Origin of the sequence: Methylobacterium hispanicum (assembly GCF_022179285.1) — a bacterium.
Classification (GTDB): Bacteria; Pseudomonadota; Alphaproteobacteria; order Rhizobiales; family Beijerinckiaceae; genus Methylobacterium; species Methylobacterium hispanicum.
In genome coordinates, this window is record NZ_BPQO01000011.1 from 1 (window position 1) to 55,172 (window position 55,172).

Annotated in this window: 56 protein-coding genes and 3 pseudogenes; 23 read left to right on the top strand and 36 right to left on the bottom strand. The window is 69.2% G+C overall.

Features of this window, described 5'->3' with window-relative positions; all coding sequences use genetic code 11:
- Positions 1–498 precede the first annotated feature (498 nt).
- Complete coding sequence (locus MFF56_RS13915) at positions 499–1,959, bottom strand: M48 family metalloprotease (RefSeq protein WP_059410299.1); 1,461 nt, start codon at positions 1,957–1,959, stop codon at positions 499–501.
- Between the two features lie 18 nt (positions 1,960–1,977).
- Positions 1,978–2,547 (bottom strand): LemA family protein, encoded by a 570-nt coding sequence (locus tag MFF56_RS13920; RefSeq protein WP_059410300.1) that lies wholly within the window; start codon positions 2,545–2,547, stop codon positions 1,978–1,980.
- 147 nt (positions 2,548–2,694) lie between these two features.
- Between MFF56_RS13920 and MFF56_RS13925 the strand changes: the two genes are divergently transcribed.
- From MFF56_RS13925 to MFF56_RS13955, 7 genes and pseudogenes are all read left to right on the top strand, one after another.
- The gene (locus MFF56_RS13925; protein ID WP_059410301.1) at positions 2,695–3,363 is read left to right on the top strand and encodes a PspA/IM30 family protein; all 669 of its coding nucleotides are present in this window, start codon (positions 2,695–2,697) and stop codon (positions 3,361–3,363) included.
- A complete protein-coding gene (locus tag MFF56_RS13930; protein ID WP_143739342.1) occupies positions 3,363–3,632 on the top strand; it encodes a hypothetical protein in 270 nt (89 codons plus the stop codon). Before MFF56_RS13925 ends, MFF56_RS13930 begins: the two co-directional genes overlap by 1 nt.
- An 80-nt stretch (positions 3,633–3,712) precedes the next feature.
- Positions 3,713–4,237, top strand: coding sequence for a hypothetical protein (locus MFF56_RS13935; protein ID WP_059410302.1), 525 nt, complete (start codon positions 3,713–3,715; stop codon positions 4,235–4,237).
- A 486-nt stretch (positions 4,238–4,723) separates the two neighbouring features.
- A pseudogene (locus MFF56_RS13940) lies at positions 4,724–5,601 on the top strand (IS3 family transposase); the annotation flags it as partial.
- A 78-nt stretch (positions 5,602–5,679) separates the two neighbouring features.
- On the top strand, positions 5,680–6,030 hold the full coding sequence (locus tag MFF56_RS13945) for a transposase (RefSeq protein ID WP_017482586.1): 351 nt from the start codon (positions 5,680–5,682) through the stop codon (positions 6,028–6,030).
- Positions 6,018–6,827 (top strand): annotated as a pseudogene (locus MFF56_RS13950) (IS3 family transposase); the annotation flags it as partial. The gene MFF56_RS13945 and the pseudogene MFF56_RS13950, both read left to right, overlap by 13 nt.
- Positions 6,828–6,858: 31 nt before the next feature.
- A pseudogene (locus tag MFF56_RS13955) lies at positions 6,859–6,999 on the top strand (integrase core domain-containing protein); the annotation flags it as partial.
- Positions 7,000–7,037: 38 nt separating this feature from the next.
- Here the strand turns inward: MFF56_RS13955 and MFF56_RS13960 are convergent.
- The 11 genes from MFF56_RS13960 to MFF56_RS14010 all read right to left on the bottom strand — a co-directional run bounded on the left by MFF56_RS13960 (position 7,038) and on the right by MFF56_RS14010 (position 17,574).
- A protein-coding gene (locus tag MFF56_RS13960) for an IS3 family transposase (protein ID WP_238230149.1) occupies positions 7,038–8,206 on the bottom strand; the annotation gives its coding sequence in 2 pieces (ribosomal slippage) (positions 7,038–7,942 and positions 7,942–8,206; 1,170 coding nt in all).
- 188 nt (positions 8,207–8,394) lie between these two features.
- Positions 8,395–8,610 (bottom strand): hypothetical protein, encoded by a 216-nt coding sequence (locus MFF56_RS13965; protein WP_238230150.1) that lies wholly within the window; start codon positions 8,608–8,610, stop codon positions 8,395–8,397.
- 511 nt (positions 8,611–9,121) lie between these two features.
- The gene (locus tag MFF56_RS13970; protein WP_238230151.1) at positions 9,122–9,319 is read right to left on the bottom strand and encodes a hypothetical protein; all 198 of its coding nucleotides are present in this window, start codon (positions 9,317–9,319) and stop codon (positions 9,122–9,124) included.
- Between the two features lie 100 nt (positions 9,320–9,419).
- Positions 9,420–9,644 (bottom strand): hypothetical protein, encoded by a 225-nt coding sequence (locus tag MFF56_RS13975; RefSeq protein ID WP_238230152.1) that lies wholly within the window; start codon positions 9,642–9,644, stop codon positions 9,420–9,422.
- A gap of 273 nt (positions 9,645–9,917) precedes the next feature.
- Positions 9,918–11,096, bottom strand: a complete 1,179-nt coding sequence (locus MFF56_RS13980) for a zinc-dependent alcohol dehydrogenase (protein WP_238230274.1) — start codon at positions 11,094–11,096, stop codon at positions 9,918–9,920.
- Between the two features lie 244 nt (positions 11,097–11,340).
- Complete coding sequence (locus MFF56_RS13985; RefSeq protein ID WP_373324073.1) at positions 11,341–12,372, bottom strand: patatin-like phospholipase family protein; 1,032 nt, start codon at positions 12,370–12,372, stop codon at positions 11,341–11,343.
- A gap of 178 nt (positions 12,373–12,550) precedes the next feature.
- The gene (locus tag MFF56_RS13990; protein ID WP_373324074.1) at positions 12,551–14,599 is read right to left on the bottom strand and encodes an ATP-binding protein; all 2,049 of its coding nucleotides are present in this window, start codon (positions 14,597–14,599) and stop codon (positions 12,551–12,553) included.
- A complete protein-coding gene (locus tag MFF56_RS13995; protein WP_238230153.1) occupies positions 14,596–16,116 on the bottom strand; it encodes an ATPase domain-containing protein in 1,521 nt (506 codons plus the stop codon). Before MFF56_RS13995 ends, MFF56_RS13990 begins: the two co-directional genes overlap by 4 nt.
- Before the next feature lie 209 nt (positions 16,117–16,325).
- Positions 16,326–16,508, bottom strand: coding sequence for a DUF2934 domain-containing protein (locus MFF56_RS14000; RefSeq protein WP_238230154.1), 183 nt, complete (start codon positions 16,506–16,508; stop codon positions 16,326–16,328).
- A 98-nt stretch (positions 16,509–16,606) separates the two neighbouring features.
- Positions 16,607–16,837, bottom strand: coding sequence for a hypothetical protein (locus MFF56_RS14005; protein ID WP_238230155.1), 231 nt, complete (start codon positions 16,835–16,837; stop codon positions 16,607–16,609).
- On the bottom strand, positions 16,834–17,574 hold the full coding sequence (locus MFF56_RS14010; protein ID WP_238230156.1) for a Crp/Fnr family transcriptional regulator: 741 nt from the start codon (positions 17,572–17,574) through the stop codon (positions 16,834–16,836). Before MFF56_RS14010 ends, MFF56_RS14005 begins: the two co-directional genes overlap by 4 nt.
- Positions 17,575–17,926: 352 nt before the next feature.
- Here MFF56_RS14010 and MFF56_RS14015 point away from each other — a divergent pair, with 352 nt between their 5' ends.
- The 4 genes from MFF56_RS14015 (at position 17,927) to MFF56_RS14035 (ending at position 21,567) form a co-directional block, all read left to right on the top strand.
- Positions 17,927–19,219, top strand: a complete 1,293-nt coding sequence (locus MFF56_RS14015; RefSeq protein WP_238230157.1) for a flavin monoamine oxidase family protein — start codon at positions 17,927–17,929, stop codon at positions 19,217–19,219.
- Between the two features lie 309 nt (positions 19,220–19,528).
- Entirely contained in the window at positions 19,529–20,431 is a 903-nt protein-coding gene (locus tag MFF56_RS14025) for a hypothetical protein (protein ID WP_238230158.1), read from the top strand.
- A 208-nt stretch (positions 20,432–20,639) separates the two neighbouring features.
- Positions 20,640–21,029 carry a hypothetical protein gene (locus MFF56_RS14030; protein ID WP_238230159.1) on the top strand — a complete coding sequence of 130 codons (390 nt, stop codon included), beginning with the start codon at positions 20,640–20,642 and terminating at the stop codon, positions 21,027–21,029.
- A gap of 157 nt (positions 21,030–21,186) precedes the next feature.
- Entirely contained in the window at positions 21,187–21,567 is a 381-nt protein-coding gene (locus tag MFF56_RS14035) for an Atg14 domain-containing protein (protein ID WP_238230160.1), read from the top strand.
- Between the two features lie 267 nt (positions 21,568–21,834).
- Here MFF56_RS14035 and MFF56_RS14040 read toward each other — a convergent pair whose 3' ends face one another.
- The 3 genes from MFF56_RS14040 to MFF56_RS14050 form a co-directional block, all read right to left on the bottom strand.
- The gene (locus MFF56_RS14040) at positions 21,835–22,443 is read right to left on the bottom strand and encodes a hypothetical protein (RefSeq protein ID WP_238230161.1); all 609 of its coding nucleotides are present in this window, start codon (positions 22,441–22,443) and stop codon (positions 21,835–21,837) included.
- 67 nt (positions 22,444–22,510) lie between these two features.
- Complete coding sequence (locus MFF56_RS14045; protein ID WP_238230162.1) at positions 22,511–23,254, bottom strand: hypothetical protein; 744 nt, start codon at positions 23,252–23,254, stop codon at positions 22,511–22,513.
- A gap of 1 nt (position 23,255) precedes the next feature.
- Entirely contained in the window at positions 23,256–23,945 is a 690-nt protein-coding gene (locus MFF56_RS14050; RefSeq protein WP_238230163.1) for a hypothetical protein, read from the bottom strand.
- 32 nt (positions 23,946–23,977) lie between these two features.
- On the opposite strand from MFF56_RS14050, the gene MFF56_RS14055 reads away from it, so the two are divergent.
- Positions 23,978–24,244, top strand: coding sequence for a hypothetical protein (locus tag MFF56_RS14055; RefSeq protein WP_238230164.1), 267 nt, complete (start codon positions 23,978–23,980; stop codon positions 24,242–24,244).
- Positions 24,245–24,364: 120 nt separating this feature from the next.
- Positions 24,365–24,505 carry a hypothetical protein gene (locus MFF56_RS14060; RefSeq protein WP_238230165.1) on the top strand — a complete coding sequence of 47 codons (141 nt, stop codon included), beginning with the start codon at positions 24,365–24,367 and terminating at the stop codon, positions 24,503–24,505.
- Between the two features lie 302 nt (positions 24,506–24,807).
- Here MFF56_RS14060 and MFF56_RS14065 read toward each other — a convergent pair whose 3' ends face one another.
- On the bottom strand, positions 24,808–25,401 hold the full coding sequence (locus MFF56_RS14065) for a metallophosphoesterase (RefSeq protein WP_238230166.1): 594 nt from the start codon (positions 25,399–25,401) through the stop codon (positions 24,808–24,810).
- A gap of 201 nt (positions 25,402–25,602) precedes the next feature.
- On the bottom strand, positions 25,603–27,150 hold the full coding sequence (locus MFF56_RS14070; protein WP_238230167.1) for an integrase arm-type DNA-binding domain-containing protein: 1,548 nt from the start codon (positions 27,148–27,150) through the stop codon (positions 25,603–25,605).
- A gap of 466 nt (positions 27,151–27,616) precedes the next feature.
- On the opposite strand from MFF56_RS14070, the gene MFF56_RS14075 reads away from it, so the two are divergent.
- Positions 27,617–28,000, top strand: coding sequence for a VOC family protein (locus MFF56_RS14075; RefSeq protein ID WP_108038982.1), 384 nt, complete (start codon positions 27,617–27,619; stop codon positions 27,998–28,000).
- Positions 28,001–28,158: 158 nt separating this feature from the next.
- Here the strand turns inward: MFF56_RS14075 and MFF56_RS14080 are convergent, their stop codons facing one another.
- From MFF56_RS14080 to MFF56_RS14125, 10 genes are all read right to left on the bottom strand, one after another.
- Positions 28,159–29,106 carry an alpha/beta hydrolase gene (locus tag MFF56_RS14080; protein ID WP_238230168.1) on the bottom strand — a complete coding sequence of 316 codons (948 nt, stop codon included), beginning with the start codon at positions 29,104–29,106 and terminating at the stop codon, positions 28,159–28,161.
- Between the two features lie 71 nt (positions 29,107–29,177).
- Entirely contained in the window at positions 29,178–31,370 is a 2,193-nt protein-coding gene (locus tag MFF56_RS14085) for a TonB-dependent siderophore receptor (RefSeq protein ID WP_108038980.1), read from the bottom strand.
- A 556-nt stretch (positions 31,371–31,926) separates the two neighbouring features.
- Entirely contained in the window at positions 31,927–33,690 is a 1,764-nt protein-coding gene (locus tag MFF56_RS14090; protein WP_238230169.1) for a patatin-like phospholipase family protein, read from the bottom strand.
- Positions 33,687–34,886: a DUF3095 domain-containing protein gene (locus tag MFF56_RS14095; RefSeq protein ID WP_238230170.1), complete on the bottom strand. Its 1,200-nt coding sequence runs from the start codon at positions 34,884–34,886 to the stop codon at positions 33,687–33,689. The genes MFF56_RS14090 and MFF56_RS14095 overlap by 4 nt, the downstream gene beginning before the upstream one ends.
- 75 nt (positions 34,887–34,961) lie before the next feature.
- Positions 34,962–35,261 (bottom strand): hypothetical protein, encoded by a 300-nt coding sequence (locus tag MFF56_RS14100; RefSeq protein ID WP_108038976.1) that lies wholly within the window; start codon positions 35,259–35,261, stop codon positions 34,962–34,964.
- 366 nt (positions 35,262–35,627) lie between these two features.
- Positions 35,628–36,875 carry a cytochrome P450 gene (locus MFF56_RS14105; RefSeq protein ID WP_238230171.1) on the bottom strand — a complete coding sequence of 416 codons (1,248 nt, stop codon included), beginning with the start codon at positions 36,873–36,875 and terminating at the stop codon, positions 35,628–35,630.
- Entirely contained in the window at positions 36,868–38,187 is a 1,320-nt protein-coding gene (locus MFF56_RS14110; RefSeq protein WP_238230172.1) for an NAD(P)/FAD-dependent oxidoreductase, read from the bottom strand. The genes MFF56_RS14105 and MFF56_RS14110 overlap by 8 nt, the downstream gene beginning before the upstream one ends.
- A complete protein-coding gene (locus MFF56_RS14115; RefSeq protein WP_108039011.1) occupies positions 38,184–38,390 on the bottom strand; it encodes a ferredoxin in 207 nt (68 codons plus the stop codon). The genes MFF56_RS14110 and MFF56_RS14115 overlap by 4 nt, the downstream gene beginning before the upstream one ends.
- Before the next feature lie 62 nt (positions 38,391–38,452).
- On the bottom strand, positions 38,453–38,656 hold the full coding sequence (locus tag MFF56_RS14120; protein ID WP_146180508.1) for a hypothetical protein: 204 nt from the start codon (positions 38,654–38,656) through the stop codon (positions 38,453–38,455).
- Complete coding sequence (locus MFF56_RS14125; RefSeq protein WP_238230173.1) at positions 38,653–39,942, bottom strand: glycosyltransferase; 1,290 nt, start codon at positions 39,940–39,942, stop codon at positions 38,653–38,655. Before MFF56_RS14125 ends, MFF56_RS14120 begins: the two co-directional genes overlap by 4 nt.
- A gap of 598 nt (positions 39,943–40,540) precedes the next feature.
- Between MFF56_RS14125 and MFF56_RS14130 the strand changes: the two genes are divergently transcribed.
- Complete coding sequence (locus MFF56_RS14130; RefSeq protein WP_238230174.1) at positions 40,541–40,810, top strand: hypothetical protein; 270 nt, start codon at positions 40,541–40,543, stop codon at positions 40,808–40,810.
- Positions 40,811–40,997: 187 nt separating this feature from the next.
- Complete coding sequence (locus MFF56_RS14135; RefSeq protein ID WP_108038967.1) at positions 40,998–41,939, top strand: LysR family transcriptional regulator; 942 nt, start codon at positions 40,998–41,000, stop codon at positions 41,937–41,939.
- Between the two features lie 28 nt (positions 41,940–41,967).
- Here MFF56_RS14135 and MFF56_RS14140 read toward each other — a convergent pair whose 3' ends face one another.
- Genes MFF56_RS14140 through MFF56_RS14170 form a run of 7 tightly spaced genes read right to left on the bottom strand, consistent with a single transcriptional unit; the run spans position 41,968 to position 48,420 of the window.
- The gene (locus MFF56_RS14140) at positions 41,968–43,119 is read right to left on the bottom strand and encodes an aminotransferase class I/II-fold pyridoxal phosphate-dependent enzyme (RefSeq protein WP_238230175.1); all 1,152 of its coding nucleotides are present in this window, start codon (positions 43,117–43,119) and stop codon (positions 41,968–41,970) included.
- A complete protein-coding gene (locus MFF56_RS14145; protein ID WP_238230176.1) occupies positions 43,116–43,829 on the bottom strand; it encodes a glycosyltransferase family 2 protein in 714 nt (237 codons plus the stop codon). Before MFF56_RS14145 ends, MFF56_RS14140 begins: the two co-directional genes overlap by 4 nt.
- Positions 43,817–44,872: a radical SAM protein gene (locus MFF56_RS14150; protein ID WP_238230177.1), complete on the bottom strand. Its 1,056-nt coding sequence runs from the start codon at positions 44,870–44,872 to the stop codon at positions 43,817–43,819. The genes MFF56_RS14145 and MFF56_RS14150 overlap by 13 nt, the downstream gene beginning before the upstream one ends.
- Complete coding sequence (locus MFF56_RS14155; RefSeq protein WP_238230178.1) at positions 44,872–46,215, bottom strand: MptA/MptB family glycosyltransferase; 1,344 nt, start codon at positions 46,213–46,215, stop codon at positions 44,872–44,874. Before MFF56_RS14155 ends, MFF56_RS14150 begins: the two co-directional genes overlap by 1 nt.
- A complete protein-coding gene (locus MFF56_RS14160) occupies positions 46,212–46,979 on the bottom strand; it encodes a TIGR04282 family arsenosugar biosynthesis glycosyltransferase (RefSeq protein ID WP_238230179.1) in 768 nt (255 codons plus the stop codon). The genes MFF56_RS14155 and MFF56_RS14160 overlap by 4 nt, the downstream gene beginning before the upstream one ends.
- Positions 46,976–47,749: a molybdopterin-dependent oxidoreductase gene (locus tag MFF56_RS14165; RefSeq protein ID WP_238230180.1), complete on the bottom strand. Its 774-nt coding sequence runs from the start codon at positions 47,747–47,749 to the stop codon at positions 46,976–46,978. Before MFF56_RS14165 ends, MFF56_RS14160 begins: the two co-directional genes overlap by 4 nt.
- Positions 47,746–48,420: a cytochrome b/b6 domain-containing protein gene (locus tag MFF56_RS14170; RefSeq protein ID WP_283207426.1), complete on the bottom strand. Its 675-nt coding sequence runs from the start codon at positions 48,418–48,420 to the stop codon at positions 47,746–47,748. Before MFF56_RS14170 ends, MFF56_RS14165 begins: the two co-directional genes overlap by 4 nt.
- 217 nt (positions 48,421–48,637) lie before the next feature.
- Between MFF56_RS14170 and MFF56_RS14175 the strand changes: the two genes are divergently transcribed.
- Entirely contained in the window at positions 48,638–49,075 is a 438-nt protein-coding gene (locus MFF56_RS14175) for a hypothetical protein (RefSeq protein ID WP_108038950.1), read from the top strand.
- Positions 49,076–49,236: 161 nt separating this feature from the next.
- Here MFF56_RS14175 and MFF56_RS14180 read toward each other — a convergent pair whose 3' ends face one another.
- Positions 49,237–50,400, bottom strand: coding sequence for an AI-2E family transporter (locus tag MFF56_RS14180; protein ID WP_238230182.1), 1,164 nt, complete (start codon positions 50,398–50,400; stop codon positions 49,237–49,239).
- Positions 50,401–50,697: 297 nt separating this feature from the next.
- Between MFF56_RS14180 and MFF56_RS14185 the strand changes: the two genes are divergently transcribed.
- The 6 genes from MFF56_RS14185 (at position 50,698) to MFF56_RS14210 (ending at position 55,160) form a co-directional block, all read left to right on the top strand.
- A complete protein-coding gene (locus tag MFF56_RS14185) occupies positions 50,698–51,000 on the top strand; it encodes an acyl carrier protein (RefSeq protein ID WP_055949487.1) in 303 nt (100 codons plus the stop codon).
- A gap of 75 nt (positions 51,001–51,075) precedes the next feature.
- Complete coding sequence (locus MFF56_RS14190) at positions 51,076–51,546, top strand: 3-hydroxyacyl-ACP dehydratase FabZ family protein (RefSeq protein ID WP_056220162.1); 471 nt, start codon at positions 51,076–51,078, stop codon at positions 51,544–51,546.
- Between the two features lie 53 nt (positions 51,547–51,599).
- A complete protein-coding gene (locus MFF56_RS14195) occupies positions 51,600–52,739 on the top strand; it encodes a beta-ketoacyl-ACP synthase (RefSeq protein ID WP_238230183.1) in 1,140 nt (379 codons plus the stop codon).
- A 54-nt stretch (positions 52,740–52,793) separates the two neighbouring features.
- On the top strand, positions 52,794–54,092 hold the full coding sequence (locus MFF56_RS14200; protein ID WP_238230184.1) for a beta-ketoacyl-ACP synthase: 1,299 nt from the start codon (positions 52,794–52,796) through the stop codon (positions 54,090–54,092).
- Positions 54,089–54,868 (top strand): SDR family NAD(P)-dependent oxidoreductase, encoded by a 780-nt coding sequence (locus tag MFF56_RS14205; RefSeq protein WP_238230185.1) that lies wholly within the window; start codon positions 54,089–54,091, stop codon positions 54,866–54,868. The genes MFF56_RS14200 and MFF56_RS14205 overlap by 4 nt, the downstream gene beginning before the upstream one ends.
- Before the next feature lie 13 nt (positions 54,869–54,881).
- Positions 54,882–55,160, top strand: coding sequence for an SH3 domain-containing protein (locus MFF56_RS14210; RefSeq protein ID WP_108038938.1), 279 nt, complete (start codon positions 54,882–54,884; stop codon positions 55,158–55,160).
- Positions 55,161–55,172 lie beyond the last annotated feature (12 nt).

Below are 55,172 nucleotides of genomic sequence, written 5' to 3' on the forward strand. Positions count from 1 at the left end.
GCCTGTCCCGGCGGATCACCCCGCCATCTCCGCCGAGCCCCTCGCCGGCCATCGCGCTCGCCCGCGCCATCAGGCCGGATCGCTCAATCCCCATAGCCGACTGCCTCGGTCTCCGCGGGTTCGTTCCTCGGAGACTTTCGTACGCCTGCCGGCGCCCGAAACTCTTCACGAAAGCCGACTGGCTGATTTCGGCACCGCGAGGCGCTAAACCGGACATCGCAGCATTCTTGCTACAGGCGTCTGTGACGCGCGTTTTGCCGACGTTTGAATAGCCGACACGGTTCTCCGACGCGGTTGCAATCGTTTTGGTCGACCGAGCATGCGTGGTCAGTGATCGTCGGGAAAACGTTCGTTTTTTGTACATAACGGTCGAAACAGCTGAATGACCGCTCCGGGTGGTTTCCTGCCTGTCCGCTTACGAGGACCGACGCAACCAAACCGGACCTGCAAACAGATCGTGCTGTTTGGCTGGTCGTGCGCTCGACCGTGCTGGATGAGTTAACGACCAACTTCTTTGTTCCGAATGATCTTAGTCGATGCAAAGGTGCCATCCGGTGCGTCGGCCATCATAGTCAACATCGCGCCAAACGGCCCAGCATGCTCGCTTTGTACGGAGAGGAACGCGCTCAACTCTTTCGGATCGCACTTTCGAGCCAGATGTGGAACGTTAGCCATTGAGGCGATCGCCCCAATATTGCAGGCCATACCCTTGGCTGCAGCCGCGAGGAACACGTTGAAGGGCTGCGGATCGAAGATCTCGATCAATACGGCTGGGCGGTCGAGGCGCTTGGCGTTGCAACACAGGATTGCTGCCACCGCCAAGATGACGCCGTAGCTCATGTTGCGGGTCAGGCCGAGCCAATTCCTTGTGTCGTCGGTGGCAACGCGACGGAGGGCGCTCATCGCTCGGAACGCCTCGCGCCGGCCGGGGCTGACAAATGCGTCGCACAGATGGTCGGCCGGTCGGCGCAGTGCATCCGGGCGCGTGTCGCGCCGCGCAGGTGCAATGAGTGCCATCGACCCGGTCATCGCGATGATCGCATTCACGCGCTCATCCATCCTCGGGTGTGTCGCCAGTCCGCCCTCGGCCGCGCCGTCGATCATCATCGCGTCTTGACCGGACGGAAGCCCAGCAATCGCGCTGTGGCCGTGCACCTTCCGCAAGGCCGAGATGAGGGCGGCCGGGTTTTGCGTAGCCTCCACGGCGACTGCGTCGGCGATAAACTCCCGGGATGAGGAGATCAGAAGCCGAACGAGCCGGCCCGCCTTCAGCGCCGACTGGGCGACGAAGCTGACGATCAGCACGAACACGAGGATCGGCGGAAACCACAACGTCAGGATCGGGAGACCCACGAGTTCCTTAAGCGGAGTGGTTTCCTTCATCCGCGGCGTAATCAACAGATCGAGCAGGCGCAGGCACACGTTGGCGGCCGCCATCAGGCGGATGTCGCCATTGCGGATGTGCGCGAGTTCGTGCGCGACCACTCCCGCCAGTTCGTCGTCGTCGAGACCATCGATGAGCCCACGGGTCACCACGACGACCGCGTCCTTGCGTCGGATGCCGCAGGCGAACGCATTCAGCGCACTTGAACGGATCACGCCGACATAAGGTACCGGCAATCCCATACTGAGCGCCAGCGGTTCGACGATGCGGCACAGGCGCGGCTCGTCCTGCTCGTCGACGAACGTGAACGCCATGACCCTGCGCACTGCGTGAACGTGCCAGAGCAGTAGCGCAACGAACAGGATGATGCCGGCGAGCGTCACCAGAACCAGGTAGCGGCTCGCGTAGCCGACCCAGGTGAAGACCGGCGCATGCTCTGGATCGAGGGCGGCAAGCGGCAAGTAGAGCGCTAGTACGGCTCCAACATGGAAAGCGGCGAGAAAGCCGGCGAACAGGACCAGCGAACGCCGGTCATTCGCGGCGATCCAGCCGAACAGGCCGTTGACGCGCAGCATATGGATCTCGCAGGCAAGTCAGAACTTGAAGGCGACAGGTTCGTCGATGAGGACGCGCTCGATGCCAAGGTCGAATGGCTTGCGCAGCTGCATCTTCCAGAGCCGCGCGATGAGGCTGCCGGGGAACTGACGCAGCGTCGCCCCATACTCGCCGACAGAGAGGTTGTAGAAGCGGCGCGACGCCGTGATGCGGTTCTCGGCGGCGACAAACTCGTCGCGCAGCGCCGTGAAGTGGCTCGATGCCTTCAACTCGGGATAGCGCTCGGCCGCCCCGATCAGGGCATTGATGGTCTGTGTTAGGTTCTTCTCAGCCTCAAGGCGTGCCTCGGGCTGGATCGCCGCGAGGGCGGCGGTGCGGGCCTGGATGACGCTGAGCAGGACATCGTGCTCGTGCTTGGCATAGCCTCTGACCGTCTCGACCAGCCCGGGGATCAGGTTCTGCCGGTGCTTGAGGTGCGCATCGATGTCGGCGAAAGCCGTCTCGCAACGCTGATCAAGCGCCACGAGCCGGTTCCGTGTCGCTACGACGATGTAGAACGGAGCGGCGGCCAGCGCGATGGCCAGCAGGACGAGACTGGTATCAATCATAAGGGCAAGCCTCTCCCCAACACACGTGCCAGGATAGAGGCGCCGGGTATAGAAACTGTTTATCTCACCGATAATTACTGTTCGGTATTAATTTAAATTCAATGGGCGACAGGCGATCCTGCTTCATGGATGCTGTTGAGGTGAGCCATGTCTGAATCCATCTTTTCACGGATATCGCGGATTTTATCGGCCTCTGTCGAGGACGCGATCGACAGGCTGGAAGCCGCAGGTGGCCCGGCTGTGATGCGCGAAGCCGTCCGTGAAGCGGAGCGGGCCATCGATCAGGCGAAGGCGGAACTCGAAAGCATCACGGTGCGTCGGCTGCAGGCAGCGCGCCAGCAACAGCTGCTCGCGAAACGCATCGAGGATCTGGGTGGTAAAGCCGCCTTCGCCGTCGATGAGGGCCGAGAGGATCTCGCCGAGGCGGCCCTGTCCCGGCAGATCGACTTTGAGACCCAAGCCAGGGCGCTCGATGATGTGCAGGCGCAGGTTCGGGTTGAGGAGGCAGAACTGGAGGCCGGCCTCGCGGCACTGGTGGCGCGCAAGGGGCAGATGGAGGAAGCGCTTGCCGCCTTCGAGGTCTCCAAAGGCGAGGCGGGGAATGGCTCCGGTTCCATGCGTCGTGAACACACGCCCGGTCAGCGGCTCGACGTTGCGGAGAAGGCGTTCGAGCGCGCCATGAAGGGTGTGGGCGGCGTCGGCTTCACACCGGCTGAAGCAGGGACGATCCACCGGGTTGCGGAGATCGACGCATTGCAGAAGAGCGCGGCCGTCGCCCAGCGGCTGGCTGCGCTCAAGGCAGGGCGGGCAGCCTGATGATCCGCAAGCCGACCGAAGTCTGGGGACGCGAGAGCGCAGTCGTCACCGGGGCACGATCCGCGGCCGTCGCCGGTGCTGCGGCGGCCAGAGCTGGCACGTACTATATGCGCGGCCTGATCTGCTGGAGTTTTGCCCTGCTTTGGGGCTTCGCGGCGCTAGCCGGCGGCCTCCTCGCTGGCAGCCTGCCGACGTTGCTCGGCGTCGGCGCCATGGCAGCCTTCATGGCTTGGTCCGGCAAACGGTTGTTCGCTAAAGCGCGGGGCTAACGTCCCGTCCTCGCTGAAATGTTTAAGTCCCGCTTACGCACCACAGCTGCACGCATCGCACAGCTATCGGAGGCAGACAGATGGTTCGGACCCTCCTGTTCCTTGCCGCCCTAACGTTCACGCTCGTAGGTCCTCTGGTGTACGCAGGACCACAGCTCGCGAGCGATCTGCAAGTCGGCGGACGCTGGGTACTGGTCGACGACCTGGCGATCAAGGAGTCGAAATGCACGCGCTGGTACTATCTCGTGTCGACGTGCCACATCGAGTACGTTGCTCGACGTGATCCAAGCCGCGTCGGCGGGACGCTCAACTATCTCGTGTTTGGCAGTTGGTCCGGTGAACGTGCACGCCTGCTGCGCGCGACCATGGATCCTAGTCGGATCGGGACCACGCTCGGGATAGAGCACATGCAGCAGCGGATCATCTCGTTTGGCGCTTTTGTGTTGATGCTGACCGCCTTCCTGCTGACGATCATCCGATCCGGCTTTTCAATCTCGCGGACAAGCAAGCCTCCTGTAGCCGACCTGAAGGTTGAGGAGCCTGCGCTGGCCACTGGCGTCCGAGCCTTTGGCCGAAGGCAGGACGGACGTGCCAAGCTAACGTGATTGCAAGCCCCTGCGACAAGCTGAGGAGAGCAGGCTCGGGTGAAGCCTCTTGGGTCCGAACCGTAGATCCGACGGTTTGAAGGTGGAGTCAGCCACGACTCGTCGTGCTGAAGTGGGTCGCTATAGGGATCCTACTGGTTGGTCGGCCCATAAAATTGCAGAGCGTAAGGCCTGAGTCGATCTAACATTGACGCACCACGAAGGATGCTCCCGCCACCTGATCGCTCGAAATCTGCTATTCTGCATTCGAGCAATCGCAGTCATCCGCGGCCATAGATTCCGAAGTCCGCTTTTAGCCGGATGAAGCACGAGCCTGGGTGACCGGTTTGGGTCGGCAGCGGATCCTTAAGGGCCGATCCGCACGTCCCCGAAGGTCTCACGGACGCGATCCAGAATGCCCACGTCTTCCGTCTCGACCTCACACTGATCCGCCCCCAATGAAGTGGTCCGCCCTTTGGTATGGCTTTGAGCCTGGAGGACGGATCGATGTCGAGGAAGCGACCCAAGCCTGAGGAGATCGTCGCCAAGCTGCGGCAGGCGGACGTGCTGGTCGGGCAAGGCCAGAGCGTGGCGGAGGCGATCCGCGCGATCGGCGTGAGTGAGGTGACCTACTACCGCTGGCGGCGTGAGTACGGCGGCCTGAAGTCGGATCAGGTCCGGCGGATGAAGGATCTGGAGACGGAGAACCAGCGGCTCAGAAAAGCCATCGCCGATCTCACCCTGGACAAGCTGATCCTGCAGGAAGCCGCCCGGGGAAACTGACCAGCCCCGCGCGCCGACGCGCCTGCATCGAGCATGTCCGGACCGTGCTGAAGGTCTCCGAGCGTCGGGCCTGCAAGGCACTCGGGCAGCATCGCTCGACACAGCGCAAGGCGCCGCGGGGCAAAGATGACGAGGCGGCGCTCGTCGCCGAGCTGATCGAATTTGCCCGTAGCTACGGGCGCTACGGCTATCGGAAGGTCGCCGCCCTACTGCGGGCGGACGGCTGGCTGGTCAACGACAAGCGGGTCGAGCGCCTATGGCGGCAGGAGGGGCTGAAGGTCCCGGCCCGCCAGCCCAAGCGCGCACGGCTGTGGGACGGGGATGGTTCCTGTATCCGGCTGCGCCCGGAGCACCGCAATCACGTCTGGTCCTACGACTTCGTCGAGACGCGCACCCACGACGGGCGCAAGTTCCGGATGCTCAACGTCCTCGACGAGTTCAGCCGCGAGTGCCTGGCCATCCGAGTGGATCGCAAGCTCAAGGCGGCCGACGTGATCGATGTGCTGTCCGACCTGTTCATCCTGCGCGGCGTGCCGGCGCACATTCGGTCAGACAATGGTCCGGAGTTCATCGCCAAGTCGGTGCAGTCCTGGATTGCGGCCTGGAGTGCGCCCCTGGGAGTGGACGGCGCTGGACCTGAGGATTGACCCGCCGCGCTGGGCTTCCGGAGGATGGAAGTCATGGCTCGGTATCGAACCCACAGTGTCGCGTTCAAGCGGCAGGTCGTGCAGGCGTATCTCGCGGGCGAGACGCTCCGCGGCCTCGCCCTGCGTCACGATCTTTCGCGCAATCTGATCCGGGTCTGGATCGCCAAGCACGAGGCGGGCGCCCTCGACGAGGACGTGCAGGCTGCCGACCTCCTGCAGGAGTACGAGGCCCGCATCGCGATGCTGGAGCGCTTGGTCGGACGGCAGACGCTGGAGATCGAGTTCCTCAAAGGGGGGCTTCAGCCCGCACGAGCGCAGAAAAGCGTGACTATGTCCGTCGTTGCCGGCCCGCCGGTCTCTCGGTCAGCCGAGGATGCACGCTGATGGGCCTGCCGCGCTCGACCTTCTACGACCAGCCGGCGATCAGCACGGATGCAACCGAGCTGCTGGCCCGCCTGACGGACCTGTGCGACGCGTTCGAAGGCTACGGTTATCGACGCGTCGGAGCGGCGTTGCGCCAGCAGGGGATCGTCGTCAACGGCAAGAAGCTGCGCCGCCTGATGCGCGAGCACGGCCTGCAGCCGCGCCTGCGCCGACGGTTCAAGGCAACGACCGACAGCGACCACGACCTGCCCGTCTTCCCGAACGTGGCGGCCGAGCGGGTGCCGGACGGCCCCAACCAGCTCTGGATCGCCGACCTGACCTACATCGCCGTCCCGAACGGCTTCGTCTATCTGGCCGTGATCCTCGATGCTTGGTCGCGCAAGGCCGTCGGCTATGCCGTGAGCCGCTCGCTCGAAGCGCGCACGGCCGTGGCCGCGCTGGAGGCCGCCCTGGCGGCGCGCTCGCCGCCCAAGGGCTGCGTGCATCATTCCGACCGCGGGTCGCAGTATGCCTCTGCTGCCTACCGGAAGGTCCTGGCCGAGCATGGACTGGTCGGCTCGATGGGACGCCGCGGCAATCCCTATGACAACGCCAAGGCCGAGAGCTTCATGAAGACGCTCAAGGTCGAAGCGGTGTACGTGACGGAGTACGAAACCTTCGCCGATGTCGCGGCTGACCTTCCGCGCTTCATCGACGAAGTCTACAACGCCAAGCGGCTGCATTCCGCGCTCGGCTATCTGAGCCCCGTGCAGTTCGAGGAGCAACACGCCCGGCAGCGGGTCAAACCCCTCGCCTGAGCCTGTCTACCGATAGGGGCGCACTCCAGCCGTTGGCGCAAGGACGGCCTACATCACCCCTGGTTCGCCGTGGGAGAACGGATATGTCGAGAGCTTCAACGCACAGATACGCAACGAGCTGCTGAATGGCGAGATTTTTTACACGCTCAAGGAGGCGCAGATCATGATCGAGGGCTTGGCCTGCCCCCATTCGGTGGCCCAGGTTCGAAGTTAGTGCATCGTCGGTCGCGTGACGATGGCGGGTTGTGCGAGCGGCGCTGAGCTGCTCGGTTCCGTTGGCCAAATGACGGCCTCCGGTGCAGGCGGGTGGTAGCCGAGCGACGAGTGCGGTCGGATGCTGTTGTAGTGCCGCCGCCATTGCTCGATCACGACGCTGGCTTCCTTCAGGGTGTAGAACACCTCGCCGTCGAGGAGTTCATCGCGCAGCTTCGCGTTGAAGCTCTCGCAATACCCGTTCTCCCACGGACTGCCCGGTTCGATGTAGGCGGTCGTCGATCCAACCGCCGCGATCCAGTCCTGTACGGCCTTGGCGATGAACTCCGGCCCGTTGTCCGAGCGGATATGACCGGGCACGCCGCGCAAACTGAACAGATCCGAGAGCACGTCGATCACGTCCAGCGCCTTGAGCTTACGGGCGACCCGGATGGCCAGGCACTCGCGGGTGAACTCATCGATGACGTTCAGCATCCGGTACTTGCGCCCATTGTGCGTCCGGTGCTCGACGAAGTCGTAGGACCAGACGTGGTCAGGCCGCTCGGGCCGTAGTCGCAGGCAGGAGCCGTCGTTGAGCCAAAGGCGTGCCCGCTTTGGTTGGCGAGCCGGGACCTTGAGCCCTTCACGGCGCCAGATCCGTTCGACGCGCTTCACGTTCACCGTCCAGCCGTCACGTCGGAGCAAGGCCGTGATCCGACGGTAGCCGTAGCGCCCGTACTGGACGGCCAATGCGATGATCGCGGCCGTCAGAGCAGCTTCGTCCTCGACCACCACGGCGGTCTTGCGTTGCGTCGAACGATGCTGCCCCAGGACACGGCAGGCGAAACGTTCGGACACACCGTGCTCGGCAACGACGTAAGCGACACAAGCCCGGCGGCGAGCCGGGCTCAGAAGTTTCCCGAAGCTGCCTCCTTCAAGATGAGCTTCTCCAAGGTCAGGTCGGAGATCGCCCGACGAAGGCGCTGGTTTTCTGTCTCCAGGGACTTCAGCCGCTTGACCTGATCGCCCTTCAGGCCACCGTACTCGGAACGCCAGCGGTAATACGTGACCTCAGTCACCTCAATGGACCGGATTGCTTCGGCAACCTTGCGACCTTGCGAGACCAGAACATCAACTTGGCGCAGCTTGGCGACAATCTCTTCAGCCGTGTGCTTCTTCCGTCCCATGACAACATCCTCCACATGGCTCGAAGCCATACCTTAGGGAGGACCACTTTTCAGGAGGCAGGCCACCAATGGAACGAGGCTGGTGCCATCGTTACCCTTACGATGAACAAGGCTTACCTCGTCACCTGGCGGCTGAAAGCCGTTCGGTCGGATGGCGACTGACGAGCGGGATTGGGATTCGTAGCGGGTTACACCAAAAAGCTGCGCCGGACGTCCCGCAAAGTTGCCAGGGCGTCCATGTCGGCCCACAGCCCCTGCAAGACCTCGGAGGTGTCAAAACCCGTCGCCGTGAGGATCATGGTGGTGACGGCCTTCGCGGACGTCGAGGTTTCCGCCTCGACGATGCAGGCGTTCAGCTCCGCAAGGCATTCGGCCCGTCGAATACCGAATATCGGTGAACTCATCGGCATTGTTCTGCCTCCGCCGAACGGTGCCGGCGGGCTCTTCTAACACGAAGCGTTCGTCACATGTGAAAAACCCTGCTGAGGATTACTGGCCCATCCTTGCGGATCGCGTGATGACACTTTCAGTTCTCGCGCGCTCGTTCCGTCCAAGGTATGCTTGATCCTCATGGAGAGGGCTGAACCCGATGTCGAATAGACGGGAACTCTATCAAAGCCCCAACGGGGATTCCTGGCATCTCGGCCGCGAACCCGAGAACGGCCGGGCCTTCGTCATCCACCAGCCCAATAGTCCGTCAGGCGGACGGCTCCGCCACGTCGAGCTGGGGGCGTTCCTGAGCGACGGAACCGGCAAGCCCGAACAGCAAGCGCTTCTTCGCTTGATCGGCACCCTCGTGGACGTTCCCCCTTACGCCGACCGAACCGACGGCAGGGAGCCGACGAGGATGTTGCCATCCGTGCCCTGACGCATGAAGCGTCCATCCTGTCCGCGACAGGATCTCCCAAGTGCCCTTCAGGCAGCCTCGGGCAGGCATTGAAGCGCCAGGATGGCCTCGGCCTCGAAGAGGGCTGCCACGGCCCGCCCAAGCCGGTTGGGCACCGCTTCGTCGAGGATGACGGGGAAGGCCATGTTCAACGCACGCGTCGCACCGACGATAGCGGCCCGCGCAGCCGATGAACGCGGCTGGCGTCGGAGTTCGATGATGTGCATGGGGCGTCCTTTGAGGCTCCGAGTATGCGCCTTGATTGGGTATTCGCCTAAGCTTATCGCGCATCGCCTCCTTGATCCGGTTGAGAACCCGAATGCGGCGTCACATCCAGATCCCGTCGTTGATCCGACCCCTGATCGGCTGCCGGTCCGCCAGGACGTGGGCGTGGGCTATTCCGGCCGCCAGGGCGATGGAGGCCGAGGGGTAGGAAGCCTGGGAGCGGTACGGGTGATAGCCGGCGGTCGTCACCGACCATCGGAAGCGGCCCCTCTCGCTCCGGCAAGCCGAGACGGCCACGCTGTGATCGGGCAACGAGGGAATGCGCATCGTTCGGTCATCCCATGTGGGCCAGCCACGACCAAGCGATAAACGCGCGCAGGGCTCCGTGTCGAACCTCGTCACGAAAGCTGCCCGAGCATCCTCTGGGACGTACGGCCCGAGGCATTGCAGGCGCCTTGATCATCCCTCGGATGGACAGGGCTTGTGGCGTGACATGAGGGCTTGGAGGCAACCCACCTAACCCTGTCTCCCATCGGCCTGGAGGGCCAATGGGATGGGATGCGGTCTTACGCCCAGGGGTGGTCCTACTGCGGACGAGGTCTACCCGTGCGGCTTGAACACGACCTTGGTGCAGTTGTCCTCCTTGTCCCGGAACATGTCGTATAGCGCTGGGCCGTCCTCCAGGTTGGTGGAGCGATGGCTGATGATGAAGGACGGATCGATGTCGCCGTTCTGGATGCGCTCCATCAGCGGCTTCATGTAACGCACCATATGGGTCTGGCCGGTTTTCAGGGTCAGGCCCTTGTTCATCAGGATGCCGAGGGCCACGGGTCCCACAGGACCGGCAAAGACGCCCGGCATCGAGACATTTCCGCCCGGACGGCAGGCTAGGATCGCCTGGTTCAGAGCGAAGGGACGCTCCAGGCTGACGGTGTGCTCCATGATGGCGGAGGACACCTTCTGCAGGGTGGTGTCGGCTCCGTGGGACTCCATGCCCACCGCCTCGATAACGGAGTCGGGGCCCAAGCCGTGGGTCATCTCCATCAGCGTATCCTGCACGTTCTCCTTGGAGAGGTCGATGGTCTCGGCGCCGGCTTCGCGGGCCAGTGCAAGGCGCTCCGGTACGCTGTCGACGGAAATGACGCGCTTGGCACCCAGCATCAGACAGCACTTCACGGCCAGCACGCCGACCGGGCCGCAGCCCCAGATCGCCACGGTGTCCTCGGGGCCGATGTCGCAGTGCTCGGCGGCTTGGTAGGCGGTGGGGAAGATATCGCTGAGGAACAGGACCTGTTCGTCGGTGAGCCCCTCAGGCACCACGATGGGACCGACATCGGCATAGGGCACTCGCAGGTACTCGGCCTGGCCGCCGGAGAAGCCGCCCGTGATGTGAGAGAAGCCGAACAGGCCGGCCAGCGGATAACCGTAGGTCTCGGCCTGGAGCTTGCCGTTCGGGTTGGTGCGCTCGCAGCAGCTCCAGTTGCCCCACTTGCACTGGCGGCACTCACCGCAGCAGATGGTGAAGGGCACCACGATGCGGTCGCCGACCTTGAGCTTCTGGTTGTCGCGCCCGACCTCGATCACTTCGCCCATCGTCTCGTGGCCGAGGACGTCGCCACACTCCATCGTAGGCATGAAGCCGCCCATGAGGTGGAGGTCAGAGCCGCAGATCGCGCAGGCGGTCACCTTGATGATGACGTCGCGGCCATGCTCGATTTTTGGGTCCGGGACGGTCTCGCAGGAGATCTTGCCCCGGCTCTGCCACGTGAGTGCTTTCATCCTGTCGACGCTCCTGGTTCGAGGTGTGTCGGCACGGATGACCCCCACCGCTTCCACCAGGGAGGTAATGTCCGTCACGCGAGCGTGATCCGGTTGTCGAGGAATTTACTTCCACGTCGACCGTGCAGCCGAGCGCATAGCCTCGGCCGGAAAGCGGACCACGATGGTGTCCTTTCCCGTCTCCGTATGACGGTGCTACGGCGCCTCCAGGCGCGGTAGATGCGGGCGTGCCAACGGTTATCCCTCAAACCGCTTCGTAGACGAAGCGCCGACCATTGGGCGCCCCTCCAGTCAGCCTTGCCAGGCCATTGGCCATGTCCCGCCCGCCTGCCGACCAACGATCGCGGATTGAGGACGGCGAGAAGTCGAAGCTCTTTGCCGAGAGCTGGTCGGCGGCCGCTTTGTAGACCGTATGCAGCAACGTCACGGTCGGTCCGTTCGGCTCAAGCCGCTGCCTCATCTCGTACTCCCGCTCAAGGGCCGAGATCGTTCGGCGGCCCGCACTGGCGAAGATGAGGTCATTGGCCCGTTCCAGCACGGCATCGAGCGATGCTGGCCGGGGCGCCTGCAGGTTGAAGAGGTCCGAGGCGATGCAGAGGAGGTCGCGCTCCGGCGCGTCCGCAAAGACCGGGTCCAGGGGCAGGTTGTTGGTGTAGCCGAGGTCGCACAGGAGCCGGCCGTCGATCTCAACTGGTGGGAAGGCCGGGAGAAGCGAGGTGCTGGCGAGGACGTGCTCGGCTCGCACCGTCCCGTGCGCGGTGTCGAAGTAGACCTCCTCGCCCGTCGCGACATCGACGCAGCCTATCGTGACGCGGACGTCGCCCCGATTGAGCCGGTCGAAGTCGACGTACCGGTTGAGGCTGGACAGCAGGGGCGCGTGATCGAACATCGCGACGTCGTTGGGCACCCCGGGCAGCGCGGACCACAGGCCGGGCCAGCGGTGCTGGAAGATGTTGGGCCGGCCCCACATCAGCGTCAGGACGGCATGCAGGCCGTTATAGACCTGACGCGGCTTCAGCATGCCGGAGATGCTGGGACCGGTGTGCTGGGTCGCCTCGGCCCAGAACCCGCGGAGCTTGGCGACGCGATCTTCGGGAGTGTTCCCGGCGACAATGGCGGCCGTGACCGCACCCATCGAGGCGCCCACGATCCAGTCCGGCCGGATGCCGCGCTCGTGCAGGACCTCGTACACACCCGCATGGTAGGCTCCGAGCGCATTGCCGCCGCTCAGGACCAAGGCAATGTCCCGGCTTCCCGACGACACGACCGCGGTCAAAGCGTCCCTATCTGATCCGGCGATTGACGCCTCGCCGGGGTCGTTGCCGGAGACCAGAGTTGATGGGTCGTAGTCGTTCGGACTCGATGGCAAATGCGGTTGAGCCTTGTGGTGCCAGGGCTGACCATGGGGCATCGGGAATGCCGGGGGTCATCGGATTGTGAGCTGTCGCCGGATACTAATCGCCGCTCAGGACAAGACGCAGGGAGCGGGCAAGCTCATCCCGTCGATAGGGCTTGTTTAGTACCGGGAGCTCACCCTTTCCGATGACCTGCCCCTCGTCGAGGTTGGCGACGTAGCCGGAGGTCAGAAGGACCTTCAGGCCGGGACGCAGGCGCTGTGCCTCGACGGCGAGTTGCGACCCGTTCATCCCGCCGGGCATCACCACGTCGGAGAACAGGATGTCGATGCGCTCCACGCCCCTGAGATGCTCCAGTGCTTCGGCGGCGTTGCGGGCGACCACGACGCGGTAGCGCAGCTCCTCCAGGCTCTCGACCGCCATGCCGAGTACCCCCTCGTCGTCCTCGACCAGAAGGACGGTGTCGCCTTCAGTGGCGCGACGCAGAGGCAGCACGCTGGCGGAGCCGGTACCGACCTCCTCCCCGGCTGCATCGGCGGAGCGGGGGATCCGGAGCCGGAACGTGGTGCCAGCTCCGACTTCGGACTGAATATCGACGTAGCCGCCGGCGCTGCGGGTGAAGCCATAGACCTGGGACAGGCCCAGACCCGTTCCCTTGCCGACCTCCTTCGTCGTGAAGAACGGCTCGAAGATGCGCGCGAGCAGGTCTGCCGGGATGCCGCTGCCAATGTCAGAGATGGAGATCTCGACGTAGTCTCCGGGCGGCACGCCCTTGTCGGCGACGGCAGCGGTGTCGAGGCGGACGTTGCGGCTGCGCACCTCGATGCGGGCCACGCGTTCGCCGCCCTCCATCGCATCACGGGCGTTGACCACGAGGTTCAGCACGGCCGCCTCGAACTGGGCCGGGTCGATGCGGATGGGATCTAGGGCCGGATCGAGGTCGAAGACCATCTCGATGGCGCCGCCGGCGGCCCGCTCCGCCAGGGGCCGGAAGTCGAGGAGCAAGCGGTTCGGGTTGAGGGTCTGGGGCCGCAGCATCTGCCTTCGCGAGAAGGCGAGGAGTTGTTGGGTCAATTGCTCGCCCCGGCGTGCGGCGCCCATAGCGGCCTCGGCCAGGCGTACGACCCGCTCGGTGTTCTCCGGTTTGCGGATCATCATGTCGAGGCCGCCGACGATGACCGTCAGCAGGTTGTTGAAGTCATGGGCGACGCCCCCGGTCAACTGACCGATGGCCTCCATCTTCTGGGCCTGCCGGAGCGCATCCTCGGTCACGCGCTGCTCGGACCGGTCGAGGACGATGCCGGCCATGCGGACGGGCAGCCCATCGCGATCATATTCCGCGCGGCCTTTCGCGGCGATCCATCGGACAGCGCCGTCCGGGCGTAGGATACGGCACTCGATGTCGAGGAAGCCGGTCTCCATCGCCCTCGCGAAGGCCGCCTCCACGAGGGGCCGGTCCTCCGGAAGGGCATGGCCGAGAAGGTCGGCGCGCCCCCAGGAGGCCACCGGCTTGTCGTAACCGAAGATCGCGTCGTAGCGACCGGAACGCCGAGCAGTATCGTTGATGAGATCGAGGTCCCACGAGCCCATGCCAGCGGAATCGAGCGCGAAGGCTAGGGTCTCGCGCGCCGCCTCGACTTCGCGCGTGCGCTCCTCGACGCGACGCTCCAGGGTCTCGTTCGCAATCCTGAGACGCTCCTGCGCCTGCTCGCGTTCGAGGATGTGCCCGCGCGCTTGATACTGACGGCGCCGGACCCGCAAGGCGGACGCGACCGCGCTCGCTAAGGTCTCGGCGTTGATGGGCCGCTCCAGCAGCACCACGTTTCCGAGCCGCTCGATGATTCCGGCGGCACGTGCGGGTCGGCGTCCGGCCTGACGGGTTGCGAGAATGACGAAGGGAAAATCGGACCACGGCGGCTGGACATCGACCCAGGCGTAGAGGGCCGCCGTATCCGCCTCGACTAGGGCCTCCTCGGTGACGATGGCGGCGGCCGCGCCGTTCCGCAGTTCGCCGACCCAGGTCGCGACGTCCGGGCAGATGCAGGCGGGCGTCCCCGACTTCGCGAGCAACTGCTCGATAACCCCAGCATCGCGACCGCGCGGCGCCAGGATCAGGACCCGGTGTTCGGCCTCTGCCAAGGGCATCATGCGCTTGGTCCCGGCGTCGTGGCGGCGTCAGCTTTCAACATGGCGACCTTGCCGCCGTAGGCCGGCAACCCGGTGAGCACGCCCTGGAAGTCGGTCAGCGCCTCGCCGACCTGCAGGCCCGTGCCCGAGATCATCAGTTCGCGGATCGTGCGCTCATGCGCGTTGACCCGGCTTTTCACCACGGACAGGGCCGTACGGACAGCGCCTTCGGCCTCGAAATATCGGAACAGCACGATACCGTCGCTCAAATAGCTCAGGTCGACGTCACTCCGGACCTCGCCGATGACCCCGTGCTGTCCCAGGACGAGGACTGTCGTAGTCCCCTTCTGGTTGAGGTAGCTCAGCAGCTCGTGCATCTGCAGGACAAGGTACTGCTCGTCCGGCATGGCGTGGACGTAGGCGTTGAGGCTGTCGATGCCGACGAAGGTCGAGCCATGGTCTTCGACGGCTTCGCGGGCCCGGCATGAGAACTCGCCCGGCGAGATCTCGGCCGGGTCGATCTGCATGAGGTTCAGGGCCCCAGACTTGACGTAGGGGCGCAGGTCCATGCCGAGGAGTGCGGATCGGGCGAGCAAGGTCGCCTTGCCCTCGTCGAACAGGAAGTAGGTCGCGCGTGCACCCCGCTCCAGCGCGGCAAGCAGGCAGCGGACAGCAGTGGTCGTCTTTCCGGCGCCGGACGGGCCCATGAGCAGGGTGTTGGTCCCCTGCACGAGTCCGCCGCCGAGCAGCAAGTCGAGTTCGGCCAGACCGGTGGAGGTGGTGACCGGATCGAAGTCTGCGCCGTGCTCGGCCGCGATCAGCCGCGGGAAGACGGTGAGACCACCCGTGTCGAGCGCAAGATCATGGAAACCGCCGCGAAACTTCACACCACGCATCTTCAGGATGCGGATGCGCCGACGCTCGGACCCGAACGTACGCTCCATCTGCTCCAGGACCAGCACCCCGTGGGCGATGCTGTGGAGCTGAACGTCAGCCGTATTGTCGTCGAGCATCAACACCGTACAGCGACGCGACGCGAAGAACTGCTTCAGGGCCAGGATCTGGCGCCGGTACCGCAGCGGGTTCTGGGCGAGAAGGCGGAGTTCGGACAGGCTGTCGAACACCACGCGTGCAGGCTTGAGCGCGTCGACGCGCTCCATGACCTCGCGCACGGTCTCGCCGAGCTCGACCTCTGACGGGTGCAGGATGGACTGCTCGCTCTCGGGATCGAGGCCGAGCTCGCTGACGAGCTCGTAGACCTCGATGCCGTCCAGGCTCCAGCCGTGGGAAGCGGCGCCAGCGCGCAACTCCTCGGCGCTCTCCGACAGAGTGACGTAGAGGCCCTTCTCGCCCCGGGCGGCGCCTTCGAGCAGGAACTGCAGCGACAGGGTCGTCTTGCCCGTGCCGGGTGTGCCCTCGACGAGGAAGAGCCGTCCACGGGTCAAGCCACCGGAAAGGATGTCGTCGAGACCAGGGATACCTGTGGAAACAGCGTCGCGTGATCCAGCGGCAGTGGGATTTGGGCTGTCGTCGGTCATGGGCACCATGATGCGGGAAAGGGGCATCCGGCTGCCGCCAGGCTCACGGCGGCTCGTCGGCCTCTCGGTAGATGTTCACTTGGATTAACGCCGTGAGCCTCAATAGGTCCCCGCCGTTGCGCGGACCCAGGGCTTCTGCGGTGCTTATCCTTAAGCAGAGAACTTCTGCGGTGCTTATCCTCAAGCAGACAGAGCGAGCCGTATCCTCCTCACGAGGTCTGCGGGTTGTTGGCTTCAGACCGATCCGCCGTCGCCGTGGCCGCCTCGGCCCTCAGCTCGCGTTCCGCCATCAGCCAGAACTCCAAGTCGAAGCCAGCTGGGCGATGGTTGCGGTCCCAGATGTCGTAGGCACGCTCTCGGATGCGCTCGAAGGGGATCCCGTCGTTTGGCATTTCGGAAGTCCCTGATGATCGAGACGGTGATGTGAGGCGAACCTCGCGGGAGCGAGATGGGTGCGGCGCGTCGCGGCCCCCTTCGGGCATCGTGTCCGCTACCTCGTCGCAAACCACGCCTGCGCTTGTTCAAGGTCTTCGAAGAGAGGGTTTCGCTCCTGGGCAACGCAGCCGAACCCCGCCTCCAGGAACCACTTGCCGGAGTCCGCGTCGTGGTTGTCCGATAAGCGCACCAGTAAGGCGATCAGGGCATCGTCTCTGAAGACGAGCCGGCCATCCTCATCGCCACTCCCGGTCTCGACCCGAACCGGCTGCAATCGAAGGCTCATGCCGCCCTCCGTTCGCCGAGATGAAGGTAGTTGGGCTTGAACTCGGCCAACGCTTTCAACGCCGGGACGTCGAGGATGGACAGGGTTTTGCCGCTGAATTGAATGAGGCCGCGACGACGGAGCTCCATCAAGGAGCGGTTGACGTGGACGGCGCTCATGCCTGTCGTGTCGGCGAGCTCACCCTGGCTGATGGGCAGCGTGTAGCTGTTCTCGGACGCAAGGCCGACAACCTGCAGGCGCAGGAGGAGCTCGGAAAACAGGTGGGCCAGACGCTCAATGGCCACGCGGCAGCCGACGTTCAGCAGCCATTCCCGCAAGGTCGCCTCGTCGACCAAGGTGCTCATGCGTATCGCACGCGCGACCTCGGGATGATTCTCACGAATGCTTGCAAGCGCATCGGACCTGATCCAGGCGACCTTGCAGGCCGAGAAGGTGCCGATGCCGTGATCCATCCGGTCGAGCAGCCCCACGTCGAGGTCGCCCATATCGCCGGGAACGAGGTAGGCCATGATCTGGCGAGAGCCATTCGCGCGCATCTTGTAGCGGAAGGCCATTCCCTCTAGGACCAGGAGGATGCCCCTTGGCCTCTCGTCCTCGCGCACGAGGTCCGAATGGGCCGGGACAGTCTCGGTCGATGTGCCCAGGTTTTCCAGCACGCTACGGTCTACTTCAGACAAGCTGCCGAACCCTTCCATCTTGCGAACGAGCGGGCTTGGCGAAAGCGAGATCTGCGTCATGCCTGAAGGCGGTCCGTCGTGGATGGTGTTTTCGTTGATCACGACGCAGGAAGGCCGCGAGTTCTTGAAAGGTCGAAGATAGAAAATTCTCACTTGCCGGTAAGACCCCAACGCGAAAAATTTCGTTTCCCTAAGACGGTGGAAGAGGACTGGAGGTCAGGTTCTAGCAATCGATCCAGTAAGGTGTCCGATATCGGACATTTCCACTCGGACGAGGCAAACTCACAGCGGGTCGGCTATGCAGCGAACCCTGCGAACGAAGGGTGCTCCGTCCACGAGTAGCCAGGTGGAAGCGAAAACCCTACTGCCGCATGAACCTTGAAGCCGTGACTGACGACCTCACCTTCTCCCGATGGGCAACGCGTTCGACGTCATCATCATAGGGGGAGGTGCCGCCGGTATCGGCGCCGCGCGGAGACTCGCGGCCTATGGCGCATCGGCCTTGCTGCTTGAGGCGTCATCGCGTCTCGGAGGCCGCGCATTCACTCAGGATCTCGGAGGCTATCCGCTCGACCTTGGCTGCGAGTGGCTCCATTCGGGCGACCGCAACGCCTGGGTCGGTATCGCCGAGGCATCGGGCTTCCCGGTCGACCGGGGCGACCCGCCATGGGCGAAGGCGCATCCCGGCATCGCCCAGGACGAGGACGCTGAAGAGGCGGCGCAGAGGGCGTACGGCGACTGGGAAGAGCGGCTCCGCTTGATCGCGGCGGGCAGCGACCGGGCGAGCGATGCCCTTGAGCCTGGCGGCGCCTGGAACGCCTACGTGCAGGCCATCGCCGGCTTCATGAGCGGCGTCGGGCCCGAGGCGATCTCGGCCACCGACTACCTGGCCTATGACGACGCTTCGACGGGCCGGAACTGGCATCTGCCGCTCGGCTACGGCACGCTCGTCGCCGCCAGCCTGCCGTCCTCCACGGCGCTGCGCCTGGCGACCCCCGCCGAGCGGATCGACCTGACGGCGGAGGGCGTCGCCGTCTCCACGCGGACCGGCACCGTTCGCGGCGGGGCCTCAATCCTCACGGTCTCGACCGCGGTCCTGGCCGGCGACGCGATTCGCCTTCCCGCCGGGACCGAACCCTGGCGCGAGGCGGCCATCGCCCTTCCGCTCGGGCGCAACGAGAAGGTCTTCCTGGAAATCAGGCGCGATGCCGCCTTCGAGCCGGACTCGCACGCCTACGGCAACCTGCGCGACGCGAGGTCTGCCTCCTATTCCATCCGGCCCAACGGCCGGCCGGTGATCGAGGCGTTTCTCGGGGGCGCCGGCGCCCGTATCGTGGAGGAGGAAGGCCCGGCTGCCGGCTTCGCATACGTGTCCGCCGAGTTGATCGCCTTGTTCGGCAGCGACGTGGCCTCGGCGATCCGACCGCTCGCGGCGACGGCTTGGAGCCGGATGGCGTCCATCGGGGGCGCGTATAGCTGCGCCCTGCCGGGCCGATCCCAGGCGCGGGCACGGTTGGCCCAGCCGTTCGACAACCGGCTCTTCTTCGCGGGCGAGGCGACGCACCCCTTCGACTTCACGACTGCCCACGGGGCCCACGATAGCGGGCACAGGGCCGCCGACGAGGCGTTGGCGGCGTTAAAGGGTAGGCTTGGCTTCGGACAGCGAGGCCCTTACGCCTCCAGAGGATCGCGTGCGGCCTGGTAGCGACCTCCTCTCCTGTGGCGGGCGCAGCGCTTCCACGAGCAGGGCGAAGGCGGCCGCGGGCTGGCGCCGGTGCGGGTCGTTCAGGTGAGAGCTCAGGAAGGGCGCGCACCAGTCGACCAGCACCCGCTTGAGGCGACCGTCGTCGACGTCGGCAAGGATCGAAAGCAAACCCGACCGTGCCACGGTCACGATCCGTGTGACAGAGGACCCTGTCCGACGTTCGCCACGGGAACCGCTTCCTGTGCCCGAACTTGCCGTTGGTCCGCCTTTCATGGCGGCTTGACGGAAAGGGTAGCGTAGGGACGACCGGTGACCGGAGGGACGGGCCAGTTCAGCGCGACGCAGCGTGATGCCGGCGAGGGGAAGCCCGGCGCGACCGCTGCTTTCCCGTATGACCGGATGACCGTGGAGCGGTTCCGCGCCGCCTTCCCCCGCGCGCGGTGGCGCGACGACCTCGGTGCCTGGTTCGTGCCGGGCACGTCCGCGGAGCGCCGCCTGAACTTATGGTCGAGCCGGGAATGGTCTGGCGTCCTGGCACATGCCGACGAGCGCGGTCGGGACGCCTTCACGTTCGAGCCGCTCGCCAGCCCCTATTTGGAGGTGGCCGATGACCTGGTGGTGCGCACGCCCTATTCACGGGACGTCGTCGCCGGGTTGCGCCAGGTGCCATGGGCGCGGTGGGACCCAGCCACCAAGGCTTGGCGCGTCCCGTTCCGGTCGTTCGAGGAACTGCGCCGACACTGGCCGGCCATCGAGGAGGCTGCGCGTCGGGCCGAGCCCGAGGAGCGGCGTAAGCGTGCGCAAAGCCGTAGGGCGGCACCGGAGCATGCCGATAGGCTGGCCGAGGCCACTGAGCGCCGCCGCAACCGCTATCCCGTGCGCGAGGACGCGCTTCCGCCGCTCGGGCCTGTGCTGATGACCCATGCAGGATGCGTGGTTTTGGAGGCGGTCACCGGCGAGGTCGTCGAGAACTCGGTCGCCGCCCGCTTCTACCCGGAGGTCGTCGACGAGGGCGGCACATTGGTATGGGCGACAAGGCGCCGGCCGACGCATGAGGAGTTGGTCCGGGCTTGGCCCGCGCGGATCGCACCGAGCCAGGCCGAGTTTGCCCGCGGCTGGTGGCAGCCGACCATCGAGACCCTGCGCCGGGAACGGCGCAACGCCGCGTCCCTTGAGCGGGCACAGGCGACGCGTCGGTCCAAGTCACCGTAATCGCTTTCGGAGGTGTGACTGGCTACGAGGTGGCGATCTCCCTGCGCCCCCGGATGCCGTCCACAGCCCGTTGAGCCCTGGACATTCTCCGCGAGAACCCTGGTTCCGGACGCGTCCCGCATGAAAGACACCGTCCACCGGACGCGTCTGTCCTTGTGGATTTCGACCCCCAGGCGGACCATTGCCTCCACTTAACGGAGGCATTCCCATGGGCTTCGACACAATCGACACCTTCCCCGAGCCGACGGACCTCGCCAAGTTCTTCCCCGAGCCGGAGGAGCTCCCCGTACCGCCGCCCACGCTGACCGACGCCGAGCGCAAGCGCATCGAGCGGCAGGCCCGGCGCGATGCGGGGCTTCCCGATCCCAGGACGGTGGACTTGGCCATTGTCACCGCCTTGGCTGCGGCGCTGGAGAGCGCGGACGTCGCAGGGCGGCTTCGGGAGCAGGGGCATGCCCGCGGCCTGACGCTCGACCTGGAGCCCGTCCTGCGCGAGGCGCTCGCTGGCATCCGGCGGGCGCGCGTCGAGGGGCAGCCCGTGAGGAAGCGCGAGGCGGCCATCGCCCTCCAGCAGCGCCTCCGCCTGCGCCTGCGCTAGGGGCGGACACGTCCAACCCGCTCCCGCGTTACAGTTCACTGCAGTAACGGGGCGCTAACCAAAGTCCGAAAATTCCCCTGCGGCGGCGTCCAATCCACCCCGCAGGCCAGGGATAACCCTTGACCCCGGCTTCACGCTGAGTCCCTGAGCTGAGATCGTGGCCGCACTCACGCAGGAGGCCGCCATGACGAACGCCCACGGGATTGCTAGCACCTTCGACCGCGGTGGCCTCATGCTCGCGGGCGCTCTGCATTCGTCCATCCAGAATGCCCGCGCCCGCCAAGCCGCCGCCGACGAGATCCAGGCCGACCGGAACGTCAGCGCCGCCCAGCGTGCCGTCATGGCGGTCGAGCGCCAGCGCCGGGAACTCATCGCCTCGCAGCAGGAGGCCGCCCGTCTCCGCGCCGAGAACGCCAGCCTCCGGACGGAGACCGCCCGCCTGCGCGACGAGCTCGCCCGGATGCGGTCGCGGGCCCTGGAGGCCGAGGGCTGCCTCGTCCGCCTCGCGAAGGCTGCCCAGGCCCGCCGTGCAGCATGACGTGATGCCCTCGCGTGCTGACGTGCGCACACGAGATGCTGACGTGCGCACACGAGATGCTGACGTGCGCACACGAGATGCTGACGTGCGCACACGAGATGCTGACGTGCGCACACGAGATGCTGACGTGGTGCGCAGAGATGTGCACAGGGACACTCACAACCCATTTCGGGCCACCCAGGCGCGGCAGGATGTCGCAGGCGCGCGTAGGCAAACGAAAGGCCCGCCCCCGTGAGGAGGCGGGCCTTGGTCGTTCCAGGGGAGGCCTTAGGCGGCGACGCGGTAGCCGGGGACGCTGGAGGGGTCCCGGGCGAGGTCGGCTTTGACGCTCTCGTAGAGCTCGTCGCCGTCGACCGAAGCGAGCTCGATGGCCGTCATCCAGGCCGGGCGAACGAGGCAGCGGGGCAGGCCCTGGATGAGGTGCGACCCCGTCATGTGGTCGCTGACGCGCCGGCACGAGAAGTCCAGCAGGCGCCGGCACTCCTCGTCTGACAGCCCACGAAGCCACCCCTCCGCGGACTCGTCCAAGGCTCGCATGTCGGGCTCGGGCTCACTCGACAGGCGGGACGTCGCGTAAGCCCGTGCCGTGCGTCCCCAGGCGATGAGGGCCTCCTCGGTCTCGGACGGTGTCCGGCTGACGAAGGGGGCGGCGACGCGGACGGTGTCCTCGGCCTGGACGGTGTCCGCTGCGGGGGACGACGTCGGGGCCGCGGCCGCCCGGACGGCGTCCATGGCATCCTCGATCTCCATGCCCTGCGGCGTCGGCGGGGCGAAGGCGGCCCTGAGGACCCACCGGGTGCCGTCCCAGACGGCTTTGGGGACAGCCAGCATCGCGGCGATGGCGAGGGCGAGGTAGCGGGCGAACGAACGGCGCATGGGGGGCGAAGCTCCTTAGGGTGGGTGACATGGGTATTGTCGCCGGAGGCGAGCAAGCGACCAGGGATCAGGCAGCCTGCGCCCTCCGCGAGGCGACGTGGTCGAGGGCCTTCTTCGTCAGGGTGGCGTAGACGGTCCGGCCCTTGCCCACGCGCCCCGGCTTGATCCATCCGTCCTCGACCGCGTGGATGGCGGTCCACGCCGTCGTATCCAGCTCAAAGCTGCCGAAGTTGACATCAATCCGCGCAAGGGCGGCCGCACTGCGGTCTCCAGGCTCCTGGACGCCGAGGCGCCCCATCAGCAGGCGGGCGTTTGCTGCGGAGAGCTCGCCATCGATGACGTGCAGGCCAACAGCTTGGTCGACGCATTCCAGGGTCGTGAACTCCAGGCTCTCGGCGAGGCGCTCCCATCCTGCGTCAGCCGCGAGGTCGACGGCGTGGTGCCAGAAAGCCCCCGACGCGCTCGGGTGCGAGATCGCCTTCAGGCCCGTGGCCTCCTCGACGCGCCGGACGTATGGGAGGTCCGCATAGACGGGTGAAGCCACGAACAGGTGCGGGGTGCCGTCGCGGTCGCGCTTCAGCGTCACCGGAAAGGCGATGCTGCGCGGTAGGTACGGCACGCTCGTGTCCTGGAGCGCGTAGCCCGTCATCAGCGAGTACCGGCTCCCGAGACCGGCCTCGATGAGCATCTCGTCCATCGGGATGAAACCGACTCGGACGGGACTGGTGTCGAGCGTCGGCTCCGTCCGGAAGGCCGGCACGACCTGCTCGGCGAACAGGTCGAGTTGGCGGGGGTCGGGGCGGGGCACCATGTCAGGCCTCCGCCGAGCCGAAGATAGCCTGCCGGAGTTCGGGCCTCACCTGTTTCCGGTGACGCCAGACCGCCGCCAGAGCCTGCGACGCCTCAATGACGGAGAGCTCCTGCAGCCCACCTAGTACGTGCCCGGCGTGCGAGTGGCTCTTGCCCCAGCCGTAGCCGTTCCGCAGCGACTCCCGGTCCTGGTCCATCTCGCAGAGGATCTGCAACGCGTCATGAACCGCCCGCCGGACCTCGGGGTCACGGGCCCGCTCCAGCCAATCGTGATTCGCGTCCGCGGCGACCCTCTCGCGGACCGCTGCGATGGCGTCGTTGACTTGCTTGAGCAGCTTGAACGCCATCTCGGAGACGTGGATCTGCGGCACGTCGTCGACTTCCATCGGCTCGCGGAGGAGCTCCTCGGCGAGGAGGCGCTTCTTCACAGGCCAGGCCCAATGGTTCTTGTCGAGGCTCACCCGGAGCCGCTCCATGGTGCGCCGGGTCTCGTCGGCGAGGCCGCGCGCCGTCGCCTCCCGCATCTCCCGGCGCATCCATTCGGCACGCTCGATCCTGGCGTCATCCGCCGCGACCGCCGCCTCGGCCGCGTCGAGGGCGCGCTGGGCTACGGCGTCGTCGGCAGGGACGGGCTCCCAGCAGCAGGGCGATAGAGGACCCGACCGTCCTCGTGGCGCTCGTCTGTCGTCCACGAGTGTTCACGTGCCGCGTCGTCGGCGAGGACATGGAGCCCCTCGACCCGAGCCTGGACCTGATGGTGACCGCTCACAGCGCCCCGGAGGCGCAGCACGCCTGGGAGCGTTGGGCCGAGGACGTGAAGGGGGCGACCGGCCAGCACATCCTGGCCATCACCCACACGCCCCCGCTGCGCCAGCCAACGCACCGCCAGAAGGAGAAGACCGAGTTGCACGACGTCGACCTCGACCGGCTGGCCTTCTTCGACGAGTACGACAGCCTCGAAGACCTCGAAACGTCGCCCTTCCGGATCTGATGACATGACAGACGCCGAGCTCATCGCCGCCGCGGGAGAGGCCCTGTAGGGGACGAGGACTGGCGCCGGGGCCTCGCCCGCCGCCTAGGCGAGGTCCACCCCGATGGCCCCCGGGACACGATGGACCCCCGCACCGTCGGGCGCTGGGGGACCGGCGCGAAGGAGGCGCCCGACTGGGTCCTGCCCATGCTGGCCCGGCTGCTCCGGGAGCGGGCTGCCGATGCATCGGAGCTCGCCCGCCAGATCGAGGCCAGCAGGTAGACGAAAGGCTCCCGGAGCGATCCGGGGGCCCTTCTCGTTAGGGGTCCACGAGAACGGGGTTGATAGTCGCCCCCGACGGGCAGTCCCCGGTACGCGCCGACCGGTACGGCCCCCACCCGCCGCAGCCGAGACACCGGTATCGTTCGAGCGACGTCGGGTTCGGCCAGAATCGGAGGTTGTCGGGGTGCTCCAGCCTCATGGCGTTGTGCCGGGCGATGCGCTGCTCGGCCTCCGCACGGCTGACGGCGTAGCTGACCCAGCCGCACCGCGTGCAGGTGACGCTGTCCGGAGGGATCTCGGTCTCACGCATCGTCGCCCTCCTCGTCGCGCTCCTGCGCCCGGCGTCGCTCCTCGGGCTGCTCGGGTGTCGCCTCCATCCGGGCGAAGACGTCCTCCGCCCGGGCCGGGGCGTACCCCCAGACATCGACGCCGACGTCGGTCGACTGCGACGTCCCAGGCAGGCTGCCGTGCGTATGCCCGTGGACGTGGAGGACGCCCCGGAAACTCCCTGGCCAGGCCCGCAGGGGGTAATGATCGGCCACGATGCGGCGGCCCGCGACGTGCACGGTGAGGCGCTCCTGCACGCTCTCCCAGGGAAGCGACGTCACCCGCGCTCGGTCGTGGTTTCCCACGATGAGATGCTTGCGGCCCCGGAGGGCTCCGAAGATCTCCGCGGCCCCCGCCGGGGTGTGCCCCCACTCGAAGTCGCCGACATGGATGACCGTGTCCCCGGGGCGGACGACGGCGTTCCATGCCTCGATCAGCAGGGCATCCATCTCCGCGACGTCGGCGAAGGGACGCTTCGACTGCGAGATGGAGCCCGCATGTCCGAAGTGCGTGTCACCCGTCAGCCAGACGGTGCCCTTGGGGGGCGTTAGGTTGTGGTGGTGGTTCATGAAGGCAGCCTCCTGTCGAAGGGGGCTGCACGCGCGGCGTCACGCCCCCGGGGGGATGGGTCTCTCGGCGGTGGGGCGTATGCGCGGTTTCATGGGAGCCTCGTGGCGTCGATGGAGGGAGGATCGCAGCTCACGATTCGTGCGGTCAACGGGGACGGCGGCGCCATCCACCGCCACGGTGGAGGAAGGGTGAAGCGAACCTCAGGCAGCCTCGCCGACCGCGGCCGGCTCACCCGCCGCGGCCTCGGCCTGGGCGGACGCCTCCTTCGCGGCAGCCGTCTTGGCCTTCCCGGCCGCCTCGCGCTCCCGACGCCGGGTTGCGATCTCGGCCCGCAGCGCCGAGAGGTCCGGCAGGGCGACTGCGGCGGCCTGCTCATCGACCCAGGCGCACCACCGCTCCATCAGGGGGGCCTTCAGGTCGAGGCGGTCGTCCTCGGTGTAGTGCCCCTCCAGGACATCGTCCGAACGAATGCCCTCGGCGTGGTCGACGACCATCTTCACATCGGACCGAGCGATACGGAACTTGCGCTGGCACGTGTTCGTCAGGCAGCGCCGCAGGTCGTGCGGGCTCGCGCGGAGCCCGAGGTCCAGCATGCGATGGTTGATGGCTGCCGGGGAGAGGTGGCCGTCCGCCGCGGCGCCGGCCTTCTTGGCGCGGATCTGGGGGAACAGGTAAGGGCTGCCGGCGGCGAGGGCCCGCTCCATCTGGCCCTGGACAAGCTCCCACAGCGCCGGCGGTAGAGGCACGCAGTGCCGGTGCTTGTCCTGGCGCCGACTGGCGGTCTTGCGGTGGATCGGCCCCATCGACCAGACGCCCCAGCCTGGCTTCTCCGCCCAGGGCACGAAGTCCTCGACGAGGGCCGTCGCAATCGGGCGTCGGCGCTGCCCGGTCGAGACTAGCAGTTCCGCCGCGACGCCCATAGACCGCTCGATGGCGCCCGCCCGGGACACGGCCACCAGGTAGCCCGCCTCTCGCGGGGTGGCGATGTAGGTCCCCGGGACCTTGCCGTTGGCGCGTGGCTTCACGCCGGCCGAGCGCTCGGGCGCCTTCAGGCCCGCCATGTTCTGTGCCACGCCGCTCCTGTGCTGAACGGAGTCCCGCGACAGGTACGCCCACATGGGGCGTAGGACGGAGGCGAGGTGCTCGGCTTGGCGCTCCCGGCCGCTCGCGTGGACCTCGGCGACGATGACGGAGAGCTGCTGCCGGGTGATCCGGCAGACCCTCCAGGCTTCCGCCAGCGGGGCGAGCTCCTTCATGTTGAGCACGGTCCGGTAGTCGACCCAGGTGTCGTGGCGCCGGGTCCTCTTAACCTCGGCGAGGTAGGCCTCGCGGGCCTGCTCCCACGTCCAGAACGGCGCGTCCTTGAAGTCGGCGCCGATCTCGGCGACCAGCGCGGCCGGCTTCGACGGCTTGCCCGGCGGCGGCGGCGGGGCGACGAGGCCGAGCTCGGCGAACTGCCGGTGCAGCCATTCGTCCCCGTCGAACACCGCGACCTTGTTCGCGAGGTCCCGGCGTGCGGCGGCCGCGATGGCCTGGGCCTGGATGAGGGTGAGGGCCGCCGGCGTCCCGAGCTTGATCCGCCGGCTCTCGCCGCCCCTCTCCATCCGGAAGGTCCACGAGGCGCCCCGCGGCTTGAGGCGGAGGATGAGGCCGAGGCAGCCGTCGTCGGCGACGTCGCGCGGGGTCATCCCCTTCACGCACTCGGCGACGAGGACATCGACCTTCTTCTGGGTGAGTTTGACGGCCACTCGGGAACGCTCCATGAACCGGGGCGGAACTGGGGCGGCGACCCTGGGCGGGGCGGCTCCGAGTGTGCAAGGCCGAATGGCGTCCATCGTTAACAGGTCTCAGAGGGGAAACGGCTATTCCCGGCGCATCCGACGGACTGAAACTGGGGCGGCAGGGCCTTGATCACAGGAATCATAATCCTTGTGTCGGGGGTTCAAATCCCTCCCTCGCTACCAACGAATTCGATGACATAGCATCAGGCCTTGGCGGAAACGCCGGGGCCTTTTCGGTTCTTGGACATGTCTCGAACCTGGGCTTCCCGGAGCCCGCCCATGCCGCAGGCCAGGGAAGGACGGACGCCTTCGCCCCGGGGAGGCGACTCCGCCGCACGCCGGCGGCCCTGCGCGGAAGCGGCATGGCCCGCGGTTGCCCCCGGTGCCCCGGACGCGGTAGCTCAGCGGACGCGCGATCGAGGAAGGAAATTCCATGTTCAGCCATATGGTGGTCGGCAGCAACGACCTCGCCAGGTCGAAGACGTTCTACGACGCGCTGTTCGGCGCGATGGGCGGTGAACCCGGCCGGACGGACGCCCTGGGACGCCTGGTCTACGCCCACCGCGGCAGCCGCTTCGTCGTCACCAAGCCGATCGACGGAGACCCCGCGACCGCCGCCAACGGGGGCACGATCGGGTTCGCGATGGAGGGCCCGGACGAAGCCGAGGCCTGGCACGCGGCGGGCGTCGCCCACGGGGGGACATCCGTCGAGAACCCGCCGGGCGAGCGTCAGACGCCGATGGGCCGGATCTATCTCGCCTACCTGCGCGACCCGGACGGCAACAAGCTCTGCGCCCGCTACAAGATCGCGGACTGAGGCCGGGCCCCGGGCCGGCCGACAGCAGGCGGAGGCGGACGGGCCCTTCGGCGTCACGCCGCAGGCCGCCGGAGAGCGGCGGCGGCGGGACGATCCGGGTCTCTCCCGACCCGAAGCGGTGGCCCTTCTCCGCTTCGGCGTTCCGCCACGGCGTCGGACTACGTCCCCCGCTGCAGGAAGAATGCGACGGCGTCGTTCACCGCGTCCGGCAGAACGGTCATGTGCGTCCGCCGGGGAATCAGCCGGAACTCGCTCGTCACGCCGGGGATCCGGCCGAGCCGCTCCGCCATCGCGCGTGCCAGCGCGATCATCTGTGCGGAGGTGAGGCGCTCCAGGCGGGCCGCGCGGTCGGGAGCGCGGTCCTGGAAAGGTGCCAAGGCCTCCTCGTAGACCCCGGCGGAGAGGTGCACGCGCGCGCGGACGGGCGGTCCCTGTTCGAGACGCGCGAGGCTCTTCAGGACGACCCGATCCTCCCAGTGGATGGACGGACTCGCGGCGATCCAGTGGGAGAAGGCGTCCGGCCGATGCGCGAGGGCGTAGAGGACGAACAGGCCGCCGAAGGAATGTCCGAACAGCGCCTGCCGCGCTGGATCGACCCGGCATCGCTGCGCGACCGCGGACCGGAGCGTCGTCGTGACGAAGTGAAGGAAGGCGTCGGCGCCCCCCGTCCGCATCGTCGCCCCCCCGGGCCTGTGGCCCGGGTAGGACCGGCCGGGAGGCGGCGTGTAGTCCCATGAGCGGCGCGCGGCGTCATGGGCCTCGTCGCCCGGGTAGCCGATACCCACGACGGCGAAGCGGGACGCGATTCCCGTGGCGTCCGGGTACGGGGCCTGCACCCGCTCGATGTCGATGGCGGTGCCCGTCACCGCGTTGCCGTCGAGGAGGTAGAGGACGGGCCACCCGTCCACCGGCGCCGCCCCGGGCGGGATGTAGAGGGTGATCCGCCAGGGCGCACGGTCCGCGTCGCCCCCCAGGTCGAAGCTGACCGCGCCGGCGAGCCGTGCCGGCTCGTCCGGACCGGCGGCGCGGACGGCATATCCACCCAGCGTCATCCAGGCGGTCGCCAGGAGGCCCGCGGCGGCGCGCCGTGAAACGGGGGCGCTCACCGGGCCCGGTCCACCCGGGCCGCGCCCGTCATCCGCCGGCGGCCGGTCCCCGGCCATGACGCCCGTCACGATCACCACCGGTAGATCAGGCTGCCGATGACCGTGGCGGGGGCGCCCCGATAGCAGAAGCCGGCCTGACAGGTGAAGTAGTCGCGGTCGAAGATGTTGTTCGCGTTCACCTGAGCGCGGAAGCCCTTGTAGGCCGGGTCGATGGCGGCGAAATCGTAGGCGATCAACGCGTCGAACAGCGTCACCGTCGGGTTCCGGACCGTGTTCTCGTCGTTGGCGAAGCTGTTGGCGTTGAAGCGGATGCCGCCACCGAGCGTCAGTCCGCGCAGGGCCGAGCTCGACGGGAACAGGTAGCTCAGGAAGCCGGTGAACGTGTCCCCCGGGATGCCCGAGAGGGCGTTGCCGTCGAGGGACTGGCCCGCGAACGAGGTCTGACTGAGATAGCGCAGGTTGAGATGCGTGTAGGCCAGGGTGAGGTTGGTGCCCGGCGCGAGATTGGCGATGGCCTCCATCTCGAAGCCGCGGGACTCGACGGCGCCGGTCGCCACCTGGAAGGCGACGTTGTTCGGATCCGTGCGCAGGACGCTGCTCTGGACGATGTCGAAGCCGGCGAACCCCGCCTGGATGTTCGTGCCGGGGATCAGGTATTTGACGCCGGCCTCGATCTGGTCCCCCGTCGCCGGCCGGAAGGCGCGTCCGGCGGCATCCACGCCCGGCTGCGGCGCGAAGGTGGTGGCGTAGCTGGCATAGGGGACGAGCCCGGGGGCCAGGAGATAGTTGAGGCCGACGCGGCCCGTGAAGGCCTGGTCGTTCTGCTGGGTCGCGGCAGCGGGGGCCGCGGTCGTGGTCTGGGACACCCAGTCGTAGCGCCCGGTCAGGGTCAGCACGAAGCGGTCGAACCGGGCCTGCTCCTGCAGGTACAGGCCGACCTGATCCTGGCTCTGCGCGGTGCGCGGACCCAGCAGCGGCGCGAGGATCGGCTGCTGGCCGTAATTGCGCGTGACGAGGTTGAGATCGGGGGCCGCACCGAAGCCGAAGCGATAGTTGAAGTCGGAATGCGCGTAGTCGAGCCCCGCCACCAGCGTGTGCGCGACCGGCCCGGTGGTGACGTGCGCCTCGATCTGGTTGTCGAGGGTGATCTGGCTGAGGAACTGCCGCGAGTATCCGGTCGACCGGCTGGCGCTCGTGCCGTCGGGGCTGAGGGCGCCGATCGACGCGTAGCGATAGTCGTTGCTGATGTCGTAGAAGCGGAAGTTCTGCCGGAAGACCAGATCCGCGTCGAAGCGGTGCTCGAACGCGTAGCCGACGCGCCCCTGCTGCTGCCGGAAGTCGTTGAAGGCCGGATCGCCCGAGTAGATCCGCGTCGGGCGCAGGTTCTGGTTGAAGAACGTCGTGCTGCCCGGAAGCTTGGTCTCCTGATACTCGCTCAGGAAGGTGAAGGTGGTGTCGGCGGACGGCTTCCAGGTGAAGGACGGCGCGATGTAGCTCCGGTCGTCCGAGCCCCCGGGAATGAAGGTGTCCGATTGGCGCTGGATTCCGGTGAGGCGGTACGCGAGGGTGCCGCCCGTGCCCTCGACCGGGCCGCCGATGTCGAAATTGCCCTGGTAGCGGTCGAAGTTGCCGACCTGCAGCTGCACCTCGCCGAAGGGGGTGAAGACCGGCCGCTTCGTGGTGACGTCGAGGATGCCGCCGGGCGAGCCGAGGCCGTAGAGGCCGGAGGCCGGCCCGCGCAGGATCGTGGCCGCCTCGATGCCGTAGGGCTCGATGCGCGGCACCGTCAGGCCGGCCGCGACCTGGCGCAGGCCGTCCCGGAAGATGCCGTCATAGGTCAGGCTGAAGCCGCGCACGTAGAACGAGTCGAAGCGCGGGTCGAAGCCGAAGACGTTCGACGATACGCCGGCCACGTAACCGATGGCCTCGTTGAGCGTCTGCACGTTGCGATCGTTGAGCGCCTCGCGGGTGAGCACCGTGACCGATTGCGGGGTCTCGAGCAGCGGCGTGTTGGTCTTGGTCGCGGTGGGGCTGATCCGGGCGGTGTAGCCGGCGACTCCGGACGGGCCGCCGCCGCCGCCGCTGGTCGCCGCCGTCCCGCCGTCACCCCCGCTGAGATTGGCCCCGCTCCCGATCCGGGGGCCAGGAACCGCGCCCTCGACGGAGAGTTGGTCGAGCTGCACGCTCGCCTGCTGTGCCGCCGCAGGCCCGGTGAGGGCTGTCGTGGCGAGGAGCAGAGCGAGGAACGAGGTGCGATGAGGCATAGGGCACGCTGATAGGCGCCCCGAGCGGCGCAGCAGCGATTTCATTGCCGCTCACGAGCTATAAGGCAAGTCGAAATCGTGATGTGAAAGACACACTTAGAGCACCTAAAAACTGAAGCCGTTCTAAACTACTCGAATAATCGATCGAAATGCTTGGTGTTACGTAGCGTCACGAGCCAGAAACCAGATGATCGTGCTCATGATCTTGGCAGGGATGCTTTCAAGCAGTGCAGCGACTGGCTGCCACGCCGCAATGCAGCAGGGCTCGCGCCGCCCGGACCGCCTGGGTCGGGCGGCGGTCAGACGGTCGCCTCGGAGCGCCACGCGCAGCGAAGCAGGCTCGGGCGCCGCGGCACCGAGGCTCAAGCTGCGGGCTTCGACGGGGTAACGCCCTCCACGTCGCCAACCTGGACGCTCGAGGGCGGCGTTTTCCGGGATCGGCTGGGCCGCCCCGTCGCATAGCGGGTGGCGTGGTGTTGCTGCGGGCGCCGCCGGACGGCGAATCCCCGCCCGAGCCATGACGGCTCCGGGCTGCGGCGGCCTTCCGGCGACGCGGTCAATCGCCCGGATCGGCCCAGGCGGCGAGGCCGCCGGACGCCAGGGCGTCGCGGGCGCAGTCGGCCCCGAGGACGGCGATCTCTTCGAAACTGGACCAGGCGCGGAGATCGATGCCGGCGAGGGCCGGCTTCAGCACCACGCTCGCCTGGCTGACCGCCATCATACTCTGGGCGTCGCTGGAGACGGTGGCGGCCCGGAGGAGCAGGGGGGCGATCGCCGGCATCGCATCGGGTGCGCCGAGCCAGCGCCGCAGGGTGCGGCCGCGCCAGGACCGCGTCGGCATGGCCTGGAAGGCGAGGTCGCTCCCGACATCCACCGCCAGGACCCGGCCGCGCTTCAGCCGGGCCATCACGTCGGCGGGGAGGTTGTTCATCATTCCGCCGTCGACGAGGACGCCCTCGGGCGTGCAGACCGGCGGCAGAAGCCCCGGGATCGCGATGCTGGCGCGCAGGGCCTCCGCGACGCGGCCCGCGCGGTGGATCATGGCGCTGCCCGTCGTCAGGTTCGACGAGACGCAGAAGAACGGCAGCCACAGGTTCTCGATCGTCGCGGTCCCGAAGCGTTCGGCGAGCCCGGCATCGACCTTCGCGCCCCGGGTCAGGGCGAGGTAGGGCAGGGTGTAGTCGTTCAGCGGATTCCGACCGACGAAGGACTCGATCGTGCGCGCCCGGATTTCCGCCACGTCCCATCCCATGGCGACGCTCGCGGCGATGATCGCCCCCATGCTGGTGCCGCCGACTAGGTCGATCGCCAGGCCCGCCTCCGCGAGCACCTCGAGAACGCCCAGATGCGCCAGGCCACGGGCTCCGCCCCCGCCCAGGACCAGCCCGCGCGCGCAACCGCTGACGAGCCGGGCCAAGCGGGCCATATCGGGGGCGCGCCCCGGGCGGACATGGATCGCCAGGGCGGCGGGACGCACGGCCGGAAGGGCGGCGGTGTCCGGATGGAGCGGCCTCGGCAGGTGCGCATCCGCGCCCTGGCAGATGACGAGATCCGTTTCCACCCAGTCCGAGCGGAGGCGCCCCCCATAGGCGCGCGCCGCCGGGCGCGGCGGCGCACCGGGATCGGCCAGCAGCAGAACGTGATCGGCGTGACGCAGGCAGAGCTGGCACCAGGGGCAGTCGATCTCGTGGGCGACGAAGATCGTGCGGGCATGCGCGGCCTCGAAGGCATGGAACCAGGCCTCGTCCGCCCCGGCCGGCCAGTCCGCGAGGCATCCGGTCCGGCCGGGCAGGACGGCATCGAGCGCTTCGGCGAGGCGAAGGCCGAAGCCGGTGGTGTCAGGGCCGTCCGTCACCGCCAGCACCGCGAAGCTGCGGGGCCGGTCGTCCAGGGGCTTGCCCTCGTAGACGGCGCGGAGGCGCTCGGCGACGAGGCGGCTGAAATAGAGGAGCGTCGCCGGGTGCTGCGCGATGATCCGCTCGAAGGCAGGGCGCGCCAGGTACAGAACGTGACTGTCGCGCAGGGCCGTCGCCGTGGCGGAGCGTGGCGCCGCGGAGAGGAGGGCCATCTCGCCGAGGGTCTCGGGCGGAGCGAGGCGGGCGATCCGCTTCGGGCGGCCGGTCTGGGGATCGCGCTTCGAGATCCCGATGCACCCCGAGACCAGCGTGTACAGCCCGTCGCCGGCGTCGCCCTCCGCGAAGAGCGTCGCGCCGCCGGGAACGGCGAGGGACACCATGTGGGCCGCGACGGCGTCCGCGAGTGCGGGCTCCAACCCGGCGAGAAACGGGATGTCGCCGAAACCTACGCCGTGCCCGCTCATGCCGGATCGGCCTTCAACTGCTGGGCGGCCCTGGCGTAGCCTCCATCGGCGCCGTCGACGAAATGGACGTGGCCGGCACGCATCACCGAGGGGCTGATGCAGGTCACCACGGCCGAATCCTGACGGGTCAGGCCGAAGCGCAGGAGCCCCGCGGTCCGGGCCGCGGCGAGCTGTGCTTCGATCGCGTCGGCGGTCGCGTGGGGGCAGGCGACGGTCAGGCGCAGACCGTCGTCGAACTTCCGGAAATCGGCATTCGCCGCGAGGTGGCGCCGATAGGTGCGCGGGGAAAACCCGCCGACGGGCAGGCCGAGCCGGAACACCGCATAGGCGAGGCAGGCCCGTCCGAACACGGCGATGCGGCGGAGCATCCGCGAGCCGGCCAGGGGCCCCGCGGCCGCGACCTCCGCCGCGAGGCCGGACCAGGGCGCGCGCATGTTCGGTCCCTGGGGCGGCAGCGGCCGTCCCGCGGCGGGGCTCGCCTCCACCACCGACAAGACCGCCTCGAGGGCGTTCCGCAGGTCGCGGCGGTCCGCCCCCGGTCTCGGAACGACGATGAGCGAGAGGACGACGCCATCCTTCGCCGCCAGGGGTTCGAAGCGGCAGGCCAGCCCGGTGAGGTCCGGCCGCGGTCCGTCCACCGTCGGCGTCAGGGCATAGGCGCCGCGCTTCATCAGCGTGTCGGCGAGGGTCAGGCCGCCGCCCATGAACATCGCGTAATCGGCATGCGCGGACGCCGCGTAGCGGGCGACCCGCAGATCGGCCCCGGCGGCGCGCAGGGCACCGACGGGGATCAGGGCCGTGCGCAGGTCGAGCGCGAGTTCGGCGCGGACCCAGCCGGCGGTCGCGGCGAGCACGCCGGCCACCGCCGCACGGTCGGCCGGGGCCACGAGCACGCTCGCGCCGTCGCCTCCGAAGGCGTAGCCGAACGAGACGCCCTTGAGTGCGTTGCGGACCGCTGCGATCACGGCCGCACCGGCGAAATTCACCGCCCGATAGCGCCCCTGCGCGATGGCGCCCGTCGAATCGATTACGTCGCAGAGACCGACCGCCCAGTCGTCCGGCACGCGTGCGTAGCGGCTCTCGTCGAGAACGTCGGCGAAATGTCCGAGGCAGGGCAGGGAGGCGTAGGAAAACGCCGGCTCGCCCGCTCCTGTGTCGTGACCACGCTCGTCCTGACCACCCTCGTCCTGGCGCATCGCCCGCCACCCCCGGGCGGCTCCGGTCGCCGCCTCCCTCTGCCGAACGACGGCACGGGTCCGGAGCCGTTCCGACTAGCGGGTCGACCCCTTGGTGCCGCCGAACATCATCTCCGAGTCATCGGCATAAGGCGAGACATCCTTCACCCTGTCCACCGGGAGCAGGACCATCATCCGTCCGTTCGGTGCCCTGACGACGTTGAACTTGCGGCCGTTTCTGTCGGATGCGACGGCGACGGAGGCCTCCATCGTCTCGAACGGCGACAGCGCGAAGCGCGTGCCGTAGGCCTCGATGGACCCGTCGGTTTGCGCCAAAGCCGGGGACGCCCACGCTGCGACACAGGAGAAACCCGTCGCGATCGCCAAGCGGATCATGTCTCACATCCTTCGGAAACGTCGTGACCTCGAAGGGGCAAGCCGATCACGCACCGGACCGTCGCCGGACCCCTTCGCTCCGTTCGACGGTAACGCCTCGATGGCAGGACCGTACAATACCGAGATGGCATGGTGACGATCAGCGTTCGGCGGGCTGTCACGGCGACGAAGACTGTCGAATCGGCACCGTCCCTCCGTTGCACGAGGGCGCGACAGGACGATTGCTTGCCATTCTGAGGCCATGGCGGCGATCCGGTCGCCCGGGCTCGCCGGCGACGGCCGAGGCCGAGGTCTGGGCATCGGCCTCGGCCGCGGGGCGGCCGAACCATGCGCCGGAAGGTGTTTTGCGAGTTGCCGGCATCAGGCTCACCCCGGCGCGAGGCCCGAAATCCGGATGCCGAGCCTCTCGGGACCGCGCAGGGACGCCCCCGGCCGGTAGGGCGGGGGATCCGCCATCAGACGGGGCGCGACCAGACGGCGGCTGAGGGCCACCAGGGCGATCTCGGCCTCGATCCGTGCGAGCGGGGCGCCCATGCAGTAGTGCAGCCCGCCGCCGAAGCCGAAATGCTGGTTGTCCTCGCGGTCCGGATCGAAGCGGTCCGGCTCCCGGAAGCGGGCCGGGTCACGGTTGGCGGCGGCGAAGAGCAGGATGACCGGCGCCCCCTTGGGGATGGTGCGCCCCGCGATCTCGATGGCCCCGAGGGCCTTCCGGGTCCGGAAATGCACGGGCGGCTCGTAGCGGAGCAGCTCCTCGATCACGCGCGGCGCCCGCTCGGGATCGGCGCGCAGGCGCTCCAGCTCCCGGGGATGGCGCAGCAGGGTCAACATGCCGTTGGTGATCAGGTTCACCGTGGTCTCGTGCCCCGCCACCAGCAACAGGATCGCCGTCGAGATCAGGTCGAAATCACCCATCGCCGGCTTGCCGGAGGGGCTCGGCGCCGCGAGGGCGCTGAGCAGGTCGGCCGTGGGGCGCCGCCGCTTCTCGCGGATCAGGGCCCGCATGTAGCCGGAGATCGCGTCGAAGGCCGCGACCGTCCGGTGCCGGCTGGCCTCGTCGTGCCGGGCATCGGGCTCCAGAGCGGTGGCGAGCTGCGTCGCCCACGCTTGGAACTGCGGCTCGTCCGCCTCCGGCACGCCGAGCATGTCGCAGATCACCGAGACCGGGAGCGGGTAGGACAGGTCCTCCACGAGGCAGACCTCGTCCCGCCCCCGGCAGGCGTCGATGAGGGCATCCACGTCCCGTACGACGCGCTGCCGCAGCGCCCGCACCCGCGCCACCGAGAATTCGCGCATCACGGCATGGCGGAGGGTGTCGTGATCGGGCGGATCGCGGAAGATCAGCGGGCGGTGCGCGGTGGCGATCCGGTCCTTGAGGGGGTTGAGGAGCCAATCCTTGAGAGGGTTGCCGGTGCGGGGGCGGTGGGACGGCGGCAGGTCCTCCGAGCTGAGGCGGGGATCGAAGATCAGGCTCCGGATCGCCTCATGCGTGCTCACCACGGCGCTGCCGTCGCGCTGGATCGACACCGGGCTTTCGCGAAGGCGCGCGTAGAGCGGATAGGGATCGGCCCGGTTGGCCGGGTCGAGCACCGCCTGGAACAAGGTATCCTCAGCCATGGCGAACCCCGATCGGGTGGAAGGTGGCACGCGCGGGCGGAAAGCCCGGCGCATGGGCGAGGAACGTCCCCTGGTCGGTCGCCTCCTCGATCGGCGGAAACGCCCGGCCCTCCGCGACCGCCTCGGCGTAGGCGGGGAGCCAGCGTGCCTGGTCGAACGACACGGCACCGACGCTGCGCCCGGCGCGTCCGTAGACGGCCAGGAAGCGCCGCGAGGCGCGCGTGCCCTGCACGATCGCGACCGCGTCGGCGCCGGCGTTCGCGCCCACCGCCTTGATGTTGATCCCGAACTGGCTCGACCAGAAGGCCGGCAGATGCCGATAGGTCTGCTGGTCCTCCGCCGCCGCCAGCATGTTGCGCGCGGCCTGTGCGGATTGGGCGACGGCGTTGCCCCAATGCTCCACCGACATCAGGCGGTCGCCGCAGAGCGCGTTCGGCCAGCGCGCGACATCCCCGGCGGCGTAGATGTCGGGGCAGGGCGTGCCGTCGGCGCGCAGGACGCGACAGGCGCCGTCGCAGGTCACGCCGCGCGAATCCGCCATCAGGCCCGCATCCGCCAGCCAGTCCGTGGCACGCGTCGCACCGAGGGCCACGATCACGAGGTCGGCCTCGACGGCGCGCCCGTCCGCGAGCTGCGCGCGGACGACCCGGCCCGACGCGTCGCCCTCGAAGCGAAGCACCTGTGCGCCGGCCTGGAAGGTGACGCCGGCATCCCTCAGGCAATCCACGAGCACGCCGCCGACCCAGGTGCCGAGGGAACGGGCGAGCGGCGTCGGGTTGGGATCGACCAGGGTGACCGGCAGTCCGAGATCGCGGCAGCAGGACGCCGCCTCGCAGCCGATCAGGCCGGCGCCGACGATGAGGACGCGCCGCGGGGCACCGGCCAGTGCGGTGCGCAGGCGGGCGGCATCGTCCCGGCTGCGCAGGGTGAAGACGTTCTGCAGGCGCCCCCCGGAAGCCGCCGGCCAGGGCCGCGCCTGCGCCCCGGTGGCGATGAGCAGGCGCTCGTAGGCGAGCCGCGTCCCGTCCGCGAGGGTGATCGCGCGCGCCTCCCGGTCGAGGGCGGTCGCCGCGTGGCCCAGGCGCCAGTGCGCGTCGAGGGCGACGAGTTCCGGCAGCCCGGTCGCGTCCGGTGCCAGTTCGCCGGACAGGACGTGCTTCGACAGGGGCGGCCGGTCATAGGGCCGATGCGGTTCGTCGCCTACGATCGTGAGACGCCCGGCATAGCCGTTGCGGCGCAAGGCCTCCGCGCCCCGGAGGCCGGCCAGCGAAGCGCCGACGACGACGATGCCGGCCGTGTCCCCGGCCGTCACGATGCGTCTCCGGGCTCGACCTGCAGGCTGATGGCACGGACCGGACAGGCCTGGACGGCCCGCTCGATCTCGCCCCGACGCGCACGCGGCGGCGCGGGATCGTAGAACAGGATCTCGTGGCCCCGCACCGCGAAGGCACCGGGTGCCGCGTAGCAGCACTGGGCGTAACCCTGGCAGCGGTTGAGGTCGACCACGACCCGCAAGGGGACGGGCGGGTCCGGGATCGGATCGGCGACATGCGTCATGGGTCGTGCCTCGCGGGTCGTCAGATGCCGATGAAGGGATCGACGTGATCGTCCGCCTGCGGAATCAGGCGGGCGACGGACGTCCAGGGCAGGCCGGTGGTGCCGACCAGCACCAGGGTGGCCATGAAGCCGACCAATCGCAGCGCGTCGCGCGGCGCCGGGCGACGATCCAGTGCGGACCGACATCCACGCCGGACTCCGCCGGGGAGCGTGAGCGCGCTCATGCGACGGCCTCCTCGACGACGGCGTGCGCCCCGGCGGCCTGGTCGATGGCACCGAGGATCGCCCGGCCCGAATCCAGCGCCTGGAAGTCGCGCGCCAGGGCCGCGGCACGGCTCCGGAAGCGGGGGCTCCCGAGAACCGTGTCGATCGCCGCGCGAAGGGCGTCGGACGTCGGGGCGTTCGTCGCCAGGTTAAGACCGGCTCCGGCCCAGGCGATGCGCGCACCGACCTCGGCCTTGTCCTCGGTGAGCCCCGCGGCGACGATGGGGACGCCCACCGCCAGGGCCTGCGAGACGCTGCCATAGCCGCCGTTGGTGACGAGGAGGCTGACCTGCGGAAGGAGAGCGTCGAACGGCAGGAACGAGGCCACGCGCGCGTTGCCGGGCAGCGGCGCCGTCAAGGCTTCGACCGGGCGGCCACCGGTCGTGACGACGACGAGAAGGTCGTCGCGGTCGGCCAGGGCGGCGAGGGTCGGCTCGATCAGTTCACCGAAATCCGCATTGGCCAGCGTTCCCTGCGTGACCAGCACGACGGGCTTGGCCGGATCGCGCGCCTGCCACCACGCGGGCAGCGCCGCGTCGGACTTCTGCGCCGGCAGGAGACCGACGAAGCGAAGATTGCGCGGCAGGCGTCCGAAATCATACTCGAAGGCCGGAACGGTCGGCTGGAGGAACAGGTCCGGCAGGACGGCGATGGCGTGCGGGAGCGAGGCCGGCAGGGCTGGGACGCCCAGCCGGGCCAGCTGCGTGTCCGTCGCGGCGCGGACGGGATCGACGAAGGCCGTGTCCATGCCGGCCTTCAGGAGAGCATAGTGGGCGCGCTCGACCTCCGTCCGCGCCGGCGGGAGGCCGAGCCCGACGGGGGCCAGGTCCGGCCGGTCCAGGAACAGGAAGCTGACGTTCAGGGTGACGATCGGGGGACGCGGGCCGGACCCGAGCAGCAGGGGCAGCACCCCGAGCATCATGCTCCCGGCGACGATCACGTCGGGTTCCTCCGCGGCGATCAGCGTCCGCAGGACCCCGGTCTGGAGGGGGATGGGATCGATGAAGCGCCGGGCGAACTCGATCCGATAGCGCTCCGGACCGGCCGGCAGGTCCGTCGCCCGGTACTCGGCCGCGTCGCCGTCGTCGTACGGCGCGAACCGGAGGCCGGACGCCTCGATCTTCGTCCGGAACCGCTCGGCGGTCATCATGACGACGTCGTCGCCCCGCGCCGCGAGCCGCCGGCCGACGGCGAGGAGGGGGTTGATATGCCCGGTCAGGGCCGTGGCTGCGATCAGCACCTTCATGGTGGAAACTCCTCGCTGCGCGGGTTGCGATGCTGGGATCTCGCGACCGGACCGCGATGGGTTACGCGGGTCCCGCGGCCTGCGTGCGCCTGCGCACCGGCCCCGGCCCGGAGGTGGCCACGCGGCCGCTTCACAAAGTCGGGCCCGGCGGATGCACGCATGCGACCGGCACCGGCCGTCGAAGGGCACGCCGACGACCGGAGCCATCGCCTTCGTCCCTCCGGGTCGACCGTCCGATGACCGGCCTCGGGCAGGCCTGGCGCTGCCGGCAGGGTGCAACGACAGCTCGCCGCGTTCAAAATTTCTGCAAGATTTTCACAAGACCTCCGAAATTGTCCCGATCCCCGTCCACGGCATCATACGGTCGCCAGCCTAGGCGTCGCGCAGTTCCGGTGCTCATGCCGTTTCGGCATTGTCGTCATAGGGGTTCTTTATATTGGATCGGCGACATCGCGGATCCTTGATATCCTCGACCGCGGATGTCCGGATCGTCGACCGCCGGAGGGGCCGACGGTGCGACGCCGCACGGCCATTGCACGCGTGACGTAACGCGGGCGCCGCGGTCGCGAACTCCCGGCATCCACCCAGGAGATATGCCATGCCCCCCCTGCGTCGCACCGCGCTTCTCACCGCCGCCCTGACCCATGCGACGGCCTTCGTCCTGGTCGTCGGTACGGCCTCCGCGAAACAGCCCGTGCCTTCGCCGCTTCCCGCGGCCTCGGTCCTGCTCCGTCCCATGACCGCCGGGAACGCGACGAAGGTCCCCGGCATCGGTCCGGCCAACCCTGGGGTGCCCGGCCCGGTCCGGGCGGCAGCCGACGGGCACCTCGGCCGGCTCTTGCGAGGGGCCGTCTGCACGGGTTGCTGAGATCGGTTCCGGACGACGGAGCCATCCATCCCGCCTTTGCCTCACGACCGCTCGGGCCGCAGGATTTGCGGTCTCGGCCCACGTCCTCCAGCGCTCCCGCGCGAAGCTCCGCCGGAGCCGGCCTGCACCGGCGCGATCCAGGCGCGATCAAGCCGCGATCACAGCGCGATCAAGGAAGGTCAGGACCATGGAACTTCACGAAATCCGCTACTTCCTCGCGGTCGGCGAGACGCGCAACTTCACGAAGGCCGCGGACGCCTGCCACGTCACGCAACCCGCCTTGACGCGGGCGATCCGCAAGCTCGAGGACGAACTCGGCGGGATGCTGGTGTCCCGCGAGCGCGGCAACATCCACCTCACGGATCTCGGCCGTCTGCTCGAGCCGAGCCTGCGCGCGATGATGGTCCAGGCGGGCGAGGCCAAGCGCACGGCGGAGAGCTTCCTGCGCCTGAAGGGGGCGCCGATCCGGCTCGGGGTGATGTGCACCGTCGGACCGGTCCGGTTCACCGGCTTCCTCAACGAATTCCGCGTCTCGCATCCCGGCATCGAACTGACGCTGATCGAGGGCATGTCCTCGGAGCTCAAGGAACTCCTGCGTAGCGGCGACCTCGACGTTGCCGTGATCTCGGACCCGGAGGGGTTCGAGCCGCCGCTCCACGCGAGCGTGCTCTACCAGGAGCCCTTCATCCTCGCGTGTGGACCGACCCACGCCTTCGCCGCCCGTACGGCGATCACGCTGGAGGACCTCGAGGGCGAGATCTACCTCCAGCGCATCCATTGCGAGTACCGGGATCGCCTCGCGCAGATGCTGGCAGAGCGCGGCGTCACCATCCGGCGCGCGCACCGCAGCGAGCGCGAGGACTGGATCCAGAGCATGGTGGCGGCCGGCATGGGCGTCTGCTTCCTGCCGTCGTTCTCGGCGACGGTCCCGGGCCTCGTGCAGGTCCGTGTCGTCGACCCCGAGGTCGCGCGCGAGGTCTGCATCGTGACGATCGCCCAGCGGCATCCCTCGCCGCCGATGGCGGCCCTGCTCGCGGCGCTGGATGCCTATGCCTGGACGAACGACGGCGAGTCCCACGACCGGACGGAACCGGCCCGGCCGGGCGCGGGCGAATGGGCGCGCGTCTGACAAGGGCCGGCGAGGCGGCGCCGGCGCGCTACGGCACCGGGACACGGAGGTGCCGGTCCAGCGCATCGAGGGCCGGAACAGCCCCCGCACGCCCGAGCCCGATCCGCAGGCGATCCGTCGGGACCCGCCCCAGGCGCGAGCGCCACAGGCTCGCCGGCAGGACGAGGATCCCGGCCCGGCGGGCGAGGTCCCGGGCGAAGCCGTCGGCGCCCTCGGGCCCGAGATAGCGCGGGAAGGCGAAGGCCAGGTTGTGCGAGGCGTCCGCCCCGAAGGTCTCCGGATGCCGGGCGATCAGGGCGTCGAGGCGCGCGCGGCTTCGGGTACCCACCGCCCGGCTGCGGGCGAGGATGCGCGCCTCGGCGCCGAGGGCCACATGGGCCAGCACCTCGCTCGCCGCGCACAGGCAGCTCGACATCCTGTTCTTGGCATTGAGGGCGGCCTCCAGGAGCCGCCGGTCGCGACAGGCGATCCAACCGACGCGGAGGCCCGCGAGGCCGAACCCCTTCGACAGGCCGTCGATGGAGATGCCGCGCTCGTAGAGGTCGGCGACCGCGGCCGTTCCCTGCGCGCGGTCCGGGGCGAGATTAGGAGCCCGATTCAGGGTATGCCGGTAGACCTCGTCGCAGACGAGCCAGAGACCGCGCCGGCGGCAGAGCGCGACGAGGTCGCCCATCGTCGTCGCGTCCAGGGTCGCGCCGGTGGGGCTGTTCGGCATGTTCATCAGGACGAGCCGGGTCCGGGGCGTGAGCGCGGCCTCGACCTCGCCGACGTCCAGGCGCCAGCCCTCGGTCTCCCGGAGGGCCACCCCGGTGGCGCCGCAGAGGGCGGTGACGGCCTCCTCGGAGGGCTGGTAGATCGGAAGCACGACCACCGCATGGTCCCGCGGCGTCAACAGTGCCGCGACCACCGCGGCCAGGGCCTCCTGCGCCCCGGCGCAGCAGAGCACGTCGTCGGCCGTCAGCCGCCGGTGGCGGGCCGCCACGGCACCCCGCAGCCAATCCGCTCCGCGCGGGTCGAGGTAGCCGAAGCCGAGGCCCCGCCAGCGCGCGCGATCGTCCTGCCCCGCGAGGTCGAGGAGGTCGGAGAGGGTCGTCGTCTCGGAATCTGAGGCGGCGAGGTCGTGCCGGACCGCCGGGATCCAGCGGCTCAGATAGGCTGCGAGGGCGAAGGGCTCCGTCACGGGCGCGGTGCCGGATGGGCCGGCGCGGCGGTCGCCGCCACCCGCAGGAAGGTCGTGACGATCTTCGTTCCGGCCCGAAGCGTTCCCCTGAACGAGCCCGCGACTTTGGACGCGCCGGCCGTCCGGCAGCGATAGGGCAGGGGCACCTCGTCGATGCGCAGGCCGGCCCGAGCCGCCTGCATCTGCATCTCGATGTTCCAGCCGTAGGTCATCTCCCGCAGCGCCAGACCCTGCAAGGCGGCCCGGTCGATGGCCCGGAACGCGCACATGTCGCTGTAGCGGGCCCCGTAGAGCGCGCCGATGCCGAAGCCCGCCAGCCGGCCGGCCAGGACCTGGTGCCAGAGCATGGCGCCGGGCTCGCGGTCTCCGCGGGTGCGGGAGGCGAGGACGAAATCCTGCTCGCCGCGCAGCACCGGATCGGCGATCCGCGCGATCAGGTCGCCGCGATCCGCCCCGTCGCCGTCCATGAAGACGATGACGCGGTGCGCCGGATCGGCCGCCTCCGCGCCGCGGGCGCAGGCCCGGCCGTAGCCGTGCCCGCCGTCGATGACCCGCGCCCCCGCTTCGCGGGCGATGCGGGCGGTGCCGTCCCGGCTGCCGCTGTCGGCGACGATCACGTCGCCGGCATAGGCGGCGGGGATCTCGCGGATGACCCTGCCGATCGAGCCGGCTTCGTTCAGCGTGGGAATGACGACGCTCACAGGCTCCATCGCATCCCGCAATTCTGGCAGGGCGCCGGCGGCGCGTTCGAGAGGAGCGCGGTGCGGAAGTCGCGGTAGGCCGGGCTGTTCCAGATCTCGCGCAGGCTCTGCTGGGTGGCATCGCCCAGGGTGTAGTTGCTGTAGCCGCGCACGGAGAAGGGAGCGATGCAGCAGGGCAGGGCCCGGCCGTGCGCGGTGAAGTACATCAGCGACCAGGGTCTCCGGCAGGTCGCCCAGGGCTGGTCCTCGCTCGTGCACTTCAGGCTCAGGCCGGGCTCGGTGGCGCCGGAGGCGTCGAGATTGACGCCGAGGTCCCGCCCGATGTCCTGGGCCGCCGCGATCGCCGCGAGCTCCTCGCCCTGGGTCGATTCGAAGAGCGAGAGGTCGGCGCGGGCCATGCCGTACCCGACCTCATCGAACACGAGGCGCTGGAGATGGACGTCGGTGACGCCCATCGCGGCGGCCAGGCGGACGAAGGCGGGGAGCTGCGCCACCGTCTCCCGCATGCCGGTCAGCCAGAGCGAGACGGCGGGCGTCGCGGCGCCGACCTGTTTCTGGAAGGCGACGAACTTGCCGACGTCGCGCACGATGCGGTCGAAGAAGTCCTTGCCGCGCACCTTCGCGTAGGACGTCCGGTCCGCGGCGTCGAGGGAGACGCGCAACTCGTCGAGGCCCGTATCGATGAGCGCCTGGAAGCGTTTCGGCTGCAGCAGGGTGCCGTTCGTATTGAACAGCACGTAGGTCCCCCGGTCCTTGAGGTAGCGGATCATCCGCGGCAGGTCCGCGACCAGCATCGGCTCGCCGACCCCGTGCAGGACCACGCGGGCGACGTTCGGCACCTGGTCGACGATGCGGGTGAACAGCTCCCAGCTCATGTCGGCCGGGGGCTCGAGCGCCTCGAAGGTCCGCGGGCAGGTCTCGCAGAGGAGATTGCAGCGGTTCGTCACCTCCAGGTAGAGGCAGACCGGCGGGGTCTCCGCGTCACCGGAGCGTTCCCGCCCGACCTCCTCGAAGTAGCGGCGCGGGTCCTTGATCGCGGCGGAGGCTGACATCAACGCTGTCCTTCCGGGCTTGGGATCGGGGTGACGGTGCGGGCCCTGAGCAGGTCGCGGAGCGCGAGGGCGATCGCGGGCCCGAAGACGAGGCCGGGCCAGAAGAACCGCTCGTCGAAGGGGTCGACGTAGAACAGGACCGGCGCGGCCGAGAGCCAGACCACCGCCGGGATCGGCGCGACGACCGCCGGGAGGGCAAGCCAGGCGTAGTACCAGGCGTAATGCGGGTTCGCCGCGGCGGTGGTGCACGCGATGAGGATCGCGGTGTCCCGGCACAGGGCGATGGTCGCGGCCGGTCCCCGCAACGCCGGCCCGCGGGCGATGCGGAAGGCCAGCGCCCCGAGCAGGATGGCGGCGCCAATCAGGTAGATCCGTCCCGCTCCGTCCGGCAGGGGCACGAGATGGGACAGGCCGGCCAGCAGCCAGACCCCCCGGCCGGAGCGATAGCCCTCCTCGTCGCCGTAGGCGGACAGGAAGCCGAGGACCCCCGAACCCACCGAGAGATAGGGGGCGTAGAGAAGGGCGATGACGGCGAGGCCGGCCAGCACCGGCCTCCAGAACCGGCCGCCGCGCAGGAAGGCGGGCGCGGCCGCCACCGGCAGGAACTTGACCAGAACGGCCGCCGCCAGCATCGCCCCGGCAAGGCCTTCCCGCGCCCGCGCCCGGCACAGGAGCGCGACGGCGAGCAGGCCGATGGCGATGGCGTCGACATGGCCGTCGCAGGCGAAGGACCAGAGCGCGAGGGGGTTCCAGGCGTAGAGCAGGACCCGTTCGCGCGGGAGCCGCGCCAGCGACAGCAGGCCCAGGAGACAGAGCAGGGCCAGGGCCTCGAAGCCGACCATGGCGAGCTTCATGCCGAACACCGTCGGCGTGAGCATGCCCACGAGGGCGAACACGGCCTGGGCCGCCGGGGGGTAGATCGTCAGCGCGTAGGTCGCGCGGTTGATCCAGGGGAACACCGCCGGGTCGCGCAGGTGCGCGAGGGCCGGATCGACGGGCAGGTAGCGGTAGGGATTGATGCCGGCGGCCTGGACCTGCCCATCCCAGACATAGCGGTAGATGTCGCTCGACAGGAACGGCAGCGCGGGCAGCAGCGCCGCGCGCATCACGAGCGCGATGCCGACGATGATCCAGAAGGCGCAGGGCGGCAGGACGGTCCGCAGCACGAGCCGGACGGCGAGGAGGTAGACTCCGACGCCGAGGGCCAGGATCCCGACGAAGACGTTGGCCCGTTCCGGCGAGCCGACGGTGTCGGCGCCGGGCACGTGCAGCATCAGCGCACCGAGCATGAGCAGGGCGAGCAGGAGGCCGAGCCCGGTCAGGCGTGCCAGCGGCGCGTTCATGCGGGGGCCAGACGGTCGGCGAGGCGCCCGGTCCGTTCGAGCCTGCCGAGCAGCGCCCGCGTGACCGGTGCGGCATAGCCGCCGGTCTCGGCGATCAGCACGGACAGGGACGGGGCGTCGTCGACATCGTACCAGGGATCGAGCTCGACCAACGGGAGTCCGATCGCGCGCGCCCGCGCCCGGGTCGCCGCCGCGACCGAGTCGGTGCTCCAGGCGATGTCCGCGAACATCTCGGCATGCGCGGCCTTCAGGCCGAGGAGGTAGTATCCGCCGTCGTCCGACGCGCCGAGCACGGCCCGGTCGCCCGGGGCGAGAAGCTGCTCGGCCGCCTCGATCAGCCGGCGGGTCGGCAGGGTCGGGCTGTCGGAACTGAGCACGCAGGCCGCCGCATGGCCGCGCGCCAGCATGCCCCGGATCGCGTGGAGCAGGCAGCGGCCGAAGCCCTGGACCCCCGCCGGCATCGGCGGCGTGCCGTCGGCCAGGACGAGCCCGGTCCGCGCCCCCACATGGGCGGCGACCCGGGCCTCCGATCCGTGCGGCGCATAGGCCGCGTAGGCGGTGATCGGCGCGGATCGGGCCGCGTCCGCGATGTTGGCGGCGGTGTCCCGGAGGAAGGCGGCGCTGAGCGCGGCGGCCTCGTCCGGTGTCAGCGGCGGGCACAGGCGGGTCTTGGAGCGGCCGGCCTGCGGGGCCTTCGCCATGATGCCGATGGCGCAGGTCGGAGGGCGCGGGCCGCCCGCCGCGCGGGGCTCGGCGGCGCTCACAGGCCGCTGAACCAGTTGAAGCCACGGCTCTCCCAGTAGCCGGCCTGATAGACGTTGCCGACTTCGATCGCGGTGATCCATTTCGGATTCTTGAAGCCGAGCTTCGTCGCGGTGCGCAGCCGCAGGGGGTAGCCGAACGGATCGGGCAGGGTCTCGCGGGCGTACCGGGTCGCCAGCAGCGTCTGCGGGTGCAGCGCGGTCGCCATGTCGATGCTGCTCGGATAGTCGTCGGCGGTCTTGAAGGACACGTACCGGGCCTTCAGGTCGGCGCCGATCCGCTCGAGGAAGGTCCGCAAGGGCACGCCCGACCATTGGCCGATATAGTCCCAGCCCTCGACGCAGATGTGCCGGATGATGATCTCCTTCTCCGGCAGGGCCGCGAGATCCTGCCGCGTCCAGGACCGCTTGTTCTCCACGAGGCCCGCGACCTCGAGGCGCCAGGCCTCACCGTCCACCGGACGGATCTCCTCGATCGGATAGTAGGCGTTGAAGCGCGGCGGCTTGAGCACCCGGCTCTCGGGGTATTCGGGCGCGAGCCTGTTCGGATCGAACAGGGCGGCCTGGACGCCGTCGTTGAGGGACGAGACCGCCCGCAGGGCCTTGCCGACGGCGCTGGATTCGCCGACGTCGCAGCCCGTCAGCATGGTCAGCGCCCCGAGCGAGAGGCCGCCCCGCAGGAGACCGCGCCGCTCCAGGGAGCGGATTTCCGGGCGATGGTCGTCGAGGATGTGGGGGTCCGGGCGCGATCCGGGACGGAATAGGGACCTCATCGCGGCTCTCCAGCGTGGGGGTTTCGGAGGCGAGGCGGGGCGAGGCGCGGACCGCCGCTGAGCATCGCCCAGAGGGTCCGGGGCACGAGGAGGGCCAGCGTGACGTGCACGAGCAGGAAGCAGACGATGACGGCCATGCCGAGGAAATGCGCCAGGCGGGCGCCCTGGAAGGTGCCGAACAGGTCGACGAGCCAGGAGAACTGGACCGGTTTCCACACCGCCAGACCGGTGATGACCTGCATCACCCCGGCGACCATCACGACGAGGTAGAGGATCTTCTGGACCGCGTTGTAGACGGTGAGATCGTCGTGCGAGATCTGGAAGCGCAGCGTCTCGCGCACGGTCCGGATCACGTCGGCGATGCGGATCGGGAGGAGCCGCTCGCGAAACCGTCCCGTGACGAAGCCGTAGACCAGGTAGGCGAGGCCGTTCAGCGCCAGCACCCACATCCCGGCGAAATGCCAGAGCAGGCTCTCGGCCGCCCAGCTGCCCAGGCGGACCGGCTGCGGAAAGTACAGCGACCCGAAGATCACCGAGTCGTTGTAGATGCCCCAGCCCGAACCGATCATCACGATCATCGCGACCGCGTTGATCCAGTGCATGATCCGCACCGGCCAGGGGTGCAGCCGCGGTCCGTCGGACGCGAAAGATTGGGAGATAGTCACGGTCATAACCCCCTTTTCGTCGCGAAAACGAGGTTCGTTACCATGTGACCTGAAAGAAGATTGATGACATTTTGTAATCGCGAGGATGCACAAATAGTATCGTCGACAGGTCACGGTCATGTCTTGCCAAGACGAGCCGACCTCGCCGATCATGAAGCCCTTTCCGCGCCGAGACCGGCCCCGGGGCCTGCCCTCGCGGGCCGCGCGCCGACGGAGCATCCCCATGGCCCTTCGCCTGTCCGTGATCGCCCTGGCTGCGCTGGTCTCGACCGCCGCCGTCTCCGAAACGGCCGTCGCCACGTCGACGCTCGCGGAGAAGGCCGCCCGCCGCTACCCGCAGCCGGTCCGGGTCGGCGACCTCGTCGGCCGTCAGGTGCTGGAGCCGGTTCCGGCCCAGCACGTGCTCGGCCGCGTGGCGGCCATCGACCGGAATCCGCGCGGCGGGATCGACATCCTCATCCGGTCCGGAGGCTTTCTCGGTTTCGGCACGCGGCTGATCGCGGTGCCCGTCGAAGCCGTCGCGCTTCTCGGCGAGCATGTCGCCGTGCTGGACTTCACGCCGGAGCAGCTGCGCGGATTCCCGACCGTGAATGACGCCGACCTGCGCGCCCTCGCCCCCGACGCGAGCATCCGCGTCGGGCTGACGAAGCCGTTTCATTAGTCAGGCCGTCCGGACGGCTCACGGGCCGTCCGCGTGCAGGACGGGGCGAGGGACATCGTGAGCCCGGATGGGCCGGCGCCCGGGCGTCGGCCTGCGAATCCTGGCGCGGCTGCGCCCGCCCCGGCGCGGCGCGTCCAGGCGCCGGGAGCCGTGGCCCAGGCTCAGGCCCGGGGCCCCTCGACCGCCTCGCCCTGGGTGAAGTCGCGCCAGAGCAGGATCAGCGCCGCCATGACCGCCGGGCCGAGGAACAGCCCGAGGAGGCCGAAGGTCTCGACACCGCCGAGGATGCCGAGCAGCACCCAGAGGAAGGGCAGGCGGGTGGTGCCGCCGATCAGGGCCGGGCGCACGAAGTGGTCGGCCACGAAGGTGACCACGAAGCCCGCCGCCACCACGACCACCGCCGGCACCACCGCACCGTTGGCGAGCAGGATCGCCGCCGCGATGCCGAAGACCAGGGGCGCCCCGAACGGGATCATCGCCGCCACCGCCGTGAGGGCGCCCAGGAGCACCGGGTGCGGCACGCCCGCGAAGTAGTAGACGATGCCCAGGAGTACGCCCTCGCCGAGGCCGACCAGCACGAGGCCGTCCACGGTGCCGTGGACCGAGGCCACCATCTGTCGCGCCACCCGCTCGCCGCGGGGACCGAACAGCTTGGCGCTGGCGGCCAGCACCTGCGCGGCGACCGCGCGGCCATCGCGGAACAGGAAGAACAGCGCCACCAGGGTGAAGCCGAACAGCACCACGCGGCGGACGATCTGCGCCCCGAGGCTGCGGGTCACCCCGATCACCGAAGAATTGTCGAAGCGGTGCAGGAGCTCCGAGCCGGCGGCCGGGTGGCTGAGGTTCTCCGCCCACCAGGCCTGCGCCTGCGCCGCCCCGAAGGGCAGGTGGCCGAGGAAGTCCGGCACGGGGATGCCGGATTTCTCGAAGGAGCGGGCCCAGGCGACCACGTCGTGGGCCTCCCGCGCCGCCTGCACGCCGAGCACCACCAGGGGGATCAGGAAGACCAGGGCCACCGCCGCGGTGAACAGGAGCGGCAGCAGCAGGTTGTGCCGGCCCGGCGGCCAGCGCCGCTCGGCGCGGGCGTAGAGGGGGCCGAGGGCGATCGCCAGGATCACCGCCCAGACCAGGGCCGGGATGAAGTGGTGCAGGACCCAGATCCCGAGGCCCGCCAGGGCGAGGACCAGGGCGAGGCGCGCGAGGCTCTGCGCCGAGCCGGAGAGCGGGTGCGCCCCCGCACGCGGCGGATGATCGGGAAGCAGGCGCGGGTCGGGCGCGCCCGCCGGCGGCGTGCCGGCCGGCGTCACGGAGGGAAGCTGGACCATCGTGTTGTTCGACCTCGTGCGGAGCGGCCGCGGCGGCCACGTCCTGCCAGCCCATCTAGTCCATCGCCGCGGGATCGGAATGGAGGTCCCGGCCGGATCGCGACGCCGTGATGGCCACGGTTGCCCCTCTGGACCCCCTCGTGTAAGGGACCGCCTTCACTTCCAGGGCGGCGGCAGCGCCGGCCCACGGGGCATGCTGCGCGACCGGGGGCACCGGGCATCATGCGCCGGATCGCTCCGGCCCCCGATCGGCACGGGCCGAATCCGGCGGGATACCCAGTCACACGGCGAGAACGCATGTCCGACCAGACCCATACCGCCACCTTCGACCGCGTCGCGGACATCATCGCCGACACCGCCGACATCCCGCGGGACACGATCACCCCCGAGAGCCACGCCATCGACGATCTCGGAATCGATTCGCTCGCCTTCCTCGACATCGCCTTCGCGGTCGACAAGGCCTTCGGCATCAAGCTCCCCCTCGAGCGTTGGACCCAGGAGGTCAACGAGGGCAAGGTGCCGGCCGAGGAGTACTTCGTCCTGAAGAACCTCTGCGCCCGCATCGACGCCCTCGTCGCCGAGAAAGCCGCCAAGGCCTGAAGCCGGACCGCCCGGGCAGCCCCCGGGCGACCGACGCCGCCCCTTCGACCCCGCCCGCCCGGGACCCAGGACGCCATGCGCCTCGAATATTTCGAGATGATCGACGCCGTGACCCGCTTCGACCGCGAGGCCGGCCGCATCGAGGCCCTGGCCCGCGTGCCGATGGAGAGCCCGGTCTTCGAGGGGCACTTCCCCGACCACCCGCTGGTGCCGGGCGTGCTGCTCACCGAGACCATGGCCCAGGCCTCGGGCTACCTCGTGCTCGCCCATCTGGGATTTCGGCAGATGCCGTTCCTGATGGGCGTCGACAAGGCGCGCTTCCGGTCCTTCGTCGGCCCGGGCGCCGAACTGCAGATCGAGGCCAGCCTCGAGCATGACGGCTCGGGCTACGCGGTGACGAAGGCGGCGATCCAGCACGACGGCAAGCCCCTGGCCAATGCCGAATTGCGCTTCCGCACCATGCCGTTCCCGGCCGGCCTCGACGGGCCGATGCGCGCGCGGGCCCGCAAGATCGGCCTGTTCGATCTCGCGGGCGAGCCCGCGTGAGCGGGCGGGCGAGCAGATACGCATGAGCGTCCAGAGATGAGCGACGAGGTGAGATGAGCAGTTCGCGCGACGTCGTCGTCACCGGCATCGGCCTCGTCTCCTGCGCGGGCGAGGGCATCGCGGCGCATCTCGCGGCCCTCGACGCGGGCGCGCCGGCGCGCACCGACACCGAGGCCTTCGCGCCCTACACGGTGCACCCGGTGGCGCCCCTCGCCCTCGACGGCCAGATCCCGAAGAAGTCCGACCAGCGCCAGATGGAGCCCTGGCAGCGCCTGGGCGTCTACGCCGCCGGCCTCGCCCTGGATGCCGCCGGGGTGAAGGGGGATGCCGACCTGAAGGGCCGGATGCACCTCGTGGTCTCGGCCGGCGGCGGCGAGCGCGACACCGCGGTGGACGGCGCCATCCTCACGGGCCTGCGCGAGGCCGCCGATCCGGGCGCCTACCTCAACGAGCACCTGCAGAACGACCTGCGCCCGACCCTGTTCCTGGCCCAGCTCTCGAACCTGCTCGCCGGCAATATCGGCATCGTCCATGGGGTCACGGGGGCGTCCCGCACCTTCATGGGCGAGGAGGCCGCCGGCACCGACGCCCTGCGCATCGCCCAGGCCCGGATCGCCTCGGGGCAGGTGGACTGCATGCTGGTGGGCGGCTCCTACAGCGCCGAGCGGCCGGACGTCATGGTTATCCACGAGATGGGCGGCTTCCTGCGCGCCCGCGACTTCCGCCCCGTCTTCGACCGGACCCCGGCGGACGAGGCGGGCTTCATCCTCGGCAGTGCCGCCGCCTTCCTGGTGCTGGAGGCGGCCGAGCATGCCGCCGCCCGCGGGGCCCGGGCGCTGGCGCGCCTCGGCCCGGTGGCGAGCGACCGCACGACGCGCGCCCCGGGCAGCACCGAGGCCAGCCTCGCGGCCCTCTGGGCAGCGGCAGGGATCGCGGCGCCCGAGATCGTCCTCGCCGGGGCCACCGGCGTCGCCCCGGTCACGGCCGAGGAGGGCGCGGCCCTGGCGCGCCTCGCGCCGGGCGTGGCCGTGACGGCTCTGGGCGACCTCACCGGCCACACCCTCGAGACGGTGGCGCCCTTCGGCGCGGCCCTGGCCGCAGGCCTGGTCGCCGAGAGGGGCCTGCGCGAGGTCGCCGTGACGGTGGTGGGCCATCGCCGCGGCGAGGGCGTGATCCGCGTAACGGCGGCCTGACCCCGGGGCGATCCCGGACTCCGGCCGTGGCGAAATAGAGTGTAAGACGGCGCCATGACGAACCAACCTCTCAGTGACACCAGGGTTCGGGACGCGAAGGGCCGGCCGCTGGTGGCGGTCACCGGCCTCGGCATCGTCACCTCCCTCGGCCAGGGGCAGGCCGACAACTGGGCCGCGCTGACCTCCGGCCGGTCCGGCATCCACGCCATCCGGCGCTTCCCCACGGAAGGCCTGCGCACCCGCATCGCCGGCACCGTCGACTTCCTCGACACCGACCCCCTGGTGGCGCCGGCCCTGTCGCAGCGCTTCGCGGAAGCCGCCGCCGACGAGGCGATCGCGCAATCCGGGATCGGCCGGCCCGGGGACTTCCCCGGGGCCCTGTTCATCGCCGTCCCCCCGGTGGAGATCGAGTGGCCGCAGCGCCAGGCCCTGGCCGAGGCCTCGGGCCAGACCGGCCCGATCACCTACGCGGACCTGCAGCGCGCCGCCGCGAGCCGCCGCTTCGACCCCTGGCACGACCTCTTCATCTTCGGCACGGTGGCCGACCACATCGCCGACCGGTTCGGCACCAAGGGCTCGCCGATCTCCCTCTCCACCGCCTGCTCGTCCGGCGCCACCGCGATCCAGCTCGGCGTCGAGGCGATCCGGCGCGGCGAGGTCACGGCCGCCCTCTGCATCGGCACCGACGGCTCGGTGAACCCGGAATCCCTGATCCGGTTCTCGCTGCTCTCGGCCCTCTCCACCCAGAACGACCCGCCCGAGGCCGCCTCGAAGCCCTTCTCGAAGAACCGCGACGGCTTCGTCATGGGCGAGGGCGCGGGCGCCCTGGTGCTGGAGGACGCCGAGGCGGCGCGGGCCCGCGGGGCGACGATCCTCGGCTACGTCCTCGGCTGCGGCGAGAAGGGCGACGGCTTCCACCGCACCCGGTCGAGCCCCGACGGTGCCCCCGGCATCGCGGCGATCCGCGCGGCCCTCGAGGATGCCGACACGCCCCCCGACGCCATCGACACCGTGAACGCCCACGGCACCTCGACGCCTGAGAACGACAAAATGGAGGCGATGAGCTGCGCCGCCGTGTTCGGCGACCGCATCCGCACCCTGCCGGTCTCGTCCAACAAGTCGATGATTGGGCACACCCTCACGGCCGCGGGCGCAGTGGAGGCGGTGATCTCGCTCCTGACCATCGCGCATGGCCGGATCCCCCCGACCATCAACTACGCGGTGCCCGACCCCGCCATCCCCCTCGACATCGTGGCCGAGGCCCGGGACGTGCCGGTGCGCCGGGTGCTGTCGAACTCGTTCGGCTTCGGCGGCCAGAACACCTGCCTCGTGCTGGCGGACGAGCCGGCATGACGACGGAGCCGAGCCCCGGGCCCGGCCGCCGCGTCCTCGTCACAGGGGGCGCCTCCGGCCTCGGCGCCGCCATCGTGCGGGCCCTGGTCGCCGCCGGCCACGACGTCGCCTTCACCTACCGCTCCTCCGCCGAGGCCGCCGAGGGTCTGGTGGCGGAACTCTCCGCGTCTCATCCCGGCCGCACGGTGACCGCGCGGGCCCTCGACCTCGCCGACCGTGACGCCGTGGAGGCGTTCTGCGAGGATCTCGAGGCCGACGACGGCTTCCACGGCTTCGTCCACAATGCGGGCCAGTCCTACGACGCCCTGGCGGCGATGCTGGACCAGGACCGGGCCGAGGCGGCCATGCAGGTGAACTTCTGGTCGCTCACGCGCCTGGCGAAATCCCTGGTCCGGGGCATGACCCGCGCACGGGCGGGACGGATCGTCGCCATCGGCTCGGTGGCGGCCCTTCGGGCCAACCCGGGCAACGCCGCCTACGCCGCCACCAAGGGCGCCCTCATCGCCTATTGCCGCACCCTGGCGGTCGAGTCGGCCAAGCGCGGCGTCACCGTCAACGTGATCGCGCCGGGTTTCATCGATACCGGGATGATGGCCCCCTACGCCGCCTATCGCGCCACCATGGAGCGCCAGATCCCCGCCGGCCGCTTCGCCCGGCCGGAGGACGTCGCCGCCCTCGCGGCCTTCCTGATGGGCGAGGGCGCCGCCTACATCACCGGCGCGGTGCTGCCCGTCGACGGCGGCCTCACCGCGATGATGGGCGTCCATCGTTCCTGAGGTCGAACCGAGCATGTCCCCGATCCCCGCCGCGCTGGTCCTCCTGCTCCTCGCCGCCGGTCCCGCCGCCGCGGCCGACGCGTTCCGGGTCGACGGCCTCCCGCGCGGCGAGACCCTGAGCATCCGCGAGACACCGGATGCCGCCGCCCCCGCCCTTGGCCAGGCCCCACCGGGCGCCCGCCTGCGCGGCTTCGGCTGCACCGCCGACACCCCGAGCGGGCTGACCTGGTGCCGGGTCAAGGCCGGCCCGATCCTCGGCTGGGCCCGACGGCGCTACCTGTCGCCGGAGTGAGGCCGGTCCGGC

Excerpts from the sequence above, each read along its gene's own strand:
- MFF56_RS14175 (WP_108038950.1), top strand. The coding sequence starts at position 48,638 with ATGGCCCTTCGCCTGTCCGTGATCGCCCTGGCTGCGCTGGTCTCGACC.
- MFF56_RS14195 (WP_238230183.1), top strand. The coding sequence starts at position 51,600 with ATGAGCAGTTCGCGCGACGTCGTCGTCACCGGCATCGGCCTCGTCTCC.
- MFF56_RS14075 (WP_108038982.1), top strand. The coding sequence starts at position 27,617 with ATGTTCAGCCATATGGTGGTCGGCAGCAACGACCTCGCCAGGTCGAAG.
- MFF56_RS14145 (WP_238230176.1), bottom strand. The coding sequence starts at position 43,829 with ATGGAGCCTGTGAGCGTCGTCATTCCCACGCTGAACGAAGCCGGCTCG.
- MFF56_RS14015 (WP_238230157.1), top strand. The coding sequence starts at position 17,927 with ATGGGCAACGCGTTCGACGTCATCATCATAGGGGGAGGTGCCGCCGGT.
- MFF56_RS14060 (WP_238230165.1), top strand. The coding sequence starts at position 24,365 with ATGGACCCCCGCACCGTCGGGCGCTGGGGGACCGGCGCGAAGGAGGCG.
- MFF56_RS14030 (WP_238230159.1), top strand. The coding sequence starts at position 20,640 with ATGGGCTTCGACACAATCGACACCTTCCCCGAGCCGACGGACCTCGCC.
- MFF56_RS13975 (WP_238230152.1), bottom strand. The coding sequence starts at position 9,644 with ATGCGCATTCCCTCGTTGCCCGATCACAGCGTGGCCGTCTCGGCTTGC.
- MFF56_RS14180 (WP_238230182.1), bottom strand. The coding sequence starts at position 50,400 with ATGGTCCAGCTTCCCTCCGTGACGCCGGCCGGCACGCCGCCGGCGGGC.
- MFF56_RS14005 (WP_238230155.1), bottom strand. The coding sequence starts at position 16,837 with ATGAGCCTTCGATTGCAGCCGGTTCGGGTCGAGACCGGGAGTGGCGAT.
- MFF56_RS13915 (WP_059410299.1), bottom strand. The coding sequence starts at position 1,959 with ATGCTGCGCGTCAACGGCCTGTTCGGCTGGATCGCCGCGAATGACCGG.
- MFF56_RS14205 (WP_238230185.1), top strand. The coding sequence starts at position 54,089 with ATGACGACGGAGCCGAGCCCCGGGCCCGGCCGCCGCGTCCTCGTCACA.
- MFF56_RS14170 (WP_283207426.1), bottom strand. The coding sequence starts at position 48,420 with ATGACCGTGACTATCTCCCAATCTTTCGCGTCCGACGGACCGCGGCTG.
- MFF56_RS14045 (WP_238230162.1), bottom strand. The coding sequence starts at position 23,254 with ATGGTGCCCCGCCCCGACCCCCGCCAACTCGACCTGTTCGCCGAGCAG.
- MFF56_RS14185 (WP_055949487.1), top strand. The coding sequence starts at position 50,698 with ATGTCCGACCAGACCCATACCGCCACCTTCGACCGCGTCGCGGACATC.
- MFF56_RS14150 (WP_238230177.1), bottom strand. The coding sequence starts at position 44,872 with ATGTCAGCCTCCGCCGCGATCAAGGACCCGCGCCGCTACTTCGAGGAG.
- MFF56_RS14165 (WP_238230180.1), bottom strand. The coding sequence starts at position 47,749 with ATGAGGTCCCTATTCCGTCCCGGATCGCGCCCGGACCCCCACATCCTC.
- MFF56_RS13980 (WP_238230274.1), bottom strand. The coding sequence starts at position 11,096 with ATGAAAGCACTCACGTGGCAGAGCCGGGGCAAGATCTCCTGCGAGACC.
- MFF56_RS13930 (WP_143739342.1), top strand. The coding sequence starts at position 3,363 with ATGATCCGCAAGCCGACCGAAGTCTGGGGACGCGAGAGCGCAGTCGTC.
- MFF56_RS14055 (WP_238230164.1), top strand. The coding sequence starts at position 23,978 with ATGGAGCCCCTCGACCCGAGCCTGGACCTGATGGTGACCGCTCACAGC.
- MFF56_RS13935 (WP_059410302.1), top strand. The coding sequence starts at position 3,713 with ATGGTTCGGACCCTCCTGTTCCTTGCCGCCCTAACGTTCACGCTCGTA.
- MFF56_RS14125 (WP_238230173.1), bottom strand. The coding sequence starts at position 39,942 with ATGAAGGTGCTGATCGCAGCCACGGCCCTGACCGGGCATATCAACCCC.
- MFF56_RS14120 (WP_146180508.1), bottom strand. The coding sequence starts at position 38,656 with ATGAGCGCGCTCACGCTCCCCGGCGGAGTCCGGCGTGGATGTCGGTCC.
- MFF56_RS14210 (WP_108038938.1), top strand. The coding sequence starts at position 54,882 with ATGTCCCCGATCCCCGCCGCGCTGGTCCTCCTGCTCCTCGCCGCCGGT.
- MFF56_RS13995 (WP_238230153.1), bottom strand. The coding sequence starts at position 16,116 with ATGACCGACGACAGCCCAAATCCCACTGCCGCTGGATCACGCGACGCT.
- MFF56_RS14090 (WP_238230169.1), bottom strand. The coding sequence starts at position 33,690 with ATGAGCGGGCACGGCGTAGGTTTCGGCGACATCCCGTTTCTCGCCGGG.
- MFF56_RS14000 (WP_238230154.1), bottom strand. The coding sequence starts at position 16,508 with ATGCCAAACGACGGGATCCCCTTCGAGCGCATCCGAGAGCGTGCCTAC.
- MFF56_RS13920 (WP_059410300.1), bottom strand. The coding sequence starts at position 2,547 with ATGATTGATACCAGTCTCGTCCTGCTGGCCATCGCGCTGGCCGCCGCT.
- MFF56_RS13970 (WP_238230151.1), bottom strand. The coding sequence starts at position 9,319 with ATGCACATCATCGAACTCCGACGCCAGCCGCGTTCATCGGCTGCGCGG.
- MFF56_RS14135 (WP_108038967.1), top strand. The coding sequence starts at position 40,998 with ATGGAACTTCACGAAATCCGCTACTTCCTCGCGGTCGGCGAGACGCGC.
- MFF56_RS14130 (WP_238230174.1), top strand. The coding sequence starts at position 40,541 with ATGCCCCCCCTGCGTCGCACCGCGCTTCTCACCGCCGCCCTGACCCAT.
- MFF56_RS14190 (WP_056220162.1), top strand. The coding sequence starts at position 51,076 with ATGCGCCTCGAATATTTCGAGATGATCGACGCCGTGACCCGCTTCGAC.
- MFF56_RS14105 (WP_238230171.1), bottom strand. The coding sequence starts at position 36,875 with ATGGCTGAGGATACCTTGTTCCAGGCGGTGCTCGACCCGGCCAACCGG.
- MFF56_RS13990 (WP_373324074.1), bottom strand. The coding sequence starts at position 14,599 with ATGATGCCCTTGGCAGAGGCCGAACACCGGGTCCTGATCCTGGCGCCG.
- MFF56_RS14095 (WP_238230170.1), bottom strand. The coding sequence starts at position 34,886 with ATGCGCCAGGACGAGGGTGGTCAGGACGAGCGTGGTCACGACACAGGA.
- MFF56_RS14065 (WP_238230166.1), bottom strand. The coding sequence starts at position 25,401 with ATGAACCACCACCACAACCTAACGCCCCCCAAGGGCACCGTCTGGCTG.
- MFF56_RS14040 (WP_238230161.1), bottom strand. The coding sequence starts at position 22,443 with ATGCGCCGTTCGTTCGCCCGCTACCTCGCCCTCGCCATCGCCGCGATG.
- MFF56_RS13945 (WP_017482586.1), top strand. The coding sequence starts at position 5,680 with ATGGCTCGGTATCGAACCCACAGTGTCGCGTTCAAGCGGCAGGTCGTG.
- MFF56_RS14100 (WP_108038976.1), bottom strand. The coding sequence starts at position 35,261 with ATGATCCGCTTGGCGATCGCGACGGGTTTCTCCTGTGTCGCAGCGTGG.
- MFF56_RS14200 (WP_238230184.1), top strand. The coding sequence starts at position 52,794 with ATGACGAACCAACCTCTCAGTGACACCAGGGTTCGGGACGCGAAGGGC.
- MFF56_RS14010 (WP_238230156.1), bottom strand. The coding sequence starts at position 17,574 with ATGACGCAGATCTCGCTTTCGCCAAGCCCGCTCGTTCGCAAGATGGAA.
- MFF56_RS14085 (WP_108038980.1), bottom strand. The coding sequence starts at position 31,370 with ATGCCTCATCGCACCTCGTTCCTCGCTCTGCTCCTCGCCACGACAGCC.
- MFF56_RS13965 (WP_238230150.1), bottom strand. The coding sequence starts at position 8,610 with ATGAGTTCACCGATATTCGGTATTCGACGGGCCGAATGCCTTGCGGAG.
- MFF56_RS13925 (WP_059410301.1), top strand. The coding sequence starts at position 2,695 with ATGTCTGAATCCATCTTTTCACGGATATCGCGGATTTTATCGGCCTCT.
- MFF56_RS14155 (WP_238230178.1), bottom strand. The coding sequence starts at position 46,215 with ATGAACGCGCCGCTGGCACGCCTGACCGGGCTCGGCCTCCTGCTCGCC.